The organism is Sulfitobacter sp. 1A12056 (genome assembly GCF_043558125.1).
Lineage (GTDB): Bacteria > Pseudomonadota > Alphaproteobacteria > Rhodobacterales > Rhodobacteraceae > Sulfitobacter > Sulfitobacter faviae.
The window spans coordinates 55,725-111,379 of the sequence record NZ_JBIFFY010000004.1 but is presented as its reverse complement, the minus strand read 5'-3'; the positions used below and the strand labels follow the sequence as shown (position 1 = coordinate 111,379).

The window sequence follows — 55,655 nt, the reverse complement described above, 5'->3', positions numbered from 1 at the left end:
AAAAGGCCGAGCGCGGTCTCTTGGCGCAATCCATGTCGGTGCAGGGGCTGATCGTGCGCAAGGCGGCGGACCTGCATCTGTCGATGCCAAGCCTGATCGCCGCAGATGCGCGCGACCCTTTCCATGTGCCGATGCCATGGCGTGGCGCGCCGATCGAAGGCCCGATCCGAGTGGCCTTCACCCGCGATGATTTCGGCTTTGGCCTGCACCCGGATGTGGCCACCGCGCTCGACAAAGCCGCCTCTGCCCTGTCCAACGCAGGCTACGCCGTCGAAGAGGTGGAACCGCCCCTTGCCTATGAAGCTGGCAAAAACGGCTATCGCGCCCTGATGGGTGAAGTCGAAGCGCTGATGGGCGAGGACATCCGTGCCCATGGCTCCGACGATCTGAAGGCGATCTTTGAGGATTACTACGCCGAATACCCGCCCTTCAAAGGCACCGAACAGCTCGCCATGCTGGCCAAACGCACCCATTACGCGCGCGAATGGTCGCTGTTTCTTGAGGACTACCCCCTCGTGCTGACCCCCTTCATGTTCGCCCCCTTCTTCGCCGCCGGGCGCGACACCGAAGGCCCTGAGGGCGTGCGCGAAGTCTTGGGCAAGGGGCTTTGGTCCTTCGTCATGAACTTCACCGGCCTGCCCGCGGGCAACATCCCCACGCATATCGCGGAACTGCCCCAAGGCCCGCAGCCCATCGGCGTGCAAATCGCAGGCCGCCGCTGGCGCGAGGACCTGATCGTTGACGCGATGGCCGCGATCGAAGGTGAGATTGCCCCGGTTTGCACGCGACTGTGGGGGGCGTGAGCTAGCCTCAAAGTGTGACGCCGATGGCCCGCATCTACTGTGAGGCGGGCCATTTTCTAAAGATAACTCAGGCGGACGCGGGCGTCGTCCACAGCGGCTAGGCGTCTTTGATCCCGTAGCTGCCCCCGAAAATCTCCTCCACCGGGGGATGAAACAACGTCCTGTCAGGATATTGCGCGACCATCCGATCGAACTGCGCCTGCGCTTTGGCGTGATAGGCCATGTCGTCGACGCCGGGGATGACACCATCGCGCATGACGAACCGCCCCGCGATCATCACATCCGATACGTCGCGGCCTGAGCCGTTAAGCAGGATCGTCTGAATGGGGTCGATGCGCTGCCCGATGTCGGGGCTGTCCAGCCGGATGACGTTCAGGTCGGCGGCGGACCCCGGGGCCAGCCGGCCCAGATCAGGACGGTTCAGCGCCGCTGCGCTGCCGAGGGTGGCGGCATCATAGAAATCGGCGGCGCGGACGGCGGTCGGATCACCCTCCGCGATACGGGCGGTCATCACGCCCAGAGCCATGTTCTGGATCATGTCGGCGGGATGCGTGTCGGTGCCCATACCGATGGGGACGCCAAGGTCGCGGAACCGTGCGAAGGACTGCATGATCTTGCCGCTACGGGCCATCACCAGCGGGCAATGGGCAAGGGCGGCACCGGAGGCCGTCAGGATTTCGAGATCAGGCGCGGCATGGGTGATGCCGTTGAGGCCCGACAGGAACAGCCCATGGGGCAGGATTGTGGACGGAGCAAAAAAACCGGTATCGCGCAGCAGTTCCAACGGGCTTTTGCCAAGCTGTTGTAGCACCAGATCATATTCCAGCCGCGACTGGCAGCAATGCAGGCGGATCGGCACGCCAAGATCGCGGGCAGCCGCCCCGCTGCGGCGCAGAAGCTCGGGCGTGCAGGTCTCGATCCGGTCGGGGGCCAACATGGTGCGGATCAGCCCGCCGTGGCTATTTTCGTGCCGCGCGACAAAGGCTTCGGCCTCGGCCAGACCCGCAAAGCCGCGCGGTTCATCATAGTGAAAACCGATTTGCCGATCTTCATTCACCACCAGATTGCCGCTGCGATAGGCGGGGCCAAGGTAGACCCGCAGCCCGAGGTCCGCCGCCGCCTCTGCCGCGGCGTCGAATTCCTCTGCCGTCTCGCCCCAAGCGCGGTAGAAAAGCGAGGCAATGGGCAGCGCCGTGGTGATGCCGTTGCGGATCAGCCGGGTGAAGGCATAGCGTTTCTGAAAGGCCAGTTCCTCGGGCGTGTACATTTCGCGCGGGCCAGTGGCCATGTAGCTCTCGGGCCAGACGCGGCCCTTCAACTCCGGCGGATGGTTGTCATAGCCAAGCACAGTGGTGTCGAGATCGGCCAGCGCATCAAGGTCGATGAACCCCGGCCCGATCAGTGCCTCGCCGAAGTCGATTGTCTCGGCCACGTCGCCTGCGAAATCATGGCCGACGTGCAGTACCTTTTCGCCTTCCACGACCACGGTGCCATTGCGGTAAAGGCAATGTTGCCCGTCCTCATGCCCCACGACCCAAGCGGCGGTCAGGGCGCTGCGTTTCAAGCGCTCTGCCATGTCGCCTCCGTCTCGCCATTGCGGGCCACGATCTGGCCGCCCGACAGGGCCAAGCGGCGCGGCGGGCGTTGGGTGATGGCCTCCGAGACGGCCTCGACATCGACCAACACCAGATCGGCGCGGCAGCCTTCGGCGAGGCCGTAGCCCTCAAGCCCCATCACCTTCGCGCCTTCGGTGGTGCAGGTGTCGAGCGCCCAGCCGACCTCCACATCCGCACGAAAATTGTTGCGCAGGCCGACGAGCATCGCGCGCTCCAACATGCAGGCGTTGCCGTAAGGGGTCCAAGTGTCGCGGATGCCGTCGTTGCCCGCGCAGATCGCGATGCCACGCTCGCGGCATGCGGCGACCGAGGGCACCGGGCGCGCAGCGGGCGCGGTGGTGGCCAGCGAGACATCCAGCGCCCCGATCCGGTCGAGCAGCTCCGCCACCCGCGCCTGATCCCCCATGCCGAGGCAGAAGGCGTGGCTGACGGTCACCCTGCCCTGCATCGCCAGCGCCTCGGTCCGGTCGAGGATCATTTCAAGGCTAAACGCCCCCATCTCCCCCGGCTCATGCAGATGAATGTCGATCGGCTTGCCGTGTTTCTCTGCCAGCCCGAAGACCGCGTCGAGCTGCCCCTTGGGGTCACGGTCAATGCCGCAGGGGTCGAGCCCGCCGACGATATCGGCGCCCTCGTGCAGGGCTTCGTCCATCAATTCCAGCGTGCCGGGGCGGATCATCAGGCCCGATTGCGGAAAGGCGACCGTCTCGATCTGCATGACATCCGCATAGCGCGCCCGGGTGGCGGCCACGCCCCGGTGCAGGCTCAACCCATGTTCGGTGTCGATATCGACATGGCTGCGGATCGCCGTGGTGCCCTTGGACAGCGCCAGCGCCACCTGCCGTGCCGATTGCCGCTCTGCGTCCATGTCCAACTCGTGACGCAACTTCCGCTCCGTGTCGATCATCTCTTGCAGGCTTTTGCCCTGCTGATGCGGGTGCCAGGGCATGCCCCAGAGCGTCTTGTCGAGATGTGCATGCGCATCGACGAGGCCCGGCAGCGCCAGCGCGCCGCCGCAATCCTCTACGGAGACCTCCCCCGTCGGCGTGATCTTAGGCGCGATCTGCGCGATGCGCCCGCCCTCGATCAGCACATCGGCGGCATCCGCCCCCATGAGGCGGAGGTTCTTGAGCAGCAAAGGCTTGGTCATGTCTTGTCCTGTCTATCGTGTCAGAGGGGCGAGGCGCGCTTGCGGTGCGGCGACTTGCTTGACCCGCGGCAGGGCATAGGCGCCGGTCTTGGCGGTCACCAGCCCGGTCGCGGCAAGGCCAGCGGCCATGCGGATGGCAAAGCCTACACCGTCGATCACCGGCACGCCCGCGTCGCGGCCCAATTGCTCTAGATGCGCGCTCATGCCTGCGCAGCCCAGCACCACGGCCTCGGCCCGGTCTTCCTCAACCGTCTGGCGGATCTTGCGGGCGATCAGCGGCAGGGTCTGCACCGGCGCATATTCGAGGTCGAGCACCGGGATGTCGGCAGCATGTACGGCGCAGAGCGCGCGGCCACAGCCGTAGCGGTCGCCAAGGTCTTCGATGATCGGCACGGCCCGGGGCAAGGTGGTGACGACCGAAAAGCGTTTGGCGATCCGCCCGGCTGCAATGAGCGCGGCTTCGCACAGACCAATCACCGGCCCCTTGGCCACGGCCCGGGCAGCATCAAGACCGGGATCATCGAAACAGGCAATCACATGGGCCGCGGCCCCCGCCGCTTCGGCCTCAAGAATCGCGTCGAGCATGGCAGGCACGGCGCGGGCCTCATCGGCATAGCCTTCGATGCTGGGCGGTGTCGCCCGCGCGGTGGCGGCAACGACCTCGACCCCCGGCCCGGCTTGGGCGCGGGCGGTGCGGGCGATGGCCTCGGTCATGCCCGCGGTCGAGTTTGGATTGATCAGGTGAATTTTCATCAATTGGCTTTCTGTGTCACGCCAACCGGCGGCGTCTCGGGAACCTTGAGCTCGAACTGCCGGTCGGAGGTGATGTAATTGTCGGCATGCAGCCGCGCGATGGGCTGGTAATTTTCGGGCCTGACATAGCGGCCCGCCTCGTCAAGGCAGTTGTCGCGCACATGCATCTGCACGACACGGCCCAGAATGATCTCGCGCCGGGCATAGCGGATGGTCTCTTCGACCACACATTCCATGGCGCAGGGGCTTTCCGCGATCCAGCCACCGTCGATCTGGCTGGCGGGGGTCATGGTCAGCCCGGCGGTCGCGATCTCATCCACGTCCGGCGCATAGCTGATCCCGCAGGTAATCATCGCCTCGGCCAGCGCCATGTCGACCATATTGACGCAAAAGCTCTGACGCCGGTCGATGTTGGTGACCGTGTCTTTGATGCTGCCATCGGGACGGCACTGGATGCCAAGGATCACGATCGGCGGCTCCTGCGAGAAGACGTTGAAAAAGCTCATCGGCGCGGCATTGGGCACACCATCGGCGCTCAACGTGGTGACCAGCGCGATGGGGCGCGGCGCCACGAAGCTCGACAGCAGCCGGTAGCGGTCGCGTTCTGGCAGGGTGGTGAAATCGAACTCCATCCCCCCTACTCCGCCGCCAAACGAAGCCACGGCTTCAGCCGCCCCTCGTCCGCCGCGTGACAAGCCGACTTCTGCCCGCCCTCGCGCAGGTTGAGCGCGGGGGCCACGCTACGGCAGGTATCATTCGCCATCGGGCAACGCGGGTGAAAGGCGCAACCGGGCGGCGGCGAGATCGGGTTCGGCACCTCCCCTGCCACGGGCGCGCGTTCGGCGCCGCCCACGGTCAGCTTCGGCACGGTTTCCATCAACAGGCGCGTGTAAGGGTGCTGCGGGTTGCCGAAGATCTCCTCCTTCGGGCCGACCTCGACGATCTTGCCCAGATACATCACCGCCAGCACGTCGGCCATGTACCAGACCACCGCCAGATCGTGGCTGATGAAGATGTAGCTCATGTTGAACTCGTCTTGCAGGTCCTTCATCAGATTGAGGATCTGGCTTTGCACACTCACATCCAACGCCGAGGTCGGCTCGTCGCAGATCAGCAGTTCGGGGCGTGTCGTGAGCGCGCGGGCGATGGACAGGCGCTGGCGTTGGCCGCCCGAGAACTCATGCGGGAATTTCTTGGCATCGGCGGGGTTCAGACCGACCTGGCTCAGCAGTTTTTCGACCTCGCGGGTGACCTCGGCCCGGGTCTTGCAGATGCCGAAGTTCTTGAGCGGCTCGCCGATGATGTCGCGCACGCGCCAACGCGGGTTGAGCGAGGCATAGGGGTCTTGAAAGATCATCTGCATTCGGCGGCGCAGGGCGGCGGGTTTGCCGGGAGGCATATGGGTGATGTCGTCCCCCTCGAACCGGATTGTGCCGCCGCTCGGGCTGTGCAATCCCATCAACAGCCGCGCCACGGTGGATTTGCCGCAGCCCGACTCGCCCACCACGGCAAAGGTCTTGCCGCGCGGCACCTCAAAGCTGATGTCGTTCACCGCCGTCAGGATACGGCGCGGGCGGCGCTCCAACAGCCGGTTGAGGAAGGGTTCGGACACGTCGAAGCGTTTCGAGATGTTCTGCACGCTGAGGATGTCGTCGGGGGTGATCTGGGGTGTCATGACGTCTCTCCGTAAAGGTGGCAGGCGACTTGGCCGGTGCCGGCGTCCTGCGGCGCGGGGCGGATGCTGTGGCAATGGTCCATCGCCCGGGGGCAGCGCGGCGCAAAGGCACAGCCGGGCGCGGGATTGCGCAACCCGGGCATGGCGCCTTCGATCTGCGTGAGCCGCCGGTCGCGGATGCCGATCTGCGGGATCGAGGCCATGAGGCCGCGGGTATAGGGGTGCAGCGGCTCTTCGATGACCTGTTTCACATCGCCGATCTCAACCAGCCGCCCGGCATACATCACCGCAACGCGGTCCGCCGTCTCGGCGATCACGCCCATGTCGTGGGTCACCAGCACCACCGCCGTGCCGTTCTCGCGGCAGAGCCGCTTCAACAGGGAAAGGATCTGCGCCTGCACGCTGACGTCAAGCGCCGTGGTCGGCTCATCCGCGATGATGAGCTTGGGCTCGGCACAGAGCGCCAGCGCGATCACCACCCGCTGCCGCATTCCGCCCGAGAACTGGTGCGGATATTGGTCGAGCCGCGCCTCGGGGGCCGGGATGCCGACTTCGGCCAGCCAGTCGATGGCCCGCTGGCGGGCGGTCTTCTGGTCGAGGCCGAGATGCACGCGCATCGTGTCGATCAGCTGCTCGCCCACGGTATAGACTGGGTTCAGGCTGGTCAGCGGGTCCTGAAAGATCGCGCCGATCTCCTTGCCGCGAATGCGGCGCATCTTGTCGGCGGGCAAGTTGTCGATCCGCGCGCCGCGCAGCCGCACCTCGCCCGAGCGGATCAGGCCGGGCGGTTCAATCAGCCCGGTGATCGCCGCCCCCGTGATCGACTTGCCTGCGCCGGATTCACCGACCAGCCCGAGGATCTCGCCTTCGTCGAGGTCGAGGCTCAGCCCCTTGACGGCCTCCAGCGGACCGCGCCGGGTGGGGAATTCGACAACGATGTTGTCCAGTTCAAGAAGTGACATGGGATTACCTCAGCGCAGTTTGGGGTTGAGCGCATCGCGCAGCCAGTCGCCCAGCAGGTTGACCGCCAGCACAAGGATCGCCAATGCCGCGGCGGGAAAGACGACGACCCACCAGATGCCCGAGAACAGGAATTCGTTGCCGATCTGGATCAACGTGCCGAGCGACGGCTGGGTGGGCGGCATGCCGACACCGAGAAAGCTCAGCGTCGCCTCGGTCAGCACCGCCATGCCGAGGTTGATCGTGGCGATGACCAGCACGGGCCCCAGCACATTGGGCAGGATATGTTTGATCATGATTGCCAGCTTGCCGGTGCCGAGGGTGCGCGCCGCTTCAATATATTCCTTGCGACGTTCCACCATGGTCGAGCCGCGCACGGTGCGGGCATATTGCACCCAGTTGGTCAGCCCGATCGACAGGATCAGCACAATGAGCGCCGACTCGGCCTGCGCCGAACTGGGCAGCGCACCGCGCAGAATGCCGTTGATCAAAAGCGCCACAAGGATGGGCGGAAAGCTCAGCAGCACATCGGCGATCCGCATCAGCACCGCATCGACGATCCCGCCGAGAAAGCCGCCCAAAAGGCCAAGCGCCACGCCCATCACGGCGGCGAGGATGACGCTGGCAAAACCGACCAGCAGGGAAATCCGCATCCCGTACATGATCGACGAGAGCACATCGCGGGCCTGCGTGTCGGTGCCAAGCAGGTAGGCGGCGCTGCCGCCCTCGGCCCAGGCCGGGGGCAACTCACTGTCGAAAAGGTCCAGCTCGGCGATGTTGAACGGGTCCTGCGGCGCAAGGCTCGGGGCGAAGATCGCCGTGAGGAACATCGCCAGCAGCACCAGCGCCGAGATCACCGCCACGCGCGACTTGCGGAAGCTGTAGGTGATATCGCTGTCCCAGAAGGCGTAGAGCATGGGCATGAAGTTTGACATGGGGGAACCTCCTCAGACGCCGCGCGCGGGCGTTCTTTCGGCCCGCAGGCGCGGGTCGGCGACGTTGTACAAAAGGTCGACCAGCGTGTTGATGACGACGAAGATGAAGGACACCAGCACCAGATAGGCGGCCATCACGGGGACATCGGTGAAGTTCACCGCCTGAATGAACAGGAAGCCCATCCCCGGCCATTGAAAGACCGTCTCGGTGATGATGGCAAAGGCGATGAGCCCGCCCAGTTGCAGACCAAAGATCGTCATTACCGGGATGAGCGTGTTCTTCAGCGCGTATTTGAAATGCAGCATGCGGTTCGGGATGCCGCGGGCCTTGGCGAACTTGATGTAATCCGCGCGCAGCACCTCCAGCATCTCGGCCCGCACCAGCCGCATGATCAGCGTCATCTGGAACAGCGCCAGCATGATCGCGGGCAGGATCAGCGCCTTAAGGCCGGATACCGTCAGAAACCCCGTGGTCCACCAGCCGAGATCGACCACCTTGCCGCGCCCGAAGCTTGGCAGCCATCCCAGCGAGACCGAGAAGACAAGGATCAGCAGAATGCCGGTGACGAAGGTGGGCACCGAGATCCCTAAGAGCGAGATCACCTGCAACCCTTGGCTCAGCCAGCCGCGCGGGTTGAGGGCGGTATAGATGCCCAAGGGCACCCCAAGCGCCAGCGCCAGACCGGCGGCGACCAGCACCAGCTCGGCGGTGGCGGGAAAGCGTTCGGCCAGAAGGTCCGAGACGGGGCGGTTGTTGCGATAGGACTGACCAAAGTCGCCCTGCGCCGCATCTGCGATAAAACGCCCGTATTGCACCAGAACGGGGTCGTTGAGCCCCAGTTTCTCGCGCATCTCGGCGCGGTCCTGCACGGTGGCGTCTTCGGGCAGAAGGTTGGAAATCGGGTCACCCAGAAAGCGGAACATCAGAAAGGCGATCGAGGCGACGACGAGCATCACCAGCGCGGCCTGTATGATGCGGCGGATAAGAAAGGCGAACATGCTGGCCTCCGGCTGGCAAGGTTATCGGTGGGCGGGCGTGGGGAGGGGCGCCCGCCCGCGGGCAGGTTACTCGATCCGGGCGAGCCAGAGGCGCGGTTTGTCATCCGCGGTCTGGGGGATCTTCACCGCATCGCGCGCGGCCCACGACAGGGGCTGGGCGTGCAGCGGCAACCATGCCACCTCTTGATCGGCGATGCGGAAGGCTTCGACCATCATCTCCATCCGCTTTTCGGCATCCAGCTCGGTCGCCACGGCCTTGGTCAGACGGTCAACCTCGGGGTTGGAATAGCCGCCGGGGTTCCATGTGCCCATCTGCCCTTCAGGCGTGTGCAGCATGGCCGAGAGCACCGAGAAGCCGTCGAGCATCGGCAGCGTGGCCCAGCCCAGCATAAACATGTCGGTCTCATTGGCGCGGGCGCGCTCGAAGTGGATCGCCTTGGTCTCTGCCGTGAGGTCTGCCTTGACGCCGACGCGGGCAAACATCGCCGCCAGCGCCTGACAGATCGCCGCGTCGTTGACGTAGCGGTCATTGGGGCAGTTCATGTTCAGGCTGAAGCCTTCGGGGTATCCGGCATCGGCCAGCATCTGCTTGGCCTTTTCGGGATCATAGGCGGGGATTTCATCGACCCCTTCGTCAAAGCCCGGCACCTGCGGGGCCAGCAAACCGCCGAGGTTGCGGGATTTGCCGCGCATGATCTTGTCGCGCAGCAGGTCATAGCTGATCGCATGAACCAGCGCCTGACGGACCTCGACCTTTTGCAGCGGGTTGCCGTCCTGATTTGGGTTGTTGGATGTGTCGGACATGTTGATGCCCATCATGATCGCGCGCAGGCCCGGCGCTTCGAGCACATGCATGCCTTCGGTCGCCTCGATCCGCTTGGCGTCCTGCAAGGGCGAGGGCACGATCATGTCCAGCTCGCCCGAGAGCATCGCCGCCACGCGGGTCGCATCGGAGTTGATCGGGTTCAACTCGATCCGGGTCAGGTTGTGCTGCGGCTCGTCCCACCAATCCTCGTTCACGGTCAGCACGGTCTGCGCGTCCGGGGTACGGGATTCAAAGCGGAAGGGGCCGGTGCCATTGGCGTTGGAGGTGGTGTAGCCCTCTTCGCCCTTCTGCGCGTCGATCGGGTCAAGCGCATCATGTTCCTCAAGCCAGCCGCTGTCGAAGATCAGCACATTGGTCAGGAAGTTATTCAAAAGGGGGTTCGGGCCGTCGAGCATGAGATCGACGGTCATCTCATCGACCATCTTGGCATCGACCAGACCGGCGATATTGCCGCGAATGGGGGAATCTTCATGCGCCGCCCGTTTGACCGAGGCCACCACGTCTTCGGCTGAGAAATCCTGCCCGTCGTGGAACTTGATCCCCTCGCGCAGTTTGTAGCGCACGGTGGTCTCATCGATCTGCTCCCAACTGGTGGCGAGCGCCGGTTCGATTTTGAGATCGGCGTCATAGCGGACCAGCGCCTCATAGACGTGGTTCAAAAAAGAGACGGTGAAACTGTCGGTCATCGAATGCGGGTCGAGACCGTAGAGGTCGCCATTGGCGCCTAGGCGGAAGGTCTCGCCCTGCGCCATGCCAGCGCAGCTGAGTGCCAGAGCCGAGGTGAATAGAAATTTGCGCGGTGTCATTGTTATCTCCCTGTTCGTGCCGCCCTGCGAGCACAGCGGACCTGCATCACAGCGACTAAAGCTAGGCTGGCACGATTCCATTTTTCTGTCTACAATTATTGTTAACAATTTGTGCTGACATTAATTGCTTGCACTTTATCGGGCGTTTCGACGACTATTGAGGCAAATTCAGTAAATAAAGATTTGAGGGGGGCCGATAGGTGACAGGAGCAAAGCTCACGGAGAAGCAGATCTATGAACGGATCTGGAAATCCATCGCCGAACGTCGCCTGCCGCCCGGCACGCGATTGAAAGAGGAACGGCTGTGCGAAATCTTTGGCGCCAGCCGTCCGCGCATTCGGCGGGCGTTGGACCAACTGACCCATGACGGGCTGGTCAGCCACATCCCGAACCGCGGCGCCTTTGTCACCACACCATCGGTCGACGAAGCCCGCGATGTCTTTTTCACCCGCCGCGTCGTGGAACGCGGCGTGATCGAAGCGCTGAAGAAACACGGCGCGCAAGAAAAACTGGCCGCCTTGGAAGCCCATATCGCCGAAGAACGCGAAGCGCTGGCGGCTGGAGACACGGCGCGTATCATCCGGCTCTCGGGCGCCTTTCATATGCTGCTGGCCGAACTCGCCGCCTCTCCCCTCTTGGCCGATATCCTGCGCGACCTCGTTTCAAAAAGCACCTTGGTCACGGCCGTGTTCAAACCGAAATGCGATACGCAATGCGGCCCGGACGAACATGCCGCCATCGTCGCGGCCCTCGCCGCCGGGGATTTCGACACCGCGATGACGGAGATGGAGGCCCATCTTTTGGAAGCGGAGCGCACTTTGAAACTTGAAGCCTCGCAAGACGGCGCTGCGGCGCAGGACGATGTCCTCGGGGCCGCGTTGAGCGAGGACCTGTAATGACCAGCCATGCGATCACCCACACCACCGCCATCACGATGGACGCGGAGCGACGTGTCATCGACGATGCCACCGTGCTGTTCGAAAACGACCGTATCACCGCCGTCGGCCCTGCAGGCAATGTGCCCCTCCCCGAGACCGCCGAGGTGATCGACGGGCGCGATATGATCACCCTGCCGGGGCTGATCGACAGCCATGCCCACGCAGGCCACGGGCTGACGCGCAACCTTGGCGGCGGCGATGGCGATGCGTGGTTTCAAGCCTGCGAGACGATCTACACCCGCGGCTCCACCCCCGCATTCTGGCAGGCCGAAGCCCGGCTTTCGGGGCTTGAGCGGCTGAAGGCGGGGATCACCACCTGCACGATGCTGCTCGGCGGCGGGGCGGATCATTACCGCACCGATACGGTCGAGGCGGGCAATCTGCATTGCGAGGCCACGCGCGAGATCGGCATCCGAACGATGCTCGCCGCGGGCCTGAACCGCCGCCCCTTCCCCAAGACCTACCGCAGTCTGGACCTTGACCGGGAGGTCAGCCTGTCCTTCGAGGATCAGTTAGAGGTCTGCGCTGAACTCGCGCAAACCAACGGGGGTTTCTTGAACGATGGCGCGGGGGTCTGCCTCATCATGCCGGTCTATTCGCCCGAGGACTTTGCGCAGGCCCCCGAGGACATCCGCGCGATGTGCCGCGCCGCGATGGAACTGCGCGAAAAACATGGGCTGCTGTTCACTCAGGATGGGCACCGGTCCGGCTCCATCGCGCTGGCCGAAAACCTCGGCATTCTTGGCCCATGGGCCTATCTGTCCCATTCGGTCGACCTCACCCCTGAGGATATGGCCGCGGCCAAACGCAGTGGCGCGTCGATCGTTCACAACCCCTCGGCCATCATGTCGGTTCTGGGCCGCTGCCCCGCGCCCGAACTGCGCGAAATGGGGGTGAACGTGGCCCTCGGCTCGGACGCCGCAGCGCCGGACCGGGGCTATGACATGTTCCGCCACATGGCCCAATGCCTGCACTACCACCGCCGCCACTTCCGCGACCCGGAGGTGATGATGCCGCGTGATGTCTTGGAAATGTGCACCATCGACGCCGCCAAGGCGATTGGGATGGAGGCGGACCTTGGCTCACTCGAACCGGGCAAGAAGGCGGATATCGTCATGCTCGACCGCCGCAAACCGCATCTCTACCCGCCGATGATGCCCCTGACCACGGTCGCGCAATTCGCCAATGCCGCGGATGTGCATACGGTCATCGTAAATGGGGAAGTCCGCATGAGAAACCGCAAAACGGCGCTGGACGAAGGCGGCATACTCGACGCCGCTCTGAGAGAACTGAACGCGGCCCTCGCCCGCTGCGACCTGTCGCATCTTCTCGTAGAATAACGAACATCACGCGCGGAACAGTAAAGGCGAGGGGCCACCCCCTCGCCTTCTGTCGCGTTCAGTCGGGCTTGGCGCCTTCCGTTTCACGGGCAACATTGCTGTTCCAGATCGTGTGATCCACGCCATCGCCAAGCTCGGCATATTCGGCGATCCTGAACATCGGCTCTTTCCCCGCCTTACGCTGCGCGAAATAGTCCCGCGTGAGTTTGGCGACGGTCTTGGACAGGATCAGGATGGCGATCAGGTTGACCGTCGCCATCAGCGCCATGGAGGCATCGGCGAAGTTGAACACGGTCGTGACCGCCTGCAACGAGCCCCAGACCACCATCGCGATCACCAGCGCCTTCAGCACGAGAAGCGGGATACGCTTGCCCATCCCAAGGAACTCCATCGCGTTCTCGGCATAGGAATAATTCCCGATGATCGAGGTAAAGGCGAAGAACAAGATGGCGATCCCGATGAAGATCGGGCCGAATGCGCCGATATGCTGCTCCAAAGCGATCTGGGTCAGCGCCATGCCGGTCGCCGCACCTTCGGAATAGTCGACCACGCCCGAGAGCAAGATCATCAGCGCCGTGGCCGTGCAGATCACCAGCGTATCTATAAAGACGCCAAGCCCCTGCACCAGCCCTTGACTGGACGGATGGTGCGGATCGGGCACCGCGACGGCGGCGATGTTCGGGGCCGAGCCCATGCCCGCCTCATTCGAGAACAGACCGCGCTTCACACCGTTGAGCAGGGCCACCATGAAGCCCCCCGTAAAGCCGCCTGCCGCCGCTTCGAAACCAAAGGCCGATTTGACGATCAAGGCCAGCATGGCGGGCACATCGGCGATGTTCAGAACCACGACGAGCAACGCCACGACGATATAGAGCCCGGCCATGGCAGGAACGATCTTTTCCGCGACACGCGCGATGGATTTGATCCCGCCGAAGATGACGATACCCGCGAAACCGCCGACGACAAGGCCGGTGACGAGTTTGGGAATGGCAAAGGCTTCCTCCATCGCGACGGAGATCGAGTTTGCCTGCACCGCCGAGAAGATCAGGCCGAAGCTGATGATAAGGCAGACCGAAAAGACATAGCCCATGGCGTTCGACCCGATGCCCCGGGACATGTAGAAGGCCGGCCCGCCACGGTATTGCCCATCCGCGTTCCGAACCTTGTAAAGCTGCGCCAAGGTCGATTCCGCATAGGCCGTCGCCATGCCGACGAGCGCCACAACCCACATCCAGAACACAGCCCCCGGCCCGCCGAGATAGATCGCCACGGCCACCCCGGCGAGGTTGCCCGTACCGACCCGGCTGGCGAGAGAGATCGTCAGCGCCTGAAATGGTGAAATGCCCGCGGCGGAAGTGTCACGCGAGGATCTGACCACGCGAAAGAATTCGGCGAAATACCGGAATTGCAGGAAACCAGTGCGCCAGGTGAAGTAAAGCCCGACAGCCAGCAGGCCATATACGAGGACGTAGCCCCATAAGACGGTGTTCAGGAAATCGACGATTGCGGTCATATTCTTGTCCCCCTCGTTTGCATGTTCAACAACTAACGCGTCGGCAGACAAGGGAAAGCTTTGAACCGAAATGAAAACGCCCGGCGGGCGTCAGTATCGATCGTCGCGGGGCTGCACGCCACCGCGCGAAAATGTGGTGCTACCTGCTACGCGGTCAGATGAATAGTGGCGCGGGCCGAAGGGCGGGCGCATGGCCCGCGCAAGCAAGCGACCACCTTCACACCCTCAGTGCGTCCACGCCCCACGGCGACCGGTCGCGAAATTCTCGCCATAGCCGCCGGGGCGGACGTTGGGCTTGCGCTTGTTGGGCAGTTGCACCTGCGCGTCGATGCCATGATCGCGGGCGTATTCTTCGGCGGCTTCGCGGGTGTCGAACTGCAAGCGCACTTGGCTTTGCGTATCATCGGAAGATGTCCAGCCCATCAGCGGATCGACCCTGCGCGCTTCCGCGGGCGAAAACTCAAGCAGCCAGACACGGGTCTTGGCCGTGCCGGAGGACATCGCTGTACGGGCGGGTTGGTAGATACGTGCGCGCATTTCGGGACTCTCGCTTCAATAACCTCGGGCTTTATCTAATATTCCGTGCCAAGGGGCAAGGGAATGCAGGCCCGCGCAAATAAACCCTACCATGCTGCGGTGCAGAGACTACATCATGATCACCCCATTGGAGTGTTCCATATGACCCCCTTCGCCCTCTTCGCCCTGCAAAGCCAGATCGCCGCCCTCGCGGTGGAAACCCAGATCGTGATGTCGCTGCGCCTCTTGGGCATGGCAGGCGCGCTGCCCGCCCGCCCCGGTGAGAACAACCGCATGGTGGCCGAGAAAGGCCCGGCCATGGTCAAAGCCTTCACCGCCGGGACGCAGGCCATGATGCTGGGCAAAAGCCCGGATCAGATCATGGACGCCTCGCTCGCTCCTCTGGCCCGCAAGGTGCGACAGAATCGCAAACGGCTGATGAAGTAGCGGCAAATGCGTCCTTCGCGGCCCCCTGCCCCTTGAACCCCGCGTGAAAGAGGGCACCTATGGGAAGCTTGACGAAGGATACCCGCGATGCCCTATGCCCATTCCGACAAGACCGAGGGGATGCCGATGCTGGCAAACCCCGCCCCAGACGTGCGCAACCGCCCCAAACTGGAGGGCGGCCATAAGTTCAAACTGGTCACCGAATTCGACCCGGCGGGCGACCAGCCCACGGCGATTAAGGAACTGACCGAAGGGGTGAACTCGGGCGAGCGCGATCAGGTGCTTCTGGGCGCCACCGGGACGGGCAAGACCTTCACCATGGCCAAGGTCATCGAAGAGACGCAGCGCCCCGCCATCATCCTCGCCCCCAACAAGACGCTGGCGGCGCAGCTTTACGGCGAGTTCAAGGGCTTCTTCCCCGACAACGCGGTGGAATACTTCGTCTCCTACTACGACTACTACCAGCCAGAGGCCTATGTCGCGCGCTCCGACACCTTCATCGAGAAGGAGAGCCAGATCAACGAGCAGATCGACCGGATGCGCCACTCCGCCACCCGCGCGCTTTTGGAGCGTGACGACGTGATCATCGTGGCCTCGGTTTCCTGCATCTACGGCATCGGTAGCGTCGAGACCTATGGCGCGATGACCCAAGACCTGAAAGCGGGCAGCATGTACGACCAGCGCAAAGTCATCGCCGATCTGGTCGCCCAGCAGTACAAGCGCAACGACGCGGCCTTCCAGCGTGGCTCTTTCCGCGTGCGCGGCGACAGCCTAGAGATCTTTCCCGCCCACCTTGATGACCGCGCTTGGCGCCTGTCTTTCTTCGGCGAAGAGTTGGAAAGCATCACCGAATTTGATCCCCTGACCGGCGAGAAGACCGACACTTTCGACCAGATCCGCGTCTACGCCAACAGCCACTACGTGACGCCGAAACCGACGATGCAGCAGGCCATTCAGGGCATCAAAAAAGAGCTGCGCACGCGGCTCGACCAACTGGTCGCCGAGGGCAAACTGCTCGAAGCGCAGCGGCTGGAGCAGCGCACCAATTTCGACATCGAGATGTTGGAAGCCACCGGCGTCTGCAACGGGATCGAGAACTACTCACGCTACCTGACGGGACGCGCCCCGGGTGAGCCGCCCCCCACCCTCTTCGAATTCATCCCCGACAACGCCATCGTCTTTGCCGATGAAAGCCACGTCTCGGTGCCGCAGATCGGCGGCATGTACAAGGGCGACTACCGCCGCAAGTTCACGCTGGCCGAACACGGCTTCCGCCTGCCGTCCTGCATGGACAACCGACCCCTCAAGTTCGAGGAATGGGACGCCATGCGCCCGCAATCGGTCTTTGTCTCCGCCACCCCGGCGGCGTGGGAGATCGAGCAATCGGGCGGTGTCTTCACCGAACAGGTCATCCGCCCCACCGGCCTCTTGGATCCCAAGGTCGAGATCCGGCCCGTGGAAATGCAGGTCGACGACCTCTTGGACGAGGTCCGGAAGGTGGCCGCCGACGGTTACCGCACGCTCTGCACCGTGCTCACGAAGCGGATGGCCGAAGACCTCACCGAATACATGCACGAACAGGGCATCCGCGTGCGCTACATGCACAGCGACATCGACACGATCGAGCGGATCGAGATCCTGCGCGACCTGCGCCTCGGCGCCTTCGACGTGCTGATCGGGATCAACCTGCTGCGCGAGGGGCTCGACATTCCCGAATGCGGGTTGGTTGCCATTCTGGACGCGGACAAGGAAGGCTTCCTGCGCTCGGAAACCTCGCTCATCCAGACCATCGGCCGCGCCGCGCGCAACGCCGAAGGGCGGGTGATCATGTATGCCGACCGCATCACCGGCTCGATGGAGCGCGCAATGGGCGAGACCGAGCGCCGCCGCGCCAAGCAGATCGCCTATAACGAGGAACACGGCATCACCCCCGCCACGGTGAAAAAGAACGTCGAAGACATCCTCGCCGGGCTCTACAAGGGCGACGTGGACATGAACCGCGTCACCGCCAAGGTCGACAAGCCGATGGCGGGCGGCAACCTTCAGGCCGTGCTCGACGGGCTGCGCGCCGATATGCGCAAGGCCGCCGAGAACCTCGAGTTCGAAGAGGCTGCGCGCCTGCGCGACGAGGTCAAACGGCTGGAGGCCGTGGACCTTGCCGTCGCCGATGATCCGATGGCGCGCCAACAGGCAGTCGACCGCGCCGTCGATGCCGCGCAGCAAGCCTCGGGCCGCAGCACCTCAGGCCGCGGCGGCATGCGTGGCGGCAATGTAAAACGCCGTAAACGCTAAAGAAAAAGGGCCACCCTACTCGGGGAGGCCCTTGAACAATTCAGCCCTAAAACGCCACAGCTACCGTCGCAGCGCCGCCACCAAGGCCAACACCAGCGCCGCACCGATTGCAGCGACGACCAGCAGCAACAGCAAGCCCCCCGCGGCCACCACCGTCACGCCCAACGCGGCAAGGATGAAGGGCAGCGCCACGGCGCCGACGACCCCCAGAACAAGGTAAAGAATACGGTTCCGGCCCGCCACGGCCCCGGCAATGGCCCCGGCGGCAAGCCCGACCACCACGAGCGCGATCAGCGCCACCGCGCCAAGCGTATCAAGAAAGGCTTCCATCGAAGGGTTCTCCTAAATCAAATGAAGGGGACGAATGGCACGCCGCATGCCCCAAGGGTCAGCAGCAGGCCGAGGGCAATCATTCGGCGCATCGGGGTTCCTTTCCAATCACGACCAAACCAGCCGCACTCTCATCAGAGCCGATCCGCTGCGCGAAAACAATGGGCTGCGCAGAATATCGCCGCTGCGAAAGGGAGGCGTCATCGCCTCCCTTAACCACTTGGAGCGCCCATCAAATCCAGTAATAAGGCACGCCATAGTGATCGAACGTCCGCTCTTGCCACGCGCGGTCGCTGTGCCACTGCTCGGTCCGTTCCGGCGCGCCTTTGACCGTCGCCTCATCTATGTTGGTCATGAAACCATCGCGAGAGGGGTCATAGTTCAGCGCGTTCCACGGCACCGGGTAATGCTCCTCCCCGAGCCCCAGAAAGCCGCCGAAGCCCATCACGGCATAGGCAACCTTGCCGGATTTCTTGTCGATCATCAGGTGGTCGATATGGCCGATTTCGGTTCCATCTGCGCCGAAAACGGCGGTGCCGTTCACGTTGTCCGAAGAAACCAGCGATGCGGGTGCTGTCGTGTCAGTCATGGCTTGTTCCTTTCATGATTGCTGTACCAACAGAACCCAAGGCGTGCGGCGCCGGTTCCCGCAATACGGGCAGACTGGCGGGGATCGGCTTAGCCCCGGCGCGGCGTGGTCCGGGAACAATTGCGCGCGCCCTTGGGTTGATCACCCAATAGACATGCACGCATTCGAGAGGGATCAAACAATGGAATATGGACTTTTAGGGCTCATCATCCTCATCGCCGACATCTACGCCATCTATCAGGTCGTAACCTCCAGCGCCTCGGGCGCGGCCAAGATCGCATGGGTCTTGGGCATCATCATCCTGCCAGTGCTGGGCTTCATCGTCTGGCTCATCGCAGGCCCCCGCGGCAACAAGGCCCACGTCTGAGCCCACGCCGGGCGACCCTGACATAGCAACTGCGAAACCCGGTGCCCTCGGCGCCGGGTTTTCACCTTCCTCCCGGCAAGCAACGATTTGTTAACCGCCATTAACCAAGATCGCAGCAGGAGCCTGCCATGCGATCTGCCCTTTGCCTTACCCTACTGGCCTGCCAGTTCAGCCCCACCGCCGCCCAAGCCGGGCCGTGGCTGCGTGAGGAGGGCACGACCTTCATCTCAAGCTCCTTCTCGGCGACTTACTTCTACGACCTCTCCCAAAGCACCTATATCGAATACGGGCTGCGCGAGCGGCTCACCCTCGGCTTCGACCTCAACACCGCACAAAGCCGTTTTGGCCTGCGAAGCGGCCATGCCACCGTCTTCCTGCGCTTCCCTTTGGGGGAGCCGAGCGATACGGGTCGCTGGGCTTACGATATCGGCGCCGGAGCAAGCTGGTCGGGGGAGTTCATCTCGCCCCACCTCAGGGCCGGGCTGTCTTGGGGCCGCGGCTTCACCTTGGGCGAACGGAATGGCTGGCTTACCGTCGATGCCTCCGCAAGGTGGGAGTTCGGCTTTTCGCAAGAGGTCATTAAGATCGACAGCACCGTGGGGCTCGACTTCACCCCCGTGACCACCGGAATGGCGCAGGTCTTTCTCACCTACACCGGGGGTGAGACCTATGCCAAATTTGCCCCCTCCATCGTTCTGTCGCCCAGCTTCACCAAATACCGCCTGCAACTGGGCAGCGAAATCCCCTTCGACGCGCCAGAGAATTCGGCCCTCACTCTCAGCCTCTGGCGGGAGTTCTAAGACAAATGGCCCCGCCGATCTCCGGCAGGGCCACTTCACAGCTCAGCGCAGCGCCACGGTTAGCGGTTGTCCATCCGCACCATGACAGAGACCTTGCCCTTCACCGGCGTCGGCCAAACCACATGCAGCTGATCCCGGTCCGGCCCTTCGGCGTGTTTCACATAAGGCATGTCGAACTGCGCCACGTTGTTGCCGTTGCGGATCGCCCCATGGGCCACCACCGCGTCGCTATTGAGCGCTTGCCCCTCGAAAGGCAGATGCCCAGCGGTATCAATCACCCAAGTCTCTGACGGGGTCGACTGGGTGAACTCGATCTCGGCCATATTCTCGACCTGCGTGGTCACCGCATGGAAGGAATTGCCCTTCATCACCACGTTCTTGCATCGCGACAGGTCAAGATCGGCAAAGGTCGTATCCACCCGCTCGGCGCGGTCGATGCTGCCGTTAAGGCTGCGGAACCGGTTGCCGGTGATGGTCACCCCGCTCAGGAAATGCCCCGCACCATGAGGTTTTACCACGATATAGCTGAACCACGGGGCCACCTCCCCGGACAGAAAGATATTGTCGCTGATGCTGAGCGCGCTGAACGAATAGCCCGTGGTGAAGGCCGGGGTCGGGTCCTGCTCATTCGTCCATTCGATAAAGCAATTGTCGACGTAATTCCCGGTCACCACCGCGCTGGTATGGGCCGAAGCAAGGATCAGCCCCGCCGAGCGCACACCGTTATCGACCGCATCCCCCTGAAAGAAGTGATTGCCCGTCACGATGCTGTTGCCCCCCGCCAGCAGTGCGAAGTGGCGGAACTTGGTCGCACGGCAGTCGCGCAGCTTCACGTCGTTGGCGTTGGTGTTAAGCGCGATGGAGGTCCGGTTCGGCACCGTCAGCGCATCCTCCGCCGACAGGAACTGGCAGCGGTCGATCAACATGCCCTGACAGCCCCCGCCGATCGAGGTGACGCCACGGTCTTTCGGGCGGCTGACGAAACAGTCCCGCAGGTGAAAGATCAGCCCCGAGGGCGCGAGGTTGATCGCGCTGCACCGGTTGTTGCACTGGAACTCGATATCATCGAGCACGAACTTCGACAGCGAGGCGAAGCCGCTGAAATCCACTATGTACTGGAACTTGCGGAAGGTGAAACTCTGCGTCCCCTCCGCATCGTAAAGCGGCGCGTTGAGCGTGATCTCCTGCGTGGCGACATTCTTGGACCGCACATAAATCTCGCGCCCCACCCCGGTCCCTTCGACCAGCGCGCCCACCGGCACATTGGCGATATTGGTCACATTGGTTAGCTTGCGCGCGTCCGAGGCCGCGTAGCGCGCCTGCGACGTCACCACCACCGTGTCCCAAGCGCTGCTCGACGCGGCCTCAAGCTGGCCGTTGCGGATCACCCGCCGGGTGGCATAGCTGGTCTTGTCCGGCACCGCCGCCTGCATGTCGAGCGGCCCGGTCACATTCACCTTGCGCCCCCCCATATCGAGCGAGTCGTGATCCGCGTTGTTCAAGAGCGCCTGAAAGGCTTTCAGAAAAGCGGTCTCTTCATTCTCGAAGGCTTCGATATAGCTGGGCAGATCGAAATTGCGGCGCAGCAACAGCACCGCCCCCACCGGCATGGTCACATGGCCCTCGAATTTGACCGGCGTGTCAAAGGTCACATCCCCGTTCAGCAGGTAGTTCCCCGCGGGCACCAGCACCGTGCGCCCCGCCGCCGCGGCATTTGCAGCCTCGAAGGCGGCGGAGTCGTCGCTCACCCCGTTGCCCACCGCACCAAAGTCGCGCACATCGACCTGCGCCAGCATGTCCCGCAAAAAGATCGAGGTGACATCCTCGATCACGATATCATCGATCCGCACCACGCCGCCCGTCGGCCCGGTCAGGTCCAACCCGAAATGCCCATAGACGGCCCCGGTGCCCCAGACCATATCGACCCCGCCGCGGTCGCCGCTGCCGATGATCGCGCTGACCTCGACCACCTCGCCATAGGCCGTCAGCGTGACCGACGGCCCGGCCTCCGTCACGCCGCTCACCCGGCCCCCGCCCGCCTGCGCCGGATAGCCCGCGATCCGCACCGTCGGCAGGTTGCCACTCACCGCCTTCACCCGCGCCGTGACCCGCAGATAGCAGCCCGGCAGCAGCGGGATCTGCCCCATGTAGCGCAGCCGTTGCGTGGCTTGCGTCTTCAGCAGTTCCAACGCCCCGCCAAAGTCCTGATCCGCGGGGACAAAAGCGGCATTTGCCGCGTTCTCATAGGTGTCCGACCCCGGCGTGCCATCGCCGCTCGACCAGACATCCAGCCCCGCCGCAAAGGGGGTGGGCATCAACACCACGCCATCGGTAATCGCCTTGTTCATCGCTTTTCCTTTCCCCGGTCCGCACCTCCCACCGGGGCGCGCCGCTCAACTGCTCAGGCTCGGCGAGGGCCGAACCGCGAGGTCAGGGAAGTATCAACGATGTATTAACCCGCATTTGCCCCGCCGCGCGGGAGCCGCGCAACAATGGTCAGACATTGGCCCCCGGCGCGTCGAGGATTTGCACCGCGCCGATGCGCCAGCCCGCCTCCGTCCGTTCCATCAGATAGCCCAACAGATGCGTGAACCCCTGAGGATCAACCACCTGCACTACCTGATAAAAACGCGCCCCATCCGCGCGCCGGTCAAGGAACCGCACCTCCGCCGGGTTCTGCACCATCGGGTAGCCATTGCTCACCATGCTGCGGAAATTCTCAGGGGTTTGGAAAAAACGCTGCAAATTCGGCGTGGCGAATTCTAATGCGGCGGCGAAATCATCCGCGCGAAAAGCGTCGAACTGGCTGTTGATCGTCTCTTCGATCTCTGCCTGCTGCGCCATCGCGCCAAAGCTCAGGAGGGCTGATAGCACCAGCCCTCCGAAAAACGTGAACATCCCTTTGCGCATTGCCTTTCCCCCTTGCCCTTGCTGAATGATCTAAGTCACGCAAGGGCAGAGGCAAAAGTTTCACGCGCCGGTCAGCTTGCCCGCCAGCGCGTCGTCGATCAGCGCGACGGTCTCTTCCACGCCGTAAAGCGCGATGAAGCCACCAAACCGCGGCCCCTGATCGGCGCCCAGAAGCACCTGGTACAGCGCTTTGAACCAGTCGCGCAGCGGGTCGAAACGCTCCTTGCCGACGGCAAAGACCATGCTCTGCAGCGCCTCGGCATCCAGCCCGCCGTCCCAGACCTTCAGCCGGTCGCGCAGGTCTTCCAGCGCCTCGCGTTCCAACTCGGTGGGCGCGCGGAACACCTTCGTGGGCTTCACGAAGTCGTTGAAATAGCGCACCGCGTGGCCCGCCGCGGCATCCATGCCGGGGTTGGTCTCGGGCGTGGCCTCGGGCGCGTAGCGCTGGATGAAACCCCAAAGCTGCGACTTGTCCTCGGCGCTCGACACGGAGGCGAGGTTCAAGAGCATCGAGAAGGGCACCACCATGTCCGACTTCGGCACATCACCGCCATGGATGTGCCAGACGGGGTTATTCAGCCGCGCCTTCACGTCCTGCGTCTCATAGGCGCGCAGCTGCTGGTGATACTCGTCGACCGCCTTGGGGATCACGTCGAAATACATGCGCTTGGCCGTCTTGGGCTTGAGGAACATGAAATACGACAGGCTTTCGGTGCTGGCATAGGTCAGCCACTGGTCGATCGAGATGCCGTTGCCGGAAGACTTGGAGATCTTCTGCCCGTTCTCGTCGAGGAACAGCTCATAGCTGAAATGCTCGGGCTTCTTCCCGCCGAGGATCTCGCAGATGCGGTCGTAGATCGCGGTGTTGGTGGCGTGTTCCTTGCCATACATCTCGAAATCCACGTCGAGCGCGGCCCAGCGGGCGCCGAAATCGGGCTTCCACTGCAGCTTCACGTTGCCGCCGGTGACCGGCAGGGTCATCTCGTTGCCGTCCTCGTCGTCGAAGGTGATCGTGCCGTCCTTGGCGTTGACCTCCTTCATCGGCACATACATCACGCGGCCCGTTTCGGGGTGGATCGGCAGGAAGATCGAATAGGTCTGCGCGCGCTCTTCGCGCAGCGACTTCAGCATCACCGCCATGATCTCGTCGTACTTCTCGCAGGCGCGCAGCAGCACCTCGTCGAACTGGCCCGAGCGGTAGAATTCGCGCGCGGAATAGAATTCGTACTCGAAGCCGAAGGTATCGAGGAAGCGGCGCAGCATGGCGTTGTTGTGATGGCCAAAGCTCTCATGCGTGCCGAAGGGGTCCGGCACGGAGGTCAGGGGCTTGTGCATATGCTCTTCCAGCATCTCCCGCTGCGGCACGTTGCCCGGCACCTTGCGCATACCGTCGAGGTCGTCCGAGAAACAGACCAGCTTGGTCGGGATGTCGCTGATCTCTTCAAAGGCGCGCTTGATCATCGTGGTGCGCAGCACCTCGCCGAAGGTGCCGATATGCGGCAGGCCCGAGGGGCCATAGCCCGTCTCGAACAGGACGTAACCCTTCTCTGGCGGCTTCTTGGCATAGCGTTTGAGCACCCGGCGCGCTTCTTCAAAGGGCCATGCTTTGCTGCTGAGTGCCGCGTCTCGGGTCTCGGACATGTCAGATCATCCATCTTTTGGCGTCCCTGCGCCCAATGCGCACGGGGTCGCCCGTTCCTATTGCGTCACTCCCTGAGGGTCAATATTCTGCACCGCAACATACCTGTGCAAAGGATACCGCGATGCCCGACACATCTTCCCTCTCGCTCAGCGCCCAAGACAGCCTTGTCGCGCTGATGATCGCGGTCTCGGCCTCGGATGAGGACATCCGCACCGCCGAACTGGTCAAAATCGAATCCGCGCTGAACCTGCTGCCGGTCTTCTCGGGCTATGACAATGATCGCGTCTCGACGATTGGCAAAACGGTCTTTGACCTGTTCGAACAGGAGGATGGGTTGGATGCCCTCTTTGGCCTGATCCGCGAGGCCCTGCCGGAGCGTTTGCATGAAACGGCCTATGCGCTGGCCTGCGACGTGGCCGCCGCCGATGGCACGCTGGACGAGGCCGAGCTGCGGCTGCTCGAAGAAATCCGCTATGAGCTTAACATCGACCGGCTCCACGCCGCCGCGATCGAACGCGGCGCGCGGGCGCGGCACCTGACCTAAGCGCGAGTTAGGACTTTTCCAGCGCGACTTCCGGCTCGGCCCCGACCTCGGCTTCGGCATCAGGGTCGGGCGCCGCTGGCGTCTCTGGCGCGGCTTCGCCCTCCGGCTCGGGCTTCACGGCGACGTTATACAACAGGCCCCACCGCTCCAGCAGCCCACGTTGCACACGTTTGGCCCGCCCGTTCCAGGTGCGCGCCCCCGGCGGACGCTCCCGCTCCGCGCGGCTGATCTTGGCGCGTTCATCGGTATTCGCGGTCAGGATCGCAAAGGCCAGCACCCGATCTTCGGGTGTGGTCAGGAACCCGGCCAGCGCCGAGACAAAGTTCAGCGTGCCGGTCTTCGCGTCGATCTCAATCGGATTATCCCGTTCAGGACGACCCCGATTATCGCGCAGATAGACCGGTTTCAAGATCGGCCGCAGCCCCGTGCCATTGATGCGCGCCAGCCCTCCGGCCATGTCATGCACGGTCATCTTGCTGTCATCGCCAAGGCCCGAGTGGTCGATCATTGCCGGGTTTTCCATGCCCAGCTCCTCAATCGCCCATTTGTTCATCTCGGCGGCAGAGGCGCGCAGGCTGGGCACCGTACCCAACCGTTTGGCGCTGGCGGCCATGCCGACCATCTCTGCCGTCAGATTGGTGGAATATTCCAGCATGTCTTTGAGGATCGGCCGCAGCTCGGCGCTGCGATGGGTGAGGAGGGTCTCACCTTCGGGCAGCGTCTCGATCAGTTCCGCATCGCCCAGTTTGATGCCATGGCTGCGGGCGATGGTGGCAAAGATGTCGCCCGCGTAGACACCGGGCCGCCGGATCGGCAGCCAACGTGCACCGCCCGAACCCAAGGCCCCTTTCGCGACCGTCCAAACATCGCGCTCAGGCCGGTTTTCGTAGGTATAGACCGGCCCGCTACGGTCCACGACCTCCATCGTGGCCACGCGCACGGCAGGCGCATAGCGCGCCGCGCGGCCTTCCATGGTCACGTCATAGCCGTTGCCCGTGCGCTTCCATTCGAAATGCACCCGATTGTAGTTCAGCGCGATGCCTGAGACGCCGGGGTTGTAGCCGACATGGTCGGGTTGTTCGGGGTCAATCGCAAAGGTCGCGGGCAGTGCGCCCTCATAGACCTTGAAACCGCCCTTCACGCCGATGATGCCCGCCTCTTTCAGGTCTTCGGCCATCTGTCCCAGATTGTCACTGTCGAGGGTCGGATCCCCCCCACCGACGAGGATCAGATCGCCCTGCACCTCACCATCGACGACACCGCCGGTCGCCAAAAGGCGCGTCTCGAACACATGATCCGGCCCCAGTTCATCCAGCGCGTAAAGCGCGGTGATCGCCTTGATGCTGCTGGCGGGCGGGATGCCATCGGTGGCGTTGGACGCCTCCAGCCAGATGCCGGTGTCTACGTCGACCACGGCAAAGGCCACCGTGCCGGTGATCCCGCTGTCGGCGATGATCTCGGACACATTGGGAATGGCCTGTTTATACAGGTCGGCATCGCGCCCCACGGGGCGCAACGAAGTGGTCGGCGGCTCGGCCCAAGCAGAGGCCGCCGCCAGCGCAGCGGCAGCCGTCCCAAGGAAAATGCGGCGTGTGAAACGTCGTGAAAAACTCTGGCTCATGGGCTTGATATAAACCCCAAGCGGCGTTCGGCCACAACCGGTCTGACAAGGGTGGAGCTTTCGCGGTTGCACAAAACCGCCGACCTGCTAACCCAACGTCATGCAACGCGCTATTCCGATCATGTTCATCGCCATGTCACTGATCCCCGCAGGGGACAGCGCGGGTAAAATCCTGACCTCTGGCATGGGGGTCGCGCCGGTCTTCGTGGCATGGTCGCGCTTTGCCATCGGGGCGCTGATGGTGCTGCCGTTCCTGCCCCGTGGCACATGGGGGCTGATGCGCGATTGGCGGCTCTGGCTGCGGGCGGGCACCTTGGCCTTGGGGATCACCTGCATTCAAACCGCGCTCAGGACCGAGGCGATTGCCAATGTCTTCGCCGCCTTCTTTATCGGGCCGATGATCAGCTACCTGCTGGCCGCGATCTTTCTGCGCGAACGCATTAGCCTGCTGCGCAGCGCGTTGATCCTCATGGGCTTTTGCGGCGTGCTGCTGGTGGTGCGTCCGGGACTGGGCGGCGGCACCGGCGGGCCGGGGCTGCTTTTTGCCGTGGCGGCGGGGCTGTTCTACGGCGTCTTTCTCACCATGTCGCGCTGGCTGTCTGACCTCGCCCCGCCCCTTGCGCTGACTTTCACCCAACTGGCGATGAGCGCGGTGATGCTGCTGCCTCTGGGTCTGATGAACCTACCCGCAGCCACCCTGCCCGTCGCGGGGCTGGCTACCGCGAGCGCGCTGTTTTCGATGCTGGGCAATCTGCTGCTGCTCTATGCCTACCGCCGGGCGCCTGCCACGCGGCTGGCGCCGCTGGTCTATTTCCAACTGATCGCGGCGGTGCTGCTGGGATTGTTTCTGTTCAGTACCCTGCCCGATGCACTGACTTGGGCGGGGCTTGCTGTGATCATCACGGCGGGCATCACCTCGGCCCGGCTACGCTGAGCGCCAGCCCCCCGCCGCGCGCAATGCGGTCGAAGAGACATCGACCATCGGCACATTGACGAAACACCACGCCGGCGCCGTGGCGCGGCCCAGCAACTGGCTGTTCCGCCCCGCGATCCGGTAGGGCGCATAAAGCGCCGCCGCCCTGCTCATCCGGGCCGATATACGCTGCCCGGGGCGCGCAAGCACGCCCACCGGCACCGTCTCCATGATCTGCTGCCAGTCTTGCCAGAGGTGAAACTGCGCAAGATTGTCCGCCCCCATCAACCAGACGAACCGCACACCAGGATAATGCCGCCGCAGCGCGGCCAGCGTCTCAGCCGTGTAACGGGTGCCCAACTGTGCTTCGATCCCCGTAATCTCGACCCGCGGGTGATCCATCACCGCCCGCGCCCGCGCCATCCGCTGCGCCATGGGGGCCGGGCCATGCTCTTTCAACGGATTGCCGGGGCTCAGCAGCCACCAGACCCGATCCAGCCCAAAGCGTTTCAATGCCTCGCGGGTGATATGCGCATGCCCCTCATGCGCCGGGTCAAAAGACCCGCCCAACAGGCCGACGACCTGCCCTTTGGTGGCGAATGGCATGGTATTGCGCAAGAAAATGGCCCCCGATCCGAAATCAGGGGCCAAAGGAGGGGCATTGCAGCCCTTTGTCAATGCGAAGCCCTTACTTGTGCTTCACAATCTCGCCCGAGCGCAGCCGCGCGACATAGCTGTTCAACTCACGCTTCACGATCGGCATCAGGAAATAGAGCGCGATGATGTTCACGATCGCCATGGAGAAGAGCATCGCATCGCTGAAGTCGATCACCGGCCCAAGGCTCGCCGCCGCCCCGATCACGATGAAGAGGCAGAAGATCACCTTGAAGGTCAGCTCCTTCGCCGCCCCCTCGCCAAAGAGATAGGTCCATGCCTTGAGCCCGTAGTAGGACCAGCTGATCATGGTCGAGAAGGCAAAGAGCACCACCGCCACCATCAAGAGCACCGGGAACCACGAGAAGGCCCGCGCATAGGCCGCCGAGGTCAGCGCCACGCCGCTCACGTCGCCCTCGGTCGCGATCCGGCCCGCCTCGGCGTTCCAGATGTAGAGACCGGTTTCAGGGTCTTGGTTGAGCACGCCGCTGATCACGATGACCAGCGCGGTCATGGTGCAGATCACCACCGTGTCGATGAAGGGCTCCAAAAGCGCGACATAGCCTTCGGTCACCGGCTCCTTGGTGCGCACCGCAGAGTGGGCGATGGCCGCCGAACCGATGCCCGCTTCGTTGGAGAAGGCCGCGCGGCGGAAGCCTTGGATCAACGCGCCGGTAAACCCGCCGACCACGCCAAGGCCGGTAAAGGCGCCCATGAAGATCTGGCCAAAGGCCCAGCCGATCATATCCCAGTTAATGATCAGGATCAGGATCGAGACCAGCACATAGAAGATGCCCATGAAAGGCACGATCTTTTCAGTCACCCGCGCGATGGATTTCAGACCGCCCGCGATCACCGCAAAGGTCACGCCCGCAAGGACAACCCCGGTGATCCAGCCCGGATAGTCCCCCAAGACACCGGCAAGCTGCGCATGGGCTTGGTTGGCTTGGAACATATTGCCGCCGCCAAGCGCGCCGAGGATGGTGAAGATCGAAAAGAGCACCGCCATGAAGCCACCCAGCGGCAGGCCCCGCTCGGAGAAGCCCTTGACGATGTAATACATCGGCCCGCCCGAGACATGGCCGTCGGGGAATTCATTGCGGTATTTCACCCCGAGCGTACATTCGGTGAACTTGGTCGCCATGCCGAACAGGCCCGCGATCACCATCCAGAAGGTCGCCCCCGGCCCGCCGATGCTGACCGCCACCGCGACGCCCGCGATGTTGCCCAGACCCACGGTGCCCGACAGCGCCGTCGCCAGCGCCTGAAAGTGGCTCACCTCGCCCGCGTCGTCGGGATCGGAGTAATCCCCCTTCACAAGTTGGATCGAATGCCAGAACCCTTTGAGCTGGATGGCCCCGAAATAGACGGTGAAGACCACGGCCCCCACGACCAGCCACAGCGCGATCCAAGAGAAATTCGTCCCCGGCAGCGGGGCAAAGATGAATGACACATACCAGCCGGTGTAATCGGCAAAGATCTGGTTGATACGTTGGTCGATGCCTGCAGCCTCTTGCGCGGCGGCAAGGCCCGGCAGCAATGACGCAAAGGCCGCCATCGCAAAGGTCAGTAACTTGTTCATGGCGTTTCCTTTCAGGGAATGATCGTGACCGGCACGCTGGAGCCCGCGACCAACCGGCCCGTCACCCCACCAAAGAGCCGCTTGAGGCCCCGCTCACCAACCCGCCCGACGACGATCTGAACCGCGCCGCGCTTCTTGGCCACCGCTTCGAGGATATCGGCCACATCGCCATGCCGCACGATTCCCTCGACCTCGACACCGGCGGCCTTGGCCTCGGCCACGGCAGGGTCGAGCACCACGTCATGGGCGCGCTGCAACTCCTGCTCGCGCCGTTTGTGGCGCTGCTCGTTCTCTTCCTTGGTCTGAAAGGTGAAAGGCGACCATTCGATCACAAAGCAAACGGTGATCGAACAATCCCCGATCTGTTTGGCCTGTGACTGGGCAAACGCCAAGGCTCGCGCGCCGGCCTCCGACCCGTCCAGACCCACAACGATGGTGGATTTTGTCATGAGTATTTCCCTGTTGTTGCGCTGAAACCGGCGCACCGCGAACGGCGAGAACCGCCTTCAACCTCCCTACTCTGCGGTAGGCGGTTTTTACCGTCCAACCGCAGATTGAATAAATTCTAGCGCGAAAACGGCCGAAAAGTCGACCGAATTTCACTGATCGACTGCGCGGATCGCCTGCCAAACCCTTGCAAAACCGCCCAATAGCCTGCCCAGCCATGCCGCCTGCGCGCGCCACAGGCGCGCCGCGCAAAGCGCCGCCGGGCAAGGTGCCTGCGCGGTACAGAGTGTTTGATATTGCGCCGTCCGGGCGATATTGCACTGCAAACCCCAAAACGCGTTGCAAGGATTCTCCAATGGCCGCCTATCAATACGTCTATCACATGTCCGGCGTCTCCAAGACCTATCCCGGGGGCAAGAAGACATTCGAAAACATCCACCTGAACTTCCTCCCCGGCGTGAAGATCGGTGTCGTCGGCGTCAACGGCGCGGGTAAATCCACCCTGCTCAAGATCATGGCCGGGCTCGACAAGGATTTCTCGGGCGAGGCATGGGCCGCCGAGGGCGCGAAAGTCGGCTACCTGCCGCAGGAGCCGAAACTCGACCCCGAAAAGACCGTGCGCGAGAACGTCATGGAAGGCGTGGCCGAGAAGAAGGCGATCCTAGACCGCTACAACGATTTGGCGATGAACTACTCGGATGAGACCGCTGAGGAGATGGCCAAGCTGCAAGACGACATCGACGCGCAGAACCTGTGGGACCTCGACAGCCAGATCGACGTCTCGATGGAAGCGCTGCGCTGCCCGCCGGACGACGCGATGCCGGAAAACCTCTCGGGCGGTGAGGCGCGCCGCGTGGCGCTCTGCAAACTGCTGCTCGAAGCGCCCGACATGCTGCTGCTCGATGAACCGACCAACCACCTCGACGCCGAGACCATCGCCTGGCTGCAGCAGCACCTGATCGACTACAAGGGCACCATCCTCTGCGTCACCCACGACCGTTACTTCCTTGACGACATCACCGGCTGGATTCTCGAGCTCGACCGTGGCCGCGGTATTCCCTACGAGGGCAACTACTCAGACTGGCTGGAGCAGAAGGCCAAGCGGCTGGCGCAGGAAGCACGCGAGGATAAGTCCAAGCAAAAGACGCTGGAGCGCGAACTCGAATGGATGCGCCAAGGCGCCAAGGCCCGTCAGGCGAAGTCCAAAGCCCGGATCGCGGCCTATAACGAGATGGCAGAACAATCTGAGCGCGAAAAGCTTTCCCGCGCACAGATCGTCATCCCCAACGGTCCGCGCCTCGGCAACAAGGTGATCGAGGTCGAAGGTCTGAAGAAGCACATGGGCGACAAGCAGTTGATCGACGGGCTCGACTTCTCGCTGCCGCCGGGTGGCATCGTTGGCGTGATCGGCCCCAACGGCGCGGGTAAATCGACGCTCTTCAAGATGCTGACCGGGCACGAGAAACCCGACGAGGGCACCATCGAATACGGCGACACGGTTGAGTTGTCCTACGTCGACCAGAGCCGCGACGACCTGAACCCCGAGGACACCGTCTGGCAGGCGATCTCGGGCGGGGCGGAGCTGATTAAGCTCGGCGACGCCGAGGTGAACTCCCGCGCCTATTGCTCGTCCTTCAACTTCAAGGGTGGCGACCAGCAGAAGAAAGTGGGCCTCCTGTCGGGCGGTGAGCGCAACCGCGTGCACATGGCGCGGCTGCTGAAAGAGGGCGGCAACGTGCTGCTGCTCGACGAGCCCACCAACGATCTGGACGTCGAAACCCTCCGCGCGCTCGAAGACGCGTTGGTGGATTTCGCGGGCTGCGCCGTGGTCATCTCGCACGACCGTTTCTTCCTCGACCGGATCTGTACGCATATTCTGGCGTTTGAGGGCGAGGCGCATGTGGAATGGTTCGAAGGCAACTTCGAAGACTACGAGGAAGACAAGAAGCGCCGTCTGGGTGCCGATGCGCTGGAGCCGAAGCGCCTGAAGCACAAGAAGTTCGCGCGGTAAGCCTTGCGACTTAGCGATTTGGAGGGCGTCGGATTTCCGGCGCCCTTTTTCGTGCGCTCCATTGCCACTGGGCCGCCCGGTGGCACACCGGGCATCGCCCTCCCTCCCCCCGGAGGGCGATTTTGCAACGCTGCAACAGCTTGCCAGACCTCCACATCTTGCAGCGCCCCGCCAAACAGCGCGGTAGCGGATCGCCCCCAGGGAGGGCGACGCCCTTACCGCTTACCTTCAACGCAAAAACCCGCCCGCATTGCGGACGGGTCTATCCCTTTAAAGGCTCCTGCCCTCAGCGTTCGTCGTCGATCGCCGTCTCCAGCTGGGCAAAGAGGTTATCCTCATCATGCCGCACCAAACCATGCAGCGGATCCCAGCTTTGCAGATATTCGCGCAGCTTATTGCTGGCCGACAGACCCGACCAGAGGCGCTGTTCGGTCACCGAATGCACCTGCAAGGACGGGGCCAGCCCGCCATTCATGCCCTTGCCGTCCCAGTTCTTCTCCAGATGCTCGCGCATCCGTTCGGCCATAGTGGCCGTGTTCAACCGCGCGCGGCTCATCACCACGCCGATGAAACGCCCGCTGCCCGCATAGGCCAGATGAAAACGCATACCCTCCAGCGAATGTACTGAAGCGCGGGCCACCTGCTCCATCTGGCGGCGGAAGGCCGGCGCCTTGACCGCGCGATAGATGCCGCGCGCCCCCTCGACCGAGATCGAAAACAGGCTCATCGAGAAACAGCCGCTCGGCAGGCGCAGCAGGTAGTTCTCAAGCGCAGAGACATTGCTACAGGCCGACACATCGAGGTCGAAATCCTCGTCAAAGCGGATCTGCATCATCTGCGTTAACTCGGTCAGCGTATGCTGCGCCTCGCGTTCGCGCAGCAGAGACGCGTTGAGCATGCTGGCGGCGTTGATCCGTGCGCTGAGTTCGACACCATCCAACGGTTTGCAAAGGAAATCCGTGGCACCCGCGTCAAAGGCCCGCTGCATCATCGCAGGCTCTTTGCTAGCCGTGATCATGATGATCGGCACGGCGCGGTAAAAGGGCACATCGCGGATCATCTCACACAGGCTGATCCCGTTGATGCCCGGCATCATGATATCAAGCAGGAAGGAATCGAAGGGCCGGTTCGACTCCTGCATGATCTCCAGCGCTTCTTCCGAGCTTTCGCAGCAGGTCAGCTCGTAATTGTCATTCTCGGTCAGGCAACCTGTGAGCAGATCAAGGATGACCGGGTCATCGTCTACGGCAAGGATACGCATCATGTCTCGTTACTCCACATGGGGGGCGCTGGCAGGCGCACTTGGGGCTTTCTGGCAAAAAACCACCTACGCCGGGCAGTAATGAGACCGGTTTGCGGCAAACTCGGGACGGTGCAATTTGGCGTGTTTACCGCAAAATATGGGGATCGCGAAACTTCGTGGCGGGAATTTGCCGAAATTCGCGCTGCTGAACCCGCCGAAACCCGCCAAGATGCGATGCCCCTTGAACGAATCCCCCCCGAGTGCAATATAGACGGTGCAGACGTTATCTTTTTCGACCCACTGTCTCCCTCATACGGCGCTCAGTCTATCGATCCAGACCAACCACGCCGGGCCATCGCACCAACGCGGATGGCATCAATATGGAGACTACGGATATGGCCACTGGCACCGTAAAATGGTTCAACACAACTAAAGGCTTCGGCTTCATCGCACCCGACGGCGGCAGCAAAGACGTTTTCGTGCACATTTCCGCTGTTGAGCGCGCTGGCCTGACCGGCCTGGCCGACAACCAGAAAGTGACCTTCGACATCGAAGCTGGCCGTGACGGCCGTGAATCCGCGACCAACCTCGCGCTGGCCTAAGGCCCGGGGGCTTCGGTCCTGATGCAAGAATTCGAACCGACCTGCTGACACCGGCAGGTCGGTTTTTTTATGTCCAGCCTTGCTAAAATAGCCTCCCATGGCAAAATGCGGGCGAAACGCATTATTTTGATGGAGCCTGCCATGCGCCGCCGTACCTTTTTGACCAGCACCGTGGCCGCAGCCGCCCTTCCCCTGATGGCGCAGGCGCGCACCGCCGCCTATGACCCCGCCCCGCAGATGGTCCCGGTCAAGGCGCAATATGCGCCCGGCCAATTGCTGATCCTGCCGCGGAGTCATTACCTCTATTTCGTGACGTCGCCGGGCCAAGCGATGCGCTATGGCGTGGGCGTCGGCAAAGCGGGGCTGGAGTTCACCGGCACCGCGACCATCGACGTGAAAAAGGAATGGCCCACATGGCGGCCAACCAATGAGATGATCGAACGCGACCCGCAGGCTTACAAACGTTTCATCGGCAACACCGACGCCCAGCCCGGCGGCCCCGGCAACCCCTTGGGCGCGCGGGCGCTCTACCTGTTCCAAAACGGGCGGGACACCTATTTCCGCATTCACGGCACCACGCAGCCGAACTCCATCGGGCGGTCCGTGTCGAACGGTTGTATCCGGATGCTGAACGAGCATGTGATCGACCTGTACCAGCGGGTGCCGATTGGGACGAAGGTTACGGTGCTCTAAGGCCAGCCAAGAGGAGAACAAGGGCGGAGCCTTGCGCTGGCCTTTACCGCCCACATCGGCTCCGGCTCCAAGGGCCATCGCCTGCCCGTGGGGAGGCGATCACAACAGCAGGCAATGCCACTTTATGGCGCAGATTTGATGTGCGGCGGAAAGCGCAGAGTAACTCTCGCCAAATCGCCTACCCGCCGGGACGGGCAGGCGATGGCCCGGCGCCTGCGGCTTGATTCCGGGCCCTGAGACCACTTGGGAACGTCGCACAAACGAAAAAGGGCCAGCGCAGCGCCGGCCCCTCCCCTCATCATAGACGCCAAAGCTTACTGAAGCGCCTTATCCGTCACATCATGCGTCCAAGCGCCCTCGGGCTCCTTGGTGATCATGCCACCTTCCATGGTGATCGCCGCACTGCGATCAAAGGCCGCCTCGTCCAGCCGCCCGTCGCTGCCCTCGGTCAGCTTGGCGATCTCGCCCATCATGCGGGTCTGGTGCTTTTCGGTCTGCGCGCCGGTCTGGTCATTTTCCAGCACGATGTCGGCGGCTTCCTCGACATTCTCCTCGGCGTATTTCCAGCCTTTCATGGAGGCCCGGACGAAGCGCGCCAGTTTGTCGACCATCTCGGGGTCTTCGAGGTTCTCTTCGGTGGTATAAAGACCGTCCTCCAGCGTGGAGATGCCCTCGTCCTCATATTTGAAAACCACCAGATCCTCGGGCGTCAGCCCTGCGTCGATTACCTGCCAATATTCGTTGTAGGTCATGGTGGTGGCGCATTCGACCTGCTTTTGCAGCAGGGGATCGACGTTGAAGTTGATCTTCTGGATCGTCACGCCGCCCTCGGAGCCATCGGTCGGATAGCCCAACTTGCCCATCCAGCTCATCAGCGGAATTTCATTGCCAAAGAACCAAGTGCCCAGCGTGTTGCCGGGGAAGTCCTCGGGGCTTTCGATGCCATGTTCCTTGAGGCAGGTCAGCATCAAGCCCGACTTCGCGAAAGGCTGTGCGATGTTCACGATCGGCGCGCCCTTCTCCCGCGCGGCCAGCGCCGAGGGCAGCCAGTCCACCATCACGTCGGCCCCGCCGCCCAAGAGCACCTGCACCGGCGCGATGTCCGGGCCGCCGGGCTTGATCGTGACATCCAGCCCCTCTTCTTCGTAGAACCCCTTGTCCTTGGCCACATAGTAGCCCGCGAACTGGGCCTGCGTGACCCATTTGAGCTGTAGCGTCAGGTCGTCGGCGGCCTGCGCCACGCCCCCCCAGAGGCCCAAGGCGGCCCCGGCGGCGATCTTCGTGATGGTTTTCATTTTTATCTCCCTGTTGGTTGGTCGTCTCTAGTTCCTTTGGCTGGGGTGCCAGAAAGTCACCCGTCCTTCGATAAGGGCCATGATACCATAGAACGCCGATCCGGCTATTGCCGCGACCACAATCTCGGCCCAGACCAGATCAAGCGCAAGCTGACCCACCGAGGTGGAGATGCGAAAGCCCATCCCCAGCACCGGAGAGCCGAAGAATTCAGCGACGATGGCGCCAATGAGGGCAAGGGTCGTGCCGATCTTCAACCCGTTGAAGACAAAGGGCATCGCCGCGGGCAGCCGCAGCTTCAGAAGCGTCCGCCAATAACCGGCGGCATAGGTGCGCATCAGGTCGCGCTGCATGGCGTCGCTGGCCTGCAGCCCCTGCACCGTGTTCACCAGCATCGGGAAGAACACCATGACCACGACAATCGCCGCTTTCGACTGCCAGCCGAAGCCGAACCACATCACCATGATCGGCGCCATGCCGATGATCGGCAGCGCGGCGACGAAATTACCCACCGGCAAAAGGCCGCGCTGCAAGAACGGAAAGCGGTCAATCGCCAGCGCCGTCAGGAAGGCCGCGCCGCAGCCGATGATGTAGCCGCTGATCGCCCCCTTGATGACGGTCTGCACGAAGTCGATCCACAGGATATCGAGCGACGTGGCCATGCGCGCCGCGATGACTGAGGGCGCGGGCAGCAGCACTTGGTTGATCTCGAACCCGCGCACCACGCCTTCCCAGACGGCGATCAGCGTGATGCCAAAGACCACCGGTGCCGCCAGCGACGCGCCCCGCGAAGGCCGCTGCCGCGCCAGCCAGACGTTGAGCGACAGGCCCGCGACCCATGCGACCACGGCAAAAAGAACCCAGCCCATCATGCCATCCCCATCCGCTTGAGTGTCAGCCTCTGTACCAGCCCGATAAGCCCCACCATCGCCGCCGCAAGCGCCGCCGCCATGAGAAGCGCGCTCCAGATCTGCACGGTCTGGCCGTAGTAGCTACCGGCCAAGAGCCGCGCGCCGAGGCCAGCGACAGCCCCCGTCGGCATCTCGCCCACAATGGCCCCGACCAGCGAGGCCGCGACGCCGACCTTCAGCGAGGTGAAGAAATAGGGCATCGAGGACGGCAGCCGCAGTTTCCAGAAGGTATGCCAGCCGCTCGCGTTCCATGTCCGCATCTGGTCAAGCTGCATCTGGTCGGGGCTGCGCAGCCCCTTCACCATGCCCACGACCACCGGGAAGAACGACAGATACATGCTGATGATCGCCTTGGGCAGCAGGCCCGACAGGCCCACGGCATTCAGCACCACGATGATCATCGGTGCGATGGCGAGGATCGGAATGGTCTGGCTGGCGATCACCCAAGGCATCACGCTCATGTCCATCGTGCGGTTGAAGACGATGCCGACGGCGAGAAGCGTGCCGAGCGCGGTGCCCATGACGAAGCCCAGAAAGGTCGCGCTGAAGGTGACCCATGTGTGATAAATCAGCGAGCGTTTCGAGGTGACCTTCTTCTCCACCGTGGTCTTCCACAGTTCCGCGCCGACCTGATGCGGCGCGGGGAGTTTCGGTTTCTCCTGCGACCATGTGTCGGCCACCAATTCCGAGAATGTCAGCGTTTTGTCGGCCCGTGCTGCCACATCCCGCGCCCATTGCGCGTTGAGTGCTACGGCCGCGCCATACCAGACGACGATCAACAGACCCACGACCGTGAGAACGGGGATAATGTTACGCATCAATCGTCCCCATGCCCGGCGCGCAGCCCCTCGCGCACGCGGTGTGCGATTTCCAGAAACTCGGGCGTCTCGCGGATCTCCAGCGGGCGTTCGCGCGGCAACGGGCTTTCGATCACGTCGGCGATCCGTCCGGGACGCGGGCTCATCACCACGATCTTGGTGCTGAGGTACACCGCCTCGGGGATCGAATGGGTGACGAAGGCGATGGTCTTTTCGGTGCGCGCCCAGAGCTTCAACAGTTGCTCGTTGAGGTGGTCGCGCACGATCTCGTCCAGCGCGCCGAAAGGTTCGTCCATCAGCAGGATGTCGGCATCGAAGGACAGCGCCCGCGCGATCGAGGCGCGCTGCTGCATCCCGCCCGACAATTGCCAAGGAAACTTCTTCTCAAACCCCGAAAGCTCCACGAGGTCGAGCACCCGTTTCACCCGCTCGTCCTGCTCGGCCCGCGGCACGCCCATGATCTCCAGCGGCAAGCGGATGTTGCCGCCGATGGTGCGCCACGGATAGAGGCCCGCCGCTTGGAAAACATAGCCATAGGCCCGCGATTTACGCGCTTCCTCGGGCGAGACGCCGTTGATGGTCACGCTGCCGCCCGTGGGCTGCTCGAGGTCGGCCATGACCCTCAGAAAGGTCGTCTTGCCGCAGCCCGAGGGGCCGATGAAACTGACGAAATCCCCTTTGTGGATCTCGAGGTTCACGTCTTTCAACGCGTGGACCGGCCCGTCATTGGTTTGAAAGGTCAGGTCAAGATTGCTGGCGCTGATCACGCTCTGGCTGTCATTCACGTATTTTACTTCCCTGTTGGTCGGCCGCTTTTAGCGCGGCACTTTACCCGGTTGTCGTGGCGGTTCTACATGGCTCAAATCCCCGCCGGGATGTTCAGCGGGTCGCGCTTGATCATCTTGGGGCTGTTGAGTTCCTTCCATTTGCTGAGGGCGACGTTGGCGCTCGGGAAGGCCGGGCGCGGCACGAAACGGCCCCGGCCGGGCTGCGGCTGGCTGTTCTGCCCCCAAGCCCAGATCACCTCGCCGCGGCTCAGGGTGTAGCGGCTCTGCGCCTTGACCTCGAAGCCTTCGAAGACGTTGTAATCGAGCACCGAATGGTGGTTCGCGGGGCTGATTGTCTTGGTGATCTTCGGATCCCAAACCACGATATCGGCATCCGCCCCTTCGACGATGGCACCCTTCTGCGGATAGATGTTGAGGATCTTGGCGATATTGGTCGAGGTTGCGGCGACGAACTCATTCGGTGTCAGGCGTCCCGTCTCCACCCCTTCGGTCCAGAGCACGGCCAGACGCTCCTCCAGCCCGTTCGAGCCGTTGGGGATGATCCGGAAATCATCGCGACCCGCGCGTTTCTGCTCAGTGCTGAAAGCGGCATGATCCGTCGCCACCACCTGCAGGCTGCCCGATTGCAAACCGGCCCAGAGGCTGTCCTGATGGTCTTTCGAGCGGAACGGCGGCGACATGACGCGGCGCGCAGCATGGTCCCAATCGGTGTTGAAATACTCTGACTCGTCCAGCGTCAGGAACTGGATCAGCGGCTCGCCGTAAACCCGCATCCCCTTCTGCCGCGCACGCCGGATCGCCTCATGCGTCTGCTCGCAAGACACATGCACGATATAAAGCGGCACACCCGCCGTGTCGGCAATGGTGATGGCGCGGTTCGCGGCCTCGCCCTCAAGCTCCGGCGGGCGGGAATAGGCATGGCCCTCCGGCCCGGTGATGCCCTGATCGAAATACTTCTGCTGCAACTCGGCCACCAGATCGCCGTTCTCGGCATGGACCATCGGCAGCGCGCCCAGTTCTGCGCAGCGCTTGAAAGAGGCGAACATCTCGTCGTCCTCGATCATCAGCGCGCCCTTGTAGGCCATGAAGTGCTTGAAGCTGTTCACCCCCATGTCGACCGCGTCCTTCATCTCGTTGAAGACGGTCTCGTCCCAGCCGGTGACGGCCATGTGATAGCCGATGTCGCTGCAAATCTGCGGCGCCGACTTGCGGTGCCATTCGTTGATCGCGTTCTTGATGCTGCCATCCGCGCCGGGCAGGCAGAAGTCGACCACCATCGTGGTGCCGCCGACTGCCGCGGCCCACGTGCCGGACTCGAAGGTCTCAGCCGCCGTGGTGCCCATGAAGGGCATCTCCAGATGCGTATGCGGATCGATCCCGCCGGGGATCACATAGGCGCCTTCCGCGTCGATGTATTCGTCACCCGTGAGGTCCTCGCCGATGCGCTTGATCTTCTCTCCCTCGATCAGCACGTCGGCTTTCCACGTCCGGTCCGCCGTGCAGACCATGCCACCCTTGATTACCTTGCTCATCTTTCTCTCCCCATCTTTCGGGCTATTCACATCGGGGGGCCGGGGCAGCACCCCCGACCTCCGCCCGAGTGTTCAGCCCTTTATTTCCGCTGTCTCCAGCACCGCATGGAGCAGCACATCCGCCCCCGCCTTGGCCCAATCCTTGGTGATCTCCTCTGCCTCGTTATGGCTCAGACCATCGACACAGGGGCACATCACCATCGCCGTCGGCGCCACGCGATTGATCCAGCAGGCGTCATGCCCCGCGCCAGAGATCAGGTTCATATGGCTGTAGCCCAGCCGTTCGGCGGCGTTGCGCACAGCCGTCACGCAACCCTCGTCAAAGGCCACGGGATCAAAGCCGCCGACCTTTTCAAATTCGATCTGCACATCCATATCGTCGGCGATCTTTTGGCCCTCTTCGCGCAGACGGACCTCCATATCCTCGATGACCGACAGTTCGGGCGACCGGAAATCGACGGTAAAGACCGTCTTGCCGGGGATCACGTTGCGCGAATTGGGATAGACCTCGATATGGCCCGCCGCGCCGACCGCATGGGGCGCGTGGCTGAGCGCGATCTCGTTCACCTTCTCCAATACCCGCGCCATGCCCAGCCCCGCGTCGCGGCGCATCGGCATGGGGGTGGAGCCTGTGTGGCTGTCCTTGCCGGTGATCGTCACCTGCGTCCAGCTCAGCCCCTGCCCGTGGGTCACAACGCCGATATCCTTGCCCTCGGCCTCCAGAATCGGGCCCTGTTCAATGTGCAACTCGAAGAAGGCATGCATCTTGCGCGCGCCGACTTCCTCCTCGCCGCGCCAGCCGATGCGCTGCAACTCGTCACCAAAGCTTTTGCCCTCAGCATCGGTGCGCGCGTAAGCCCAGTCTTGTGTGTGGATGCCAGCAAAAACCCCCGACGACAGCATCGCGGGGGCGTAACGGGTGCCTTCTTCGTTGGTGAAGTTGGTCACAACGATCGGGTGTTTGGTCTTGATGCCCAGATCGTTCATCGTGCGGATGATTTCCAACCCGCCGAGCACGCCAAGGATGCCATCGTATTTCCCGCCCGTCGGCTGGGTGTCGAGGTGGCTGCCCACATAGACCGGCAGCGCATCGGGGTCAGTGCCCTCCCGCTGGGCGAACATATTGCCCATCTGGTCGAGCCCCATGGTGCAGCCCGCCTCTTTGCACCACTTTTGGAACAGGGCGCGGCCCTCGGCGTCTTCGTCCGTCAGCGTCTGGCGGTTGTTGCCCCCCGCCACGCCGGGGCCGATCTTGGCCATTTCCATCAAGGAATCCCACAGACGGTCGGGATCAATCTTGAGGTTCTCTCCGGGCGCGGGCATAGGTCACTCCTCTGTCATCGGCTGGGGCCGTGTTGTTTTTTTACCATTTGGTAAATCCACGATTGCGATTAGGTTAGGCTCTGTCAAGAACTGGTTTGAAACAACCCGCCGCCGATCCGGCAAACGCCTTTTTTAGCAGCACCAAGGATCATTGCCTTGCCCGAAAGCACCGCCAAGAAACCCAGCCGCATCCAACGACGCAACCGCCGGGTGATTCTGGATGCCGCGCTCGAAGTCTTTTCCAAACACGGCTACCGGGGTGCCACGCTGGATCAGATCGCCGCCGAGGCTGGGCTGAGCAAACCGAATATTCTCTATTACTTCAATGGCAAAGAAGACATTCACGTCACTTTGCTGTCGCAGCTGATGGAAACATGGCTCGACCCGCTGGTGGAACTGGACCCCGACGGCGACCCCCGGCGCGAGATTTTGGACTATGTCGAACGCAAGCTGACCATGTCGCGCGAACTGCCGCGCGAAAGCCGTCTTTTCGCCAATGAAATCCTGCAAGGTGCCCCGCGGATCGAGCCGGAATTGCACAGCCATCTCAAACCCCTGTTTGATGAGAAATGCGCCGTGATCGCGGGCTGGGTGGCGGCTGGCAAACTGCCCGCGCTGGACCCGCAGCACCTGATATTCTCGATCTGGGCGACGACCCAGCACTACGCGGATTTCGAGGCGCAGGCGCAAATCCTGCTCGGTCCCGAGACCGATCCCCGGCCCCGCGCGCAGGCCCATCTTCAGGCGATGTTCGGCGCGCTTTTGGACCAGCCCGCGCCAGCGCCAAACGGTTAACCATAGCGGCCAGTGGCGCCCTGCGTTTAATCCCCCGTTAACACATGCCCCCCAGTCTGTCTGGCGGGTGTGGGCTCCTTCCAAGGTTAAGGGGCAGTGATGAATGTAGGCGATATAAAGGGCGCAGGGGCTACGCGGGATGCGAAGGGCGCAAATCCGGCAGCGTCCGATGAACCAGCGGGCGCACCGCCCGTCACCCGCGAAGAGATGGCCCGGGATGCGGCCATGGCGCTGATCGTGGCGCGGCGGGAGGTGGCAGAGATACCGCCCCCCGCTGACGATACCACCACCCCGCCCCGCAGAAAATCCTGAACGCGGGGCGGCGGCTCTTGTCTTACTCTGCCGGTTCGACCACTTGGGCAGAGGGGTTGTTGGGGTGCGTGGTCCAGTTGGCATAGTCCGGCGTCACCGTCTTGCCCGTGCGCAGGTCGGTGGTGCCCGCCGCCAGTTCCTCCATTGAGATGCAGTCTTCGACCGGGCAGACGTTGACGCAGAGGTTACAGGCCACGCATTCCTCCTCGACCACCGTGAAGGTGCGGTCTTCGGACATGGCGATGGCCTGGTGGCTGGTGTCCTCGCAAGCGGCGAAGCAACGCCCGCAGGAGATGCATAGGTCTTGGTCGATCTTCGCCTTGGCGACGTAGTTCAGGTTCAACTGGTTCCAGTCAGTGACATTCGGCACCGCGCGGCCCACCAGTTGGTCGACCGAGGTCAGCCCCTTGTCGTCCATGTATTCCGACAGGCCCGAGATCATCTCTTGCACAACCTTGAAGCCATAGGTCATCGCCGCCGTGCAGACCTGCACATTGCCCGCGCCAAGGGCAAGGAACTCCGCCGCGTCGCGCCATGTGGTGACGCCGCCGATGCCGCTGATTGGCAGACCGTGGGTCTCGGGGTTGCGGGCGATCTCGGCCACCATGTTGAGCGCGATGGGCTTGACCGCCGGGCCGCAATAGCCGCCGTGGGTGCCCTTGCCGTCGATCGTGGGCTCAGGCGCGAAGAGGTCGAGATCGACCGAGGTGATCGAATTGATCGTGTTGATCAGGCTCACCGCATCCGCACCACCGCGCTTGGCGGCCTCGGCAGGGTAGATCACGTTGGTGATGTTCGGCGTCAGCTTCACGATGACCGGCATCCGCGTGTACATCTTGCACCAGCGGGTGACCATTTCGATATATTCCGGCACCTGCCCCACGGCAGAACCCATGCCGCGCTCAGCCATGCCATGCGGGCAGCCGAAGTTCAGCTCAATGCCGTCGGCGCCGGTCTCCTCCACATGCGGCAGAATGGCTTTCCACGCCTCCTCCTCACAAGGGACCATGATCGAGGCGATGAGCGCGCGGTCGGGGTAGTCGCGTTTCACCGCCTTCATCTCGCGCAGGTTCACTTCCAGCGGGCGGTCGGTGATCAACTCAATGTTGTTGAGGCCCAGCAGCCGCCGATCCGCGCCCCAGATCGCGCCGTAGCGTGGGCCATTGACGTTGACCACCGGCGGCCCTTCGGAGCCGAGAGTCTTCCAGACCACCCCGCCCCAGCCCGCCTCATAGGCGCGGCGCACATTGTATTCCTTGTCCGTCGGCGGGGCGGAGGCCAGCCAGAACGGGTTGGGGGATTTGATCCCGATGAAGTCGCTTCTCAGATCAGCCATGTTATGTCTCCCTCTCGGCGCGGCCTCAGCCCGCCGCCCCCATCAATGTGGTGTGAATGTCCATCGCCGCATCACGGCCCTCGGCCACGGCGGTCACCGTCAGGTCATCGCCGCCGCTGGCGCAGTCGCCCCCGGCCCAGACCCCGTCGAGGCTGGTGCGCCCGGTGCCATCGACCTTGATCTTGCGCCCGTCGAGTTCGGGCAGCCCCTCGCCCAACAGCGTCTGACCGATGGCCTTGAACACCTGATCCGCTTGCAGGCGCAGGGTTTGGCCGGTGCCCTTCATCGCCTCATCGACATATTCAAACTCGATCTCGCGCACCGACCCGTTGCCATGGACGGCAATCGGCACCGCATGGGTCACGATCCGCACCCCCTTGGAGGCAGCGAGGTCTTGCTCGAACACGCTTGCATTCATCCGGTCGCGCCCGCGGCGATAGACCAGCGTCACATTCAACGCACCCAGCAGCTTCGCCTGCACCGCGGCGTCCACCGCCGTCATCCCGCCACCGATCACCACCACATCACGGCCAATCGGCACGCCGGAAAGATCGCCAGACTGACGCAGCTCCGAGATAAAATCGACCGCATTGGCGACCCCGGCCTTATCCTCGCCCTCGGCCCCAAGGGCATTGACGCCCACCAGCCCCATGCCGAGGAACACCGCATCGTAGTCGGCCTTCAGCTCTTCGAGCGTGACATCCCGGCCCACGGCAACCTCGTGCCGGAAGGTGATCCCGCCGATCTGCATCAGCCAATCGACCTCGGCCTGCGCGAAGCCGTTCGGGGTCTTATAGGCCGCAATGCCATATTCGTTCAGCCCGCCGGGCTTGGGCCGCGCGTCGATGATCTCGACATCATGGCCCAGCATCGCCAGACGGTGCGCGCAGGACAGACCCGCTGGCCCTGCGCCGACAACGGCGATGCGCTTGCCCGTGGCTGCGGCCCGCTCGAAGGGATGCACGCCCTGCGCCATCAAATGATCCGTCGCATAGCGCTGCAACTGACCGATCAACACCGGCTTGCCCTCGGCCACCTCGCGCACACAGACCTCTTCGCAAAGCGTTTCTGTCGGGCAGACCCGGGCGCACATGCCGCCGAGGATGTTCTGGCTCAGGATCGTCTTGGCCGCCGCATCGGGCGTGCCAGTGGCGATCTGCCGAATGAACAGCGGAATGTCGATGTCGGTCGGGCAGGCCGTCATGCAGGGCGCGTCGTGGCAAAAGTAACAGCGGTCCGCCGCGACCAGCGCCTCATGTTCATCCAAGGGCGGATGAAGATCCGAAAACCCCTCGGCATAGCTCTGCGGTTCTAACCGCCCCGGAACGATCCCCGGCTCAAACACATCTCGTGCCATATCAAAATCCCTGTCGTTTTCTTGGTGTTTTGAAAACGCTCTCATGGAATCATTTTTTTATCAACTGGTAAATTTTTGAAAACCGCGCCTTCCGGAAAATCCCGAGATGCCTGCCAGTTTTGTAACAGGCAGGTTATATTTCATGGGCGCTTCCTTGCTTGCGGCCCCTCGCCCCGTAAAAATCCTTGATTTTAAAAATAGAGATTCCAATATCACAACTGCGACGCGAAGACTTTTCGACCCGGCTGCCCTAAGGCTCCAGCGATCACGAATTCGACCGAGCCGCGCTGCCGCATGTTGCGGGCAGATCAAAGAAAGGGAGACACGGGGCATGGCTACTGGCACCGTAAAATGGTTCAACACGACAAAAGGCTACGGCTTCATCGCACCTGATGCGGGCGGCAAAGACATCTTTGTCCATATTTCCGCAGTGGAACGCGCCGGGCTGACCGGGCTGGCCGACAACCAAAAGGTCACTTTTGACGTCGAAGCGGGCCGCGATGGCCGCGAAAGCGCGAGCAACATCGCGCTGGCCTGAACGGGCCACATCACGAGGATCGAAACGGACGCTGCGGCGTCCGTTTTTGTTAGCGGCGCTCGGCGGCGCGGGCGGCAAGCTCTGCCACCGCAGGGCCGATGTCCTCCACGATCAGCGCCACCCCTTCGGCATTGGGGTGGATGCCGTCGCCTTGGAAATAGCGCTGCACCGTCTCGCTCCGCGCGCTGGCGGCATTCTTTTCCTCGGCCAGCAGGCCGGTAAAGAAGTCCGGGTAGAACAGCGTGCCGTAAGCCTCGGCCAGATCGGGGTAGAGCCCTTCGAAATCCGCCTTATAGCCTGCCCCATAGTTGCCCGGCGCGCTCATGCCGACCAAGAGCACCTCAACCTCCGCCTTTTCCGCAGCGGCAAGGATGCCGTCGATGTTGCCGCGCGCCTGCGCCGGGTCCAGCCCGCGCAGCAGGTCGTTGCCCCCCAGCGTCACGATCATCGCGTCCACCTCGGGCGTCAGGGTCCAGTCGACCCGCGCCAGCCCGCCAGCGGTGGTATCGCCCGACACGCCCGCGTTGAGGATCTTGGCCTCGACCCCCTCGGCATCCAGCCAGCCTTGCAATTGCGGCACGAACCCCTCCTCGGCGGGCAGCCCGTAGCCTTGGGTCAGGCTGTCGCCGAGGGCTGCGATCACCACCTCCTCGGCCTGCGCCGCGCTGCCTAAAATAAAGGCAAAACAGATCAATACCTTGCGCATCCTTCGCGGACCTCCATATCCATCACGTATCCCAAGCCAGAGGCGACCCGATGAGCGACCCTGTCTATGACCTTCAAGATGTCACGCTGAGCCTCAAGGGCAATGCCGGCCCCGTCGATATTCTGCGCGGCATTTCGTTGCAGGTCCAGCAAGGGGAGAGCATCGCGCTGACCGGCGCTTCCGGGTCGGGGAAATCATCGCTGCTGATGGTCATGGGCGGGCTGGAGCGCGCCACCGGCGGCAAGGTCACCGCCCTCGGCCACGACCTGAGCGCGATGCGGGAAGACGGGTTGGCCCGGTTCCGGCAAGGGCGCATGGGGATCGTCTTTCAGTCTTTCCACCTCATCCCCACCATGACCGCGCTTGAGAATGTCGCCACCCCGCTGGAGCTTTCCGGCACCGATGACGCCTTTGACCGCGCCCGGGCCGAGCTTGAGGCCGTGGGACTGGGCCACCGGATCAACCAGTACCCCGCGCAGATGTCGGGGGGCGAGCAACAGCGCGTGGCACTCGCGCGCGCCGCAGCACCCCGCCCCGCGATCCTTTTGGCGGATGAGCCGACAGGCAGTCTCGACAGCCGCAATGGGGCCGCGATCATGGACCTGCTGTTTGAACTGCGCGACCGCCATGGTGCGACGCTGGTTCTGGTCACCCATGCCGATGATCTGGCGCAGCGCTGCGCCCGGGTGGTGGAACTTCGCGACGGGCGCCTCGCATGAGCCTGCGCCTTGCCGCCCGTTTTGCCCGCCGGGAAATGCGCGGCGGCCTGCGCGGCTTTCGCCTGCTGCTGGCCTGTCTTGCGCTTGGCGTGGCCGCGCTGGCCGCTGTCGGGACCGTCCGCGCGGCGATCGAAGCCGGGTTGGAGGCCGAGGGCGCGGCCCTTCTGGGCGGAGATGCCGAGCTTGATTTCACCTACCGTTTCGCCACCCCCGAAGAGCGCGACTGGATGGCCGAACGCGCCACGCGCGTCTCCGAGATCGTCGAGTTCCGCTCCATGGCCGTCACAGGCGCGGGCGAGACCTCAGAACGCGCGCTCACGCAGGTGAAGGCGGTCGATGACCTCTATCCGCTAATCGGCGAGATGGTCTTGGACCCCGCCCTGCCGTTGGAAGAAGCTCTTTCGCCCGAGGCCACCACCCTGCCCGGCGCGGTGATGGAACGGGCGCTGGCGGATCGGCTGGCCCTCTCCCCCGGTGACACTTTCGCGCTTGGCGAGGCTGAGTTCACCCTGACCGCGCTGATCAAACGCGAGCCGGATTCCGCCGCCAGCGTCTTTTCACTTGGGCCCCGCACACTGGTCAAACGCGCGGCACTCGAAGGCTCCGGCCTGCTTGCCCCCGGCACGCTTTTCAATAGCAAATACCGTCTCGAATTGCCCCAGGGCACCGCCCTCGCCCCGCTCGAAGACGAGGCCAAAGCGCGTTTTGCCGATGCCGGGATGCGCTGGACCGACGCGCGCAACGGCGCGCCGGGCGTGGCGCGTTTCGTCGAACGGCTAAGCGCCTTTCTGGTGCTCGTCGGGCTCTCGGGCCTTGCCGTCGGCGGGGTCGGCGTGGCGGCAGCGGTGCGGGCCTATCTGCAACGCAAAACCGCCGTCATCGCCACCTTCCGCAGCATAGGGGCATCCCGCGCGACGATCTTTCAGACCTATTTCATCCAAGTCGGCATTCTGGCCATGGTCGGGGTCGCCCTTGGCCTGCTGATCGGGGCGGGGCTGCCCTTGCTGCTCTCGCCGCTGATTGAGGCAAGCCTGCCCCTGCCCGCGCGTTTCACCATCTACCCCGCCCCACTGATTGAGGCCGCGCTCTACGGGCTGCTGACCGCCGCTCTCTTCACCTTCTGGCCGCTCGCGCGCAGCGCCGATGTCCGCGCCGCGACCCTATTCCGCGACGATTGGCAACGCCAATCGCCTTGGCCCGCCGCGCCCTATCTCGTCGCGATGGCGCTGCTGCTGGCCACTCTGCTTGTGCTGGCGGGTTGGTTCAACGGCTCGTGGTCGCTCACGCTTTGGACACTGGGCGGATTGGCCGCGACGCTCGCCGTGCTCGCGCTGGCGGCGGCGCTCTTGCGTCTGCTGGCCCGTGCTGCGGCCCGCCGGGCGCGGGGCCATCCGCGCCTGCGGTGGGCCCTGGCGGCCATCGGCGGCCCCGGCGAAGGGGCGACGGCGGTGGTGCTGGCGCTTGGCCTTGGCCTGTCGGTACTGGCCGCGGTGGGGCAGATCGACGGCAACCTGCGCCGGGCAATCTCGGGCAACTTGCCTGATGTGGCGCCCTCCTACTTTTTCGTCGACATTCAGAAAGACCAGATGCCCGGCTATACCGCGCGGCTTGAGGGCGATCCGGCCGTGTCGCGCATCGAAAGCGCCCCGATGCTGCGCGGCGTGATCACCCAGATCAACGGACGCCCCGCGCGTGAGGTCGCGGGCGATCACTGGGTCGTGCGCGGCGACCGGGGGGTGACCTATGCCGCGCTGCCGGGCGAAGACACGCGGATCACGGCGGGGGAATGGTGGGCGCAGGATTACAGCGGCGATCCGCAAATCAGCTTTGCCGCCGAAGAGGCCGCAGAGATCGGGCTGGAACTGGGCGACACGCTCAGCGTTAACATCCTTGGCCGCGACATCGCTGGCACGATCACCAGCTTTCGCGAGGTCGATTTTTCGACCGCCGGGATCGGTTTCGTGCTGACGATGAACCCCGCCGCCCTTGCAGGCGCGCCGCATAGTTTCATCTCGACCGTCTATGCCGAACCCGAGGCGGAGGCCGCGATCCTGCGCGATCTTGCCAGCGAATACCCCAACATCACCGCCATCCGCGTGCGCGATGCGATCGACCGGGTCGCGGCGGTGCTGGCTGGGCTCGCCTCTGCCATTTCCTTTGGCGCCTTGGCCACGCTGGCGACGGGGTTCATGGTGCTGATCGGGACCGCCGCCGCAGGCACCGGCGCGCGCAGCTATGAGGCGGCGCTGCTGAAAACCATGGGGGCCTCGCGCCGCGCCATCGCCACCAGCTTTGTGCTGCGCGCCGCGCTGCTCGGCCTCTTTGCCGGGGCGGTGGCGTTGCTGGCCGGGGTCACCGGTGGTTGGGCCGTGAGCCATTTTGTTATGGAGACTGATTTCGCCGTGGTCTGGCCCAATGCGCTTCTGATCATCGCGGGCGGCGTCTTGGCCACGGTGCTGGCCGGTCTGGGCTTTGCGCTGAAGGCGCTGAACGCCCGGCCCGCGGATATGCTAAGGGCGCAGGAATGATCCCGCGCCCTTAGGTGTTGTCTGGGTCTGAACCTTACTCCGCCGCTTCGGCGTAATCCTCCAGCGGTGGGCAGGTGCAGATCAGGTTGCGGTCGCCGTGCACGTTGTCGACACGGTTGACCGGCGGCCAATATTTGTCGACCCGGAAGGCGCCCGGGGGGAAGCAGCCCTGCTCACGGCTGTAGGGCCGGTCGCCCCATTCCACCACCAGATCCTCCACCGTATGCGGCGCGTTCTTGAGCGGGTTGTTGGCGCGGTCCATGCGGCCTTCCTCGATCTCGCGGATCTCCTCGCGGATCGCCAGCATGGCATCGCAGAAACGGTCAAGCTCGGCCTTGGTCTCGGACTCGGTGGGCTCCACCATCAGCGTGCCCGCCACCGGCCAGGACATGGTCGGCGCGTGGAAGCCGCAGTCGACCAGACGCTTGGCGACATCCTCGTTGGTGATGCCCGCCGTCTCCTCATAGGGGCGCACGTCAATGATACATTCATGCGCCACCCGGCCGGAGGGGCCTTTGTAGAGCACGTCGTAAGCCCCTTCGAGCCGCTTGGCGATGTAGTTGGCGTTGAGGATCGCCGCCCGGGTCGCCTGCGTCAGACCCTCGCCGCCCATCATCAGGCAGTAGGACCATGAGATCGGCAACAGCGAGGGCGAGCCGTAGGGTGCGGCCGAGACCGCGGCGCCTTCCTCATTCGGGTGGCCCGGCAGATGCGCGATCAAGTGCGATTTCACGCCGATGGGGCCCATGCCGGGGCCGCCGCCGCCATGCGGGATGCAGAAGGTCTTGTGCAGGTTCAGGTGGCTCACGTCGCCGCCCAGATCGCCGGGGCGGGACAGGCCCACCATGGCGTTCATGTTGGCCCCGTCGATATAGACCTGCCCGCCGTGGTCATGGGTGATCTTGGTCACCTCGTGCACGGTCTCCTCGAAGACGCCGTGGGTCGAGGGATAGGTGATCATGCAGCCGGCGAGGTTCTCGCTGTGCTGCTCGGCCTTGGCGCGGAAATCATCAAGGTCGATGTCACCGTTGGAGGCGGTCTTGATGACCACCACCTTCCAGCCCACCATCTGGGCCGAGGCCGGGTTGGTGCCATGCGCGCTCATCGGGATGAGGCAGATGTTGCGGTGCCCCTCGCCCTTGGCGCGGTGGTAGGCGGCGATGGTCAGAAGACCTGCGTATTCGCCCTGCGCGCCGGAGTTCGGCTGCATGGAAATCGCGTCATAGCCGGTGATCTCGCAGAGCTTCTCCGAGAGATCGTCGATCATTTCCTGATAGCCAAGCGCCTGATCGGCAGGCACGAAGGGGTGGATGAGCGAGAACTCGCGCCATGTCACCGGCATCATCTCGGCGGCCGAATTGAGCTTCATCGTGCAGGAGCCCAAGGGGATCATCGCCCGGTCGAGCGCGAGGTCGCGGTCCGCGAGACGACGCATGTAGCGCATCATCTCGGTTTCGGCCCGGTTCATGTGGAAGATCGGGTGCGTGAGGTAATCGCTCGTGCGCAGCAGCCCCTCGGGCAGACGGTACTCGGGCGTGAAATCATCATCCGCCTGACGGATGCCGAAGGCGCGCCAGACCGCCTCGATCGTATCGGGGCGGGTGCGTTCGTCGAGCGTGATCCCGACGCGGGTCTCGCCCACGCGGCGCAGGTTGATGCCCTCGTCCACGGCGGATTTCATCACCGCGGCCTGCAGCGGGCCGACCTCGATGGTGATCGTGTCGAAATAGGAATCGGGCTGCACCTCGAAGCCCGCGGCCTCCAGCCCCTTGGCCAGACGCACGGTCTTGCGGTGGATGCGCTGCGCGATGGCTTTCAAGCCTTCCGGCCCGTGGAACACGGCATACATCGAGGCCATGACGGCCAGCAGCGCCTGCGCGGTGCAGACGTTCGACGTGGCCTTCTCGCGCCGGATGTGCTGCTCGCGGGTCTGCAGCGACAGGCGGTAGGCGCGGTTGCCATGGGCGTCGATGGAAACCCCGACGATGCGTCCCGGCATCGAACGCTTCATCGAATCGCGGCAGGCCATATAGGCGGCATGCGGGCCGCCATAGCCCTCGGGCACGCCGAACCGCTGCGTGCTGCCCACGGCGATGTCCGCGCCCATGGCGCCCGGCTCTTTCAGCAGGGTCAGCGACAGCGGGTCGGCGGTGACGATGCCCACGGCCTTGACCTCGTGCAGCGCCGCCATGTGGTCGGTGAAGTCGCGCACATGGCCATAGGTGCCGGGATACTGGAAGATCGCGCCGAAGACCTTCTCGGCCTCCATTTCCTCGGGTTCGCCAACGATGACCTCGATGCCCAGAGGCTCAGCGCGGGTCTTCATCACGGCGATGTTCTGCGGGTGGCAGTTCACGTCGATGAAGAAACCCTTGGCCTTCGATTTCGAACTGCGCTGCGCCATGGTCATCGCCTCGGCACAGGCCGTGGCTTCGTCGAGCAGCGAGGCGTTGGCGATCTCCAGCCCGGTGAGGTCGCTCACCATAGTCTGGAAGTTCAGCAGCGCTTCGAGGCGGCCCTGCGAAATCTCGGGCTGGTAGGGCGTATAGGCGGTGTACCACGCCGGGTTCTCAAGGATGTTGCGCTGGATCGCCGGGGGCGTGACGGTGCCGTGATAGCCCTGCCCGATGAGGCTGGTCAGCACCTTGTTCTTGCCCGCCACGCGGCGCATGTGCTCAAGCACCTCACGCTCGCTCATCGCCTTGCCGAAATCCAGCGGCTCTTTCGCGCGGATTGCTTTGGGCAGCGTGTCGTCGATCAGCGCATCAAGGCTCTCGGCGCCCACGGTGTCGAGCATCTGAGACATCTCGGAAGGGGACGGGCCAATGTGACGCCGATTGGCGAAATCATAGGGCAGATATTCGGTGGGCTTGAAGCTCATGTCGGGTTCCTCGTCACGGCGCGGCAGGGCGCCCCCTGTTTGTGGCGCGCCGCCCATGGGGCGACGCAGGTGATCAGCATCGCCGGTCCCCCGGCGCGCGCGGCGGTTTAGCCGATGAATTTCTGATAGGCGGCTTCGTCCATGAAGTCGTCCATCTGGCTGGCGTCAGAGACCTTCATCTTGAAGAACCACGCCTCGCCCTGCGGGTCGTCGTTGACCATGCTGGGGTTGTCGGTCAGCGCGCCGTTAACCTCGGTGATTTCACCGTCGATGGGCGCAAGGATGTCCGACGCCGCCTTCACGGATTCGATCACGACGACCTCGTCGTCCTTGCTGACGGTGGTGCCTTCCTCGGGCAGTTCCACGAATACGACATCGCCCAGCTGCTCGGCGGCGTGATTGGTGATGCCCACGACCACTTCGTCACCCTCGACGCGCAGCCATTCATGCTCTTCGGTAAATTTCATAATGGAGTTCCCTGTGTAGATTCAGCGTTTGAAGTTCGCCGCGACGAACGGCATTTTCGTGACAGTCAGCGGCAAGCGCTTGCCGCGCACCTCGCCCCAGAGCGCGGTGTCGACCTTCGCATGCTCGGCGCTGACATATCCCATGGCAACCGGGCCGCCAACCGTCGGACCAAAGCCGCCGGAGGTCACGCGGCCGATCTCGTTGCCGCCCTCGGCGGCATCATAAATGGCGACCCCCTCGCGCATCGGGGCACGCCCCTCGGGCAGCAACCCCACGCGCTTGCGCGGCGCGCCGTCGGCCAATTGTTGCAAGATCACGCCCGCGCCCGGGAAGCCGCCCGCGCGGTCGCCATCCTCGCGCCGCACCTTCTGGATGGCCCAGTTCAGCGCCGCCTCGACCGGCGTGGTGGTGGTGTCGATGTCGTGACCATAAAGGCAAAGCCCGCCTTCCAGCCGCAGACTGTCCCGCGCCCCAAGGCCGATCGGTTCGACCTCCTCCATCGCCAAAAGCTTTCGCGCCAGCGCCACCGCGTCACCATTGGCGACGGAAATCTCGTAGCCATCCTCCCCGGTGTAACCCGAGCGCGACAGGGTGACGGTGATCCCATCAAGATCGACGTCCCGCGCCACATCCATGAATTTCATATCCACCACCGAAGGCTGCAACCGCGCCAAGGCGGCCTCGGCCTGCGGCCCCTGCAGCGCCAGCAGCGCGCGGTCGTCCAGCACCTCGATCTCGCAACTGTCCGACAGCGCCTCCCGCATCAAGGCGATGTCATCATCCTTGCACCCGGCATTCACCACGACAAACAGATGATCGCCCAGATTGGCCAACATCAGGTCATCCAAAATACCGCCATTGGGATCGGTGAACATGGCATAGCGCTGGCGCATCTCACCAAGGCCCAGCACATCGACGGGCACGAGCCGCTCCATCGCCAAGGCCGCATCCTCATAGCTGCCAGACTTCGCGCGAACGACGACCTGCCCCATGTGGCCCACATCGAACAACCCGGCGGCGGCACGGGTGTGCAGATGTTCCTTCATCACGCCAAGAGGGTATTGCACGGGCATGGAATAGCCCGCAAAGGGCACCATCTTGGCCCCCAGTTCCACATGCAAATCATGCAATGCCGTCTGCTTGAGATCGCTCATCCGGTTCGCCTTTCCTGTCGCTTCCGGATGACCTTTTGACCATGCCGGCACCTTGGCGCCGCAAATGCTGCGCCTGATGCCCCCTCTGTCCTTCCGCCTGAGATCGTTATCCCTTCGGCGTGCGCATCCGCGCCCCTCTCCAGAGTCTTGGTCACATCACGGTCCTGGGGCCTGAGAGTTTCCGGGGCGGTTGCTCCTTCGGCATCGGCGTTAACCGATTCTCCCGTGACGATTGGGCCTTTCGTATGCTGGGGCATACCTCTGCGTCAAGCATGCTTGTGAGCCGATGCAACACATGTTTTCTTACCGGCAACACGGCAGATGGAAAGCACCCCGCATGACCCCCTATTTCTTTGGCTACGGCAGCCTCGTGAACCGCAACACCCATAGCTACCCCGATGCCCGCCCGGCGCAGCTCGACGGCTGGCGCCGCCAATGGGTCCGCACCGAAGGCCGCGATATCGTCTATCTTTCCGTGGTGCAGCACCCCGCCGCCCGGATCGACGGGCTGATCGCCGCCGTGCCGGGCGCGGATTGGGCAGCGCTGGACAAACGCGAATACAGCTACGAACGCCACGCCTCAGGCGGCGCGGTGGTGCATGACCTGACCCCCGCCCCCGACATCGCCCATTACGCGATCCCCGCCGACATCGCGGTGACCCACGGCGATCACGTCATCCTGCTCAGCTACCTCGATGTGGTGGTCCAAGGCTTCCTGCGCGAATTCGGCACCGATGGCGCAGCACGTTTCTTCGACACGACCGACGGCTGGGACACGCCCATCCTCGACGACCGCGCAGCCCCCCTCTACCCGCGCCACCAAACGCTGACAGAGGCGGAAACCGCCGTGGTCGACCAGCACATGGATCGCCTGTCAGTGCAGATCAAAGAACGCGCCGAAACAACCTTCGCCGCAAGGAACTTCTAAGGGCCAAAACACGCCCCCCCAAAACTTCCTTCATCCTTTCTCAAATACCCTCGGGGGTCCGGGGGCAGCGCCCCCGGGAGGCTGCCTCAAGCCCCCAAGCACGCCAATCAGCCGCGCGCCCTCACCACCTGCAACAGCGGCATCACCTGCGCCATCTCCGGCCCATGCTCCTGCCCCGTCAGCGCCAGACGCAATGGCCGGAACAGCCCGCGCCCCTTGCGGCCCGTGGCTTCCTTGACCGCTGCGGTCCAGCTGGACCAAGTGGTCTCATCGAAGGGCATTTCGGGCAGCAGCAGCATGGCCTGCGCCACGAATTCGCGGTCTTCCTCGGCAATCACGGGCTCCGCCCCGTCGCGGAACATGGCCCACCAAGGGCCGAGGTCTTTCAGGGTCGAGATATTCTCGCGCGTCACGGCCCAGAACTGCGCGGCCTTATCCTCAGGCACGCCGAGAGCGGTGATGTCGTCTTTCACGGCTTCCAGCGGCAATTGCTGCAAGTAGCGCCCAGTCAGCGGGAAGAGGTCAGCCACGTCGAATTTCGTCGGGGCCGAGCCGAAGCGGTTGATGTCGAAGCCGTCGATCAGCTCTGCCATATCCGTGCGCAGTTCCACCGGATCGGAGGACCCGAGCCGCGCCATCAGGCTCAGAAGCGCGAAGGGCTGGACCCCCTGCTCACGCAGATCGCGCAGCGCCAATGTGCCCAAACGCTTGCTCAACGCCTCGCCCTGCGGGCCGGTCAACAGGGAGTGGT

At 63.5% G+C, this 55,655-nt stretch carries 52 protein-coding genes and 1 riboswitch (2 of these 53 cut by a window edge); of the genes, 18 read left to right on the top strand and 34 right to left on the bottom strand.

What is annotated here, in order from left to right; translation table 11 throughout:
• Nucleotides 1-803 carry the 3' portion of an amidase gene (locus tag ACGYLD_RS10275; RefSeq protein ID WP_394402437.1) on the top strand. 616 nt of this gene lie to the left of the window's left edge, so the window shows 803 of its 1,419 coding nt (coding positions 617-1,419); its start codon lies off the left edge, out of view; it ends in the stop codon at nt 801-803.
• Between the two features lie 97 nt (nt 804-900).
• On the opposite strand, the gene ACGYLD_RS10270 is transcribed toward ACGYLD_RS10275, so the two are convergent.
• The 9 genes from ACGYLD_RS10270 to ACGYLD_RS10230 all read right to left on the bottom strand — a co-directional run bounded on the left by ACGYLD_RS10270 (nt 901) and on the right by ACGYLD_RS10230 (nt 10,523).
• Entirely contained in the window at nt 901-2,379 is a 1,479-nt protein-coding gene (locus ACGYLD_RS10270) for a chlorohydrolase family protein (protein ID WP_394402435.1), read from the bottom strand.
• Nucleotides 2,364-3,569 (bottom strand): amidohydrolase family protein, encoded by a 1,206-nt coding sequence (locus ACGYLD_RS10265; protein WP_394402433.1) that lies wholly within the window; start codon nt 3,567-3,569, stop codon nt 2,364-2,366. Before ACGYLD_RS10265 ends, ACGYLD_RS10270 begins: the two co-directional genes overlap by 16 nt.
• 12 nt (nt 3,570-3,581) lie before the next feature.
• Nucleotides 3,582-4,322, bottom strand: a complete 741-nt coding sequence (locus ACGYLD_RS10260) for an aspartate/glutamate racemase family protein (protein WP_394402431.1) — start codon at nt 4,320-4,322, stop codon at nt 3,582-3,584.
• On the bottom strand, nt 4,322-4,954 hold the full coding sequence (locus ACGYLD_RS10255; RefSeq protein WP_168613626.1) for a flavin reductase family protein: 633 nt from the start codon (nt 4,952-4,954) through the stop codon (nt 4,322-4,324). The genes ACGYLD_RS10260 and ACGYLD_RS10255 overlap by 1 nt, the downstream gene beginning before the upstream one ends.
• A 5-nt stretch (nt 4,955-4,959) precedes the next feature.
• The gene (locus ACGYLD_RS10250) at nt 4,960-5,997 is read right to left on the bottom strand and encodes an ABC transporter ATP-binding protein (protein WP_271688997.1); all 1,038 of its coding nucleotides are present in this window, start codon (nt 5,995-5,997) and stop codon (nt 4,960-4,962) included.
• Entirely contained in the window at nt 5,994-6,959 is a 966-nt protein-coding gene (locus ACGYLD_RS10245; RefSeq protein ID WP_209217103.1) for an ABC transporter ATP-binding protein, read from the bottom strand. The genes ACGYLD_RS10250 and ACGYLD_RS10245 overlap by 4 nt, the downstream gene beginning before the upstream one ends.
• A gap of 9 nt (nt 6,960-6,968) precedes the next feature.
• Complete coding sequence (locus ACGYLD_RS10240; protein ID WP_168613040.1) at nt 6,969-7,892, bottom strand: ABC transporter permease; 924 nt, start codon at nt 7,890-7,892, stop codon at nt 6,969-6,971.
• A 12-nt stretch (nt 7,893-7,904) separates the two neighbouring features.
• Nucleotides 7,905-8,891, bottom strand: a complete 987-nt coding sequence (locus ACGYLD_RS10235) for an ABC transporter permease (RefSeq protein WP_168613039.1) — start codon at nt 8,889-8,891, stop codon at nt 7,905-7,907.
• Nucleotides 8,892-8,957: 66 nt separating this feature from the next.
• Nucleotides 8,958-10,523 (bottom strand): ABC transporter substrate-binding protein, encoded by a 1,566-nt coding sequence (locus ACGYLD_RS10230; protein WP_394402428.1) that lies wholly within the window; start codon nt 10,521-10,523, stop codon nt 8,958-8,960.
• Between the two features lie 200 nt (nt 10,524-10,723).
• Between ACGYLD_RS10230 and ACGYLD_RS10225 the strand changes: the two genes are divergently transcribed.
• Both ACGYLD_RS10225 and ACGYLD_RS10220 read left to right on the top strand, forming a co-directional pair.
• The gene (locus tag ACGYLD_RS10225) at nt 10,724-11,419 is read left to right on the top strand and encodes a GntR family transcriptional regulator (RefSeq protein ID WP_168613037.1); all 696 of its coding nucleotides are present in this window, start codon (nt 10,724-10,726) and stop codon (nt 11,417-11,419) included.
• Nucleotides 11,419-12,801 carry an amidohydrolase family protein gene (locus ACGYLD_RS10220; protein WP_271692308.1) on the top strand — a complete coding sequence of 461 codons (1,383 nt, stop codon included), beginning with the start codon at nt 11,419-11,421 and terminating at the stop codon, nt 12,799-12,801. Before ACGYLD_RS10225 ends, ACGYLD_RS10220 begins: the two co-directional genes overlap by 1 nt.
• A 58-nt stretch (nt 12,802-12,859) precedes the next feature.
• Here the strand turns inward: ACGYLD_RS10220 and ACGYLD_RS10215 are convergent, their stop codons facing one another.
• Nucleotides 12,860-14,314, bottom strand: a complete 1,455-nt coding sequence (locus tag ACGYLD_RS10215) for an alanine/glycine:cation symporter family protein (RefSeq protein WP_394402426.1) — start codon at nt 14,312-14,314, stop codon at nt 12,860-12,862.
• Nucleotides 14,315-14,539: 225 nt separating this feature from the next.
• Nucleotides 14,540-14,851, bottom strand: coding sequence for an ETC complex I subunit (locus ACGYLD_RS10210; protein ID WP_067268114.1), 312 nt, complete (start codon nt 14,849-14,851; stop codon nt 14,540-14,542).
• A 141-nt stretch (nt 14,852-14,992) separates the two neighbouring features.
• Between ACGYLD_RS10210 and ACGYLD_RS10205 the strand changes: the two genes are divergently transcribed.
• Together ACGYLD_RS10205 and uvrB are read left to right on the top strand one after the other, a co-directional pair.
• Nucleotides 14,993-15,277, top strand: coding sequence for an antifreeze protein (locus tag ACGYLD_RS10205; protein WP_394402424.1), 285 nt, complete (start codon nt 14,993-14,995; stop codon nt 15,275-15,277).
• 87 nt (nt 15,278-15,364) lie between these two features.
• The gene (gene uvrB / locus ACGYLD_RS10200; RefSeq protein ID WP_394402422.1) at nt 15,365-17,569 is read left to right on the top strand and encodes an excinuclease ABC subunit UvrB; all 2,205 of its coding nucleotides are present in this window, start codon (nt 15,365-15,367) and stop codon (nt 17,567-17,569) included.
• A gap of 60 nt (nt 17,570-17,629) precedes the next feature.
• Here the strand turns inward: uvrB and ACGYLD_RS10195 are convergent, their stop codons facing one another.
• Both ACGYLD_RS10195 and ACGYLD_RS10190 read right to left on the bottom strand, forming a co-directional pair.
• Nucleotides 17,630-17,899 (bottom strand): GlsB/YeaQ/YmgE family stress response membrane protein, encoded by a 270-nt coding sequence (locus ACGYLD_RS10195; RefSeq protein ID WP_209217057.1) that lies wholly within the window; start codon nt 17,897-17,899, stop codon nt 17,630-17,632.
• A gap of 232 nt (nt 17,900-18,131) precedes the next feature.
• Nucleotides 18,132-18,488 carry a PRC-barrel domain-containing protein gene (locus tag ACGYLD_RS10190; protein WP_067268120.1) on the bottom strand — a complete coding sequence of 119 codons (357 nt, stop codon included), beginning with the start codon at nt 18,486-18,488 and terminating at the stop codon, nt 18,132-18,134.
• Nucleotides 18,489-18,669: 181 nt separating this feature from the next.
• Between ACGYLD_RS10190 and ACGYLD_RS10185 the strand changes: the two genes are divergently transcribed.
• Both ACGYLD_RS10185 and ACGYLD_RS10180 read left to right on the top strand, forming a co-directional pair.
• Entirely contained in the window at nt 18,670-18,855 is a 186-nt protein-coding gene (locus tag ACGYLD_RS10185) for a PLDc N-terminal domain-containing protein (protein WP_067268122.1), read from the top strand.
• 128 nt (nt 18,856-18,983) lie between these two features.
• The gene (locus ACGYLD_RS10180; protein WP_271692311.1) at nt 18,984-19,655 is read left to right on the top strand and encodes a hypothetical protein; all 672 of its coding nucleotides are present in this window, start codon (nt 18,984-18,986) and stop codon (nt 19,653-19,655) included.
• Nucleotides 19,656-19,714: 59 nt separating this feature from the next.
• Here the strand turns inward: ACGYLD_RS10180 and ACGYLD_RS10175 are convergent, their stop codons facing one another.
• The 3 genes from ACGYLD_RS10175 to ACGYLD_RS10165 all read right to left on the bottom strand — a co-directional run bounded on the left by ACGYLD_RS10175 (nt 19,715) and on the right by ACGYLD_RS10165 (nt 24,206).
• Complete coding sequence (locus tag ACGYLD_RS10175; protein WP_271692312.1) at nt 19,715-22,003, bottom strand: glycosyl hydrolase family 28-related protein; 2,289 nt, start codon at nt 22,001-22,003, stop codon at nt 19,715-19,717.
• Between the two features lie 148 nt (nt 22,004-22,151).
• The gene (locus tag ACGYLD_RS10170) at nt 22,152-22,565 is read right to left on the bottom strand and encodes a DUF4864 domain-containing protein (RefSeq protein WP_271692313.1); all 414 of its coding nucleotides are present in this window, start codon (nt 22,563-22,565) and stop codon (nt 22,152-22,154) included.
• Between the two features lie 60 nt (nt 22,566-22,625).
• The gene (locus ACGYLD_RS10165; RefSeq protein ID WP_394402420.1) at nt 22,626-24,206 is read right to left on the bottom strand and encodes a lysine--tRNA ligase; all 1,581 of its coding nucleotides are present in this window, start codon (nt 24,204-24,206) and stop codon (nt 22,626-22,628) included.
• 122 nt (nt 24,207-24,328) lie between these two features.
• On the opposite strand from ACGYLD_RS10165, the gene ACGYLD_RS10160 reads away from it, so the two are divergent.
• A complete protein-coding gene (locus ACGYLD_RS10160) occupies nt 24,329-24,751 on the top strand; it encodes a tellurite resistance TerB family protein (protein ID WP_067268129.1) in 423 nt (140 codons plus the stop codon).
• 7 nt (nt 24,752-24,758) lie between these two features.
• On the opposite strand, the gene dacB is transcribed toward ACGYLD_RS10160, so the two are convergent.
• Nucleotides 24,759-26,372: a D-alanyl-D-alanine carboxypeptidase/D-alanyl-D-alanine-endopeptidase gene (gene dacB, locus ACGYLD_RS10155; protein WP_394402418.1), complete on the bottom strand. Its 1,614-nt coding sequence runs from the start codon at nt 26,370-26,372 to the stop codon at nt 24,759-24,761.
• A gap of 100 nt (nt 26,373-26,472) precedes the next feature.
• Between dacB and ACGYLD_RS10150 the strand changes: the two genes are divergently transcribed.
• Nucleotides 26,473-27,306, top strand: a complete 834-nt coding sequence (locus ACGYLD_RS10150) for a DMT family transporter (RefSeq protein WP_209217051.1) — start codon at nt 26,473-26,475, stop codon at nt 27,304-27,306.
• Here the strand turns inward: ACGYLD_RS10150 and ACGYLD_RS10145 are convergent.
• The 3 genes from ACGYLD_RS10145 to ACGYLD_RS10135 all read right to left on the bottom strand — a co-directional run bounded on the left by ACGYLD_RS10145 (nt 27,298) and on the right by ACGYLD_RS10135 (nt 29,970).
• Nucleotides 27,298-27,891, bottom strand: coding sequence for a nicotinate-nucleotide adenylyltransferase (locus ACGYLD_RS10145; protein ID WP_276154084.1), 594 nt, complete (start codon nt 27,889-27,891; stop codon nt 27,298-27,300). The genes ACGYLD_RS10150 and ACGYLD_RS10145 overlap by 9 nt on opposite strands.
• 82 nt (nt 27,892-27,973) lie before the next feature.
• On the bottom strand, nt 27,974-29,521 hold the full coding sequence (locus tag ACGYLD_RS10140; protein ID WP_209217050.1) for a sodium:alanine symporter family protein: 1,548 nt from the start codon (nt 29,519-29,521) through the stop codon (nt 27,974-27,976).
• Nucleotides 29,522-29,532: 11 nt separating this feature from the next.
• Nucleotides 29,533-29,970 (bottom strand): universal stress protein, encoded by a 438-nt coding sequence (locus ACGYLD_RS10135; RefSeq protein ID WP_168612985.1) that lies wholly within the window; start codon nt 29,968-29,970, stop codon nt 29,533-29,535.
• 353 nt (nt 29,971-30,323) lie between these two features.
• On the opposite strand from ACGYLD_RS10135, the gene ettA reads away from it, so the two are divergent.
• Nucleotides 30,324-31,979: an energy-dependent translational throttle protein EttA gene (gene ettA, locus ACGYLD_RS10130; RefSeq protein ID WP_271692318.1), complete on the top strand. Its 1,656-nt coding sequence runs from the start codon at nt 30,324-30,326 to the stop codon at nt 31,977-31,979.
• A gap of 286 nt (nt 31,980-32,265) precedes the next feature.
• Here the strand turns inward: ettA and ACGYLD_RS10125 are convergent, their stop codons facing one another.
• The gene (locus ACGYLD_RS10125; RefSeq protein ID WP_271692320.1) at nt 32,266-33,243 is read right to left on the bottom strand and encodes a response regulator; all 978 of its coding nucleotides are present in this window, start codon (nt 33,241-33,243) and stop codon (nt 32,266-32,268) included.
• A 374-nt stretch (nt 33,244-33,617) separates the two neighbouring features.
• Here ACGYLD_RS10125 and ACGYLD_RS10120 point away from each other — a divergent pair, with 374 nt between their 5' ends.
• Nucleotides 33,618-33,824, top strand: a complete 207-nt coding sequence (locus tag ACGYLD_RS10120; RefSeq protein ID WP_067265226.1) for a cold-shock protein — start codon at nt 33,618-33,620, stop codon at nt 33,822-33,824.
• Nucleotides 33,825-33,965: 141 nt separating this feature from the next.
• A complete protein-coding gene (locus tag ACGYLD_RS10115) occupies nt 33,966-34,517 on the top strand; it encodes a L,D-transpeptidase (protein WP_067265327.1) in 552 nt (183 codons plus the stop codon).
• Nucleotides 34,518-34,831: 314 nt separating this feature from the next.
• Here ACGYLD_RS10115 and ACGYLD_RS10110 read toward each other — a convergent pair whose 3' ends face one another.
• The 6 genes from ACGYLD_RS10110 to ACGYLD_RS10085 form a co-directional block, all read right to left on the bottom strand.
• Nucleotides 34,832-35,812: an ABC transporter substrate-binding protein gene (locus tag ACGYLD_RS10110; RefSeq protein ID WP_271692321.1), complete on the bottom strand. Its 981-nt coding sequence runs from the start codon at nt 35,810-35,812 to the stop codon at nt 34,832-34,834.
• Between the two features lie 27 nt (nt 35,813-35,839).
• Entirely contained in the window at nt 35,840-36,679 is an 840-nt protein-coding gene (locus ACGYLD_RS10105; RefSeq protein ID WP_271693855.1) for an ABC transporter permease, read from the bottom strand.
• Nucleotides 36,679-37,539, bottom strand: a complete 861-nt coding sequence (locus ACGYLD_RS10100) for an ABC transporter permease (RefSeq protein ID WP_271692323.1) — start codon at nt 37,537-37,539, stop codon at nt 36,679-36,681. Before ACGYLD_RS10100 ends, ACGYLD_RS10105 begins: the two co-directional genes overlap by 1 nt.
• Complete coding sequence (locus ACGYLD_RS10095; RefSeq protein WP_271692324.1) at nt 37,539-38,324, bottom strand: ABC transporter ATP-binding protein; 786 nt, start codon at nt 38,322-38,324, stop codon at nt 37,539-37,541. Before ACGYLD_RS10095 ends, ACGYLD_RS10100 begins: the two co-directional genes overlap by 1 nt.
• Nucleotides 38,325-38,398: 74 nt before the next feature.
• The gene (hydA, locus tag ACGYLD_RS10090; protein ID WP_271692325.1) at nt 38,399-39,859 is read right to left on the bottom strand and encodes a dihydropyrimidinase; all 1,461 of its coding nucleotides are present in this window, start codon (nt 39,857-39,859) and stop codon (nt 38,399-38,401) included.
• A gap of 72 nt (nt 39,860-39,931) precedes the next feature.
• Nucleotides 39,932-41,182: a Zn-dependent hydrolase gene (locus ACGYLD_RS10085; protein WP_271692326.1), complete on the bottom strand. Its 1,251-nt coding sequence runs from the start codon at nt 41,180-41,182 to the stop codon at nt 39,932-39,934.
• A 156-nt stretch (nt 41,183-41,338) separates the two neighbouring features.
• Between ACGYLD_RS10085 and ACGYLD_RS10080 the strand changes: the two genes are divergently transcribed.
• Both ACGYLD_RS10080 and ACGYLD_RS10075 read left to right on the top strand, forming a co-directional pair.
• Complete coding sequence (locus tag ACGYLD_RS10080; RefSeq protein ID WP_271692328.1) at nt 41,339-41,977, top strand: TetR family transcriptional regulator C-terminal domain-containing protein; 639 nt, start codon at nt 41,339-41,341, stop codon at nt 41,975-41,977.
• A 99-nt stretch (nt 41,978-42,076) separates the two neighbouring features.
• A complete protein-coding gene (locus ACGYLD_RS10075) occupies nt 42,077-42,289 on the top strand; it encodes a hypothetical protein (protein WP_271692329.1) in 213 nt (70 codons plus the stop codon).
• 22 nt (nt 42,290-42,311) lie between these two features.
• Here the strand turns inward: ACGYLD_RS10075 and preA are convergent, their stop codons facing one another.
• Together preA and ACGYLD_RS10065 are read right to left on the bottom strand one after the other, a co-directional pair.
• Nucleotides 42,312-43,625 carry an NAD-dependent dihydropyrimidine dehydrogenase subunit PreA gene (gene preA / locus ACGYLD_RS10070; RefSeq protein WP_276154083.1) on the bottom strand — a complete coding sequence of 438 codons (1,314 nt, stop codon included), beginning with the start codon at nt 43,623-43,625 and terminating at the stop codon, nt 42,312-42,314.
• 25 nt (nt 43,626-43,650) lie between these two features.
• Nucleotides 43,651-44,982 (bottom strand): NAD(P)-dependent oxidoreductase, encoded by a 1,332-nt coding sequence (locus tag ACGYLD_RS10065; protein ID WP_271692331.1) that lies wholly within the window; start codon nt 44,980-44,982, stop codon nt 43,651-43,653.
• 331 nt (nt 44,983-45,313) lie between these two features.
• Here ACGYLD_RS10065 and ACGYLD_RS10060 point away from each other — a divergent pair, with 331 nt between their 5' ends.
• Nucleotides 45,314-45,520, top strand: coding sequence for a cold-shock protein (locus tag ACGYLD_RS10060; protein WP_209217039.1), 207 nt, complete (start codon nt 45,314-45,316; stop codon nt 45,518-45,520).
• Nucleotides 45,521-45,569: 49 nt separating this feature from the next.
• On the opposite strand, the gene ACGYLD_RS10055 is transcribed toward ACGYLD_RS10060, so the two are convergent.
• Entirely contained in the window at nt 45,570-46,226 is a 657-nt protein-coding gene (locus ACGYLD_RS10055; protein WP_276154082.1) for an arylesterase, read from the bottom strand.
• A 50-nt stretch (nt 46,227-46,276) separates the two neighbouring features.
• Here ACGYLD_RS10055 and ACGYLD_RS10050 point away from each other — a divergent pair, with 50 nt between their 5' ends.
• Entirely contained in the window at nt 46,277-46,945 is a 669-nt protein-coding gene (locus ACGYLD_RS10050) for an ABC transporter ATP-binding protein (protein WP_271692335.1), read from the top strand.
• Complete coding sequence (locus tag ACGYLD_RS10045) at nt 46,942-49,473, top strand: ABC transporter permease (RefSeq protein ID WP_394402412.1); 2,532 nt, start codon at nt 46,942-46,944, stop codon at nt 49,471-49,473. The genes ACGYLD_RS10050 and ACGYLD_RS10045 overlap by 4 nt, the downstream gene beginning before the upstream one ends.
• A gap of 34 nt (nt 49,474-49,507) precedes the next feature.
• Here ACGYLD_RS10045 and gcvP read toward each other — a convergent pair whose 3' ends face one another.
• The 3 genes from gcvP to gcvT form a co-directional block, all read right to left on the bottom strand.
• Nucleotides 49,508-52,354: an aminomethyl-transferring glycine dehydrogenase gene (gene gcvP / locus ACGYLD_RS10040; protein ID WP_394402410.1), complete on the bottom strand. Its 2,847-nt coding sequence runs from the start codon at nt 52,352-52,354 to the stop codon at nt 49,508-49,510.
• Nucleotides 52,355-52,461: 107 nt separating this feature from the next.
• Nucleotides 52,462-52,821: a glycine cleavage system protein GcvH gene (gene gcvH, locus ACGYLD_RS10035; RefSeq protein WP_067265267.1), complete on the bottom strand. Its 360-nt coding sequence runs from the start codon at nt 52,819-52,821 to the stop codon at nt 52,462-52,464.
• Nucleotides 52,822-52,842: 21 nt separating this feature from the next.
• Nucleotides 52,843-53,976: a glycine cleavage system aminomethyltransferase GcvT gene (gcvT, locus tag ACGYLD_RS10030; RefSeq protein WP_394402408.1), complete on the bottom strand. Its 1,134-nt coding sequence runs from the start codon at nt 53,974-53,976 to the stop codon at nt 52,843-52,845.
• Between the two features lie 149 nt (nt 53,977-54,125).
• Nucleotides 54,126-54,212: riboswitch (glycine riboswitch) on the bottom strand.
• Between the two features lie 101 nt (nt 54,213-54,313).
• Between gcvT and ACGYLD_RS10025 the strand changes: the two genes are divergently transcribed.
• Nucleotides 54,314-54,904 (top strand): gamma-glutamylcyclotransferase family protein, encoded by a 591-nt coding sequence (locus ACGYLD_RS10025; RefSeq protein ID WP_394402406.1) that lies wholly within the window; start codon nt 54,314-54,316, stop codon nt 54,902-54,904.
• Between the two features lie 107 nt (nt 54,905-55,011).
• On the opposite strand, the gene gltX is transcribed toward ACGYLD_RS10025, so the two are convergent.
• On the bottom strand, nt 55,012-55,655 hold the 3' portion of the coding sequence (gltX, locus tag ACGYLD_RS10020; protein ID WP_271692341.1) for a glutamate--tRNA ligase. The gene runs 694 nt beyond the window's last position; the window shows 644 of its 1,338 coding nt (coding positions 695-1,338); its start codon lies beyond the right edge, outside the window; the stop codon is at nt 55,012-55,014.

What these genes read in the sequence shown, in the direction of transcription:
- ACGYLD_RS10270 (WP_394402435.1), bottom strand. Translation starts at nt 2,379, where the DNA reads ATGGCAGAGCGCTTGAAACGCAGCGCCCTGACCGCCGCTTGGGTCGTG.
- ACGYLD_RS10265 (WP_394402433.1), bottom strand. Translation starts at nt 3,569, where the DNA reads ATGACCAAGCCTTTGCTGCTCAAGAACCTCCGCCTCATGGGGGCGGAT.
- ACGYLD_RS10260 (WP_394402431.1), bottom strand. Translation starts at nt 4,322, where the DNA reads ATGAAAATTCACCTGATCAATCCAAACTCGACCGCGGGCATGACCGAG.
- ACGYLD_RS10255 (WP_168613626.1), bottom strand. Translation starts at nt 4,954, where the DNA reads ATGGAGTTCGATTTCACCACCCTGCCAGAACGCGACCGCTACCGGCTG.
- ACGYLD_RS10250 (WP_271688997.1), bottom strand. Translation starts at nt 5,997, where the DNA reads ATGACACCCCAGATCACCCCCGACGACATCCTCAGCGTGCAGAACATC.
- ACGYLD_RS10245 (WP_209217103.1), bottom strand. Translation starts at nt 6,959, where the DNA reads ATGTCACTTCTTGAACTGGACAACATCGTTGTCGAATTCCCCACCCGG.
- ACGYLD_RS10240 (WP_168613040.1), bottom strand. Translation starts at nt 7,892, where the DNA reads ATGTCAAACTTCATGCCCATGCTCTACGCCTTCTGGGACAGCGATATC.
- ACGYLD_RS10235 (WP_168613039.1), bottom strand. Translation starts at nt 8,891, where the DNA reads ATGTTCGCCTTTCTTATCCGCCGCATCATACAGGCCGCGCTGGTGATG.
- ACGYLD_RS10230 (WP_394402428.1), bottom strand. Translation starts at nt 10,523, where the DNA reads ATGACACCGCGCAAATTTCTATTCACCTCGGCTCTGGCACTCAGCTGC.
- ACGYLD_RS10220 (WP_271692308.1), top strand. Translation starts at nt 11,419, where the DNA reads ATGACCAGCCATGCGATCACCCACACCACCGCCATCACGATGGACGCG.
- ACGYLD_RS10215 (WP_394402426.1), bottom strand. Translation starts at nt 14,314, where the DNA reads ATGACCGCAATCGTCGATTTCCTGAACACCGTCTTATGGGGCTACGTC.
- ACGYLD_RS10210 (WP_067268114.1), bottom strand. Translation starts at nt 14,851, where the DNA reads ATGCGCGCACGTATCTACCAACCCGCCCGTACAGCGATGTCCTCCGGC.
- ACGYLD_RS10205 (WP_394402424.1), top strand. Translation starts at nt 14,993, where the DNA reads ATGACCCCCTTCGCCCTCTTCGCCCTGCAAAGCCAGATCGCCGCCCTC.
- uvrB (WP_394402422.1), top strand. Translation starts at nt 15,365, where the DNA reads ATGCCCTATGCCCATTCCGACAAGACCGAGGGGATGCCGATGCTGGCA.
- ACGYLD_RS10195 (WP_209217057.1), bottom strand. Translation starts at nt 17,899, where the DNA reads ATGGAAGCCTTTCTTGATACGCTTGGCGCGGTGGCGCTGATCGCGCTC.
- ACGYLD_RS10190 (WP_067268120.1), bottom strand. Translation starts at nt 18,488, where the DNA reads ATGACTGACACGACAGCACCCGCATCGCTGGTTTCTTCGGACAACGTG.
- ACGYLD_RS10185 (WP_067268122.1), top strand. Translation starts at nt 18,670, where the DNA reads ATGGAATATGGACTTTTAGGGCTCATCATCCTCATCGCCGACATCTAC.
- ACGYLD_RS10180 (WP_271692311.1), top strand. Translation starts at nt 18,984, where the DNA reads ATGCGATCTGCCCTTTGCCTTACCCTACTGGCCTGCCAGTTCAGCCCC.
- ACGYLD_RS10175 (WP_271692312.1), bottom strand. Translation starts at nt 22,003, where the DNA reads ATGAACAAGGCGATTACCGATGGCGTGGTGTTGATGCCCACCCCCTTT.
- ACGYLD_RS10170 (WP_271692313.1), bottom strand. Translation starts at nt 22,565, where the DNA reads ATGCGCAAAGGGATGTTCACGTTTTTCGGAGGGCTGGTGCTATCAGCC.
- ACGYLD_RS10165 (WP_394402420.1), bottom strand. Translation starts at nt 24,206, where the DNA reads ATGTCCGAGACCCGAGACGCGGCACTCAGCAGCAAAGCATGGCCCTTT.
- ACGYLD_RS10160 (WP_067268129.1), top strand. Translation starts at nt 24,329, where the DNA reads ATGCCCGACACATCTTCCCTCTCGCTCAGCGCCCAAGACAGCCTTGTC.
- dacB (WP_394402418.1), bottom strand. Translation starts at nt 26,372, where the DNA reads ATGAGCCAGAGTTTTTCACGACGTTTCACACGCCGCATTTTCCTTGGG.
- ACGYLD_RS10150 (WP_209217051.1), top strand. Translation starts at nt 26,473, where the DNA reads ATGCAACGCGCTATTCCGATCATGTTCATCGCCATGTCACTGATCCCC.
- ACGYLD_RS10145 (WP_276154084.1), bottom strand. Translation starts at nt 27,891, where the DNA reads ATGCCATTCGCCACCAAAGGGCAGGTCGTCGGCCTGTTGGGCGGGTCT.
- ACGYLD_RS10140 (WP_209217050.1), bottom strand. Translation starts at nt 29,521, where the DNA reads ATGAACAAGTTACTGACCTTTGCGATGGCGGCCTTTGCGTCATTGCTG.
- ACGYLD_RS10135 (WP_168612985.1), bottom strand. Translation starts at nt 29,970, where the DNA reads ATGACAAAATCCACCATCGTTGTGGGTCTGGACGGGTCGGAGGCCGGC.
- ettA (WP_271692318.1), top strand. Translation starts at nt 30,324, where the DNA reads ATGGCCGCCTATCAATACGTCTATCACATGTCCGGCGTCTCCAAGACC.
- ACGYLD_RS10125 (WP_271692320.1), bottom strand. Translation starts at nt 33,243, where the DNA reads ATGATGCGTATCCTTGCCGTAGACGATGACCCGGTCATCCTTGATCTG.
- ACGYLD_RS10120 (WP_067265226.1), top strand. Translation starts at nt 33,618, where the DNA reads ATGGCCACTGGCACCGTAAAATGGTTCAACACAACTAAAGGCTTCGGC.
- ACGYLD_RS10115 (WP_067265327.1), top strand. Translation starts at nt 33,966, where the DNA reads ATGCGCCGCCGTACCTTTTTGACCAGCACCGTGGCCGCAGCCGCCCTT.
- ACGYLD_RS10110 (WP_271692321.1), bottom strand. Translation starts at nt 35,812, where the DNA reads ATGAAAACCATCACGAAGATCGCCGCCGGGGCCGCCTTGGGCCTCTGG.
- ACGYLD_RS10105 (WP_271693855.1), bottom strand. Translation starts at nt 36,679, where the DNA reads ATGGGCTGGGTTCTTTTTGCCGTGGTCGCATGGGTCGCGGGCCTGTCG.
- ACGYLD_RS10100 (WP_271692323.1), bottom strand. Translation starts at nt 37,539, where the DNA reads ATGCGTAACATTATCCCCGTTCTCACGGTCGTGGGTCTGTTGATCGTC.
- hydA (WP_271692325.1), bottom strand. Translation starts at nt 39,859, where the DNA reads ATGAGCAAGGTAATCAAGGGTGGCATGGTCTGCACGGCGGACCGGACG.
- ACGYLD_RS10085 (WP_271692326.1), bottom strand. Translation starts at nt 41,182, where the DNA reads ATGCCCGCGCCCGGAGAGAACCTCAAGATTGATCCCGACCGTCTGTGG.
- ACGYLD_RS10075 (WP_271692329.1), top strand. Translation starts at nt 42,077, where the DNA reads ATGAATGTAGGCGATATAAAGGGCGCAGGGGCTACGCGGGATGCGAAG.
- preA (WP_276154083.1), bottom strand. Translation starts at nt 43,625, where the DNA reads ATGGCTGATCTGAGAAGCGACTTCATCGGGATCAAATCCCCCAACCCG.
- ACGYLD_RS10065 (WP_271692331.1), bottom strand. Translation starts at nt 44,982, where the DNA reads ATGGCACGAGATGTGTTTGAGCCGGGGATCGTTCCGGGGCGGTTAGAA.
- ACGYLD_RS10060 (WP_209217039.1), top strand. Translation starts at nt 45,314, where the DNA reads ATGGCTACTGGCACCGTAAAATGGTTCAACACGACAAAAGGCTACGGC.
- ACGYLD_RS10055 (WP_276154082.1), bottom strand. Translation starts at nt 46,226, where the DNA reads ATGCGCAAGGTATTGATCTGTTTTGCCTTTATTTTAGGCAGCGCGGCG.
- ACGYLD_RS10050 (WP_271692335.1), top strand. Translation starts at nt 46,277, where the DNA reads ATGAGCGACCCTGTCTATGACCTTCAAGATGTCACGCTGAGCCTCAAG.
- ACGYLD_RS10045 (WP_394402412.1), top strand. Translation starts at nt 46,942, where the DNA reads ATGAGCCTGCGCCTTGCCGCCCGTTTTGCCCGCCGGGAAATGCGCGGC.
- gcvP (WP_394402410.1), bottom strand. Translation starts at nt 52,354, where the DNA reads ATGAGCTTCAAGCCCACCGAATATCTGCCCTATGATTTCGCCAATCGG.
- gcvH (WP_067265267.1), bottom strand. Translation starts at nt 52,821, where the DNA reads ATGAAATTTACCGAAGAGCATGAATGGCTGCGCGTCGAGGGTGACGAA.
- gcvT (WP_394402408.1), bottom strand. Translation starts at nt 53,976, where the DNA reads ATGAGCGATCTCAAGCAGACGGCATTGCATGATTTGCATGTGGAACTG.
- ACGYLD_RS10025 (WP_394402406.1), top strand. Translation starts at nt 54,314, where the DNA reads ATGACCCCCTATTTCTTTGGCTACGGCAGCCTCGTGAACCGCAACACC.